This window comes from Paenibacillus sp. J22P169 (genome assembly GCF_059691995.1).
Map to the genome: position 1 here is coordinate 288,357 of NZ_JCAUAO010000006.1, position 57,671 is coordinate 346,027.

52 protein-coding genes and 1 pseudogene (2 of these 53 cut by a window edge) are annotated in these 57,671 nt (G+C 44.9%); 18 read left to right on the plus strand and 35 right to left on the minus strand.

The window, feature by feature from the left end; translation table 11 throughout:
- From AC58QG_RS25465 to AC58QG_RS25475, 3 genes are all read left to right on the plus strand, one after another.
- Nucleotides 1-145, plus strand: the 3' end of a protein-coding gene (locus AC58QG_RS25465) for an ABC transporter permease (protein ID WP_497364898.1). 536 nt of this gene lie to the left of the window's left edge; only the last 145 of its 681 coding nucleotides appear in the window; the start codon falls outside the window, past its left edge; the stop codon is at nucleotides 143-145.
- Nucleotides 146-418: 273 nt separating this feature from the next.
- On the plus strand, nucleotides 419-1,597 hold the full coding sequence (locus tag AC58QG_RS25470) for a beta-ketoacyl synthase N-terminal-like domain-containing protein (RefSeq protein WP_497364899.1): 1,179 nt from the start codon (nucleotides 419-421) through the stop codon (nucleotides 1,595-1,597).
- Nucleotides 1,598-1,608: 11 nt separating this feature from the next.
- On the plus strand, nucleotides 1,609-3,606 hold the full coding sequence (locus AC58QG_RS25475; protein ID WP_497364900.1) for a putative bifunctional diguanylate cyclase/phosphodiesterase: 1,998 nt from the start codon (nucleotides 1,609-1,611) through the stop codon (nucleotides 3,604-3,606).
- 91 nt (nucleotides 3,607-3,697) lie between these two features.
- On the opposite strand, the gene AC58QG_RS25480 is transcribed toward AC58QG_RS25475, so the two are convergent.
- The 9 genes from AC58QG_RS25480 to AC58QG_RS25520 form a co-directional block, all read right to left on the minus strand.
- Complete coding sequence (locus tag AC58QG_RS25480; protein ID WP_497364901.1) at nucleotides 3,698-4,642, minus strand: ABC transporter permease; 945 nt, start codon at nucleotides 4,640-4,642, stop codon at nucleotides 3,698-3,700.
- Nucleotides 4,635-5,567 (minus strand): ABC transporter ATP-binding protein, encoded by a 933-nt coding sequence (locus AC58QG_RS25485; protein WP_497364902.1) that lies wholly within the window; start codon nucleotides 5,565-5,567, stop codon nucleotides 4,635-4,637. The genes AC58QG_RS25480 and AC58QG_RS25485 overlap by 8 nt, the downstream gene beginning before the upstream one ends.
- Nucleotides 5,568-5,587: 20 nt before the next feature.
- Nucleotides 5,588-6,667, minus strand: coding sequence for a DUF4097 family beta strand repeat-containing protein (locus AC58QG_RS25490; RefSeq protein WP_497364903.1), 1,080 nt, complete (start codon nucleotides 6,665-6,667; stop codon nucleotides 5,588-5,590).
- 2 nt (nucleotides 6,668-6,669) lie between these two features.
- Nucleotides 6,670-7,413, minus strand: coding sequence for a hypothetical protein (locus AC58QG_RS25495; RefSeq protein ID WP_497364904.1), 744 nt, complete (start codon nucleotides 7,411-7,413; stop codon nucleotides 6,670-6,672).
- A complete protein-coding gene (locus AC58QG_RS25500) occupies nucleotides 7,414-8,127 on the minus strand; it encodes an ABC transporter ATP-binding protein (protein ID WP_497364905.1) in 714 nt (237 codons plus the stop codon). It abuts the gene before it with no gap.
- A 3-nt stretch (nucleotides 8,128-8,130) separates the two neighbouring features.
- Nucleotides 8,131-8,508: a GntR family transcriptional regulator gene (locus AC58QG_RS25505; protein ID WP_497364906.1), complete on the minus strand. Its 378-nt coding sequence runs from the start codon at nucleotides 8,506-8,508 to the stop codon at nucleotides 8,131-8,133.
- Nucleotides 8,509-8,738: 230 nt separating this feature from the next.
- A complete protein-coding gene (locus tag AC58QG_RS25510) occupies nucleotides 8,739-10,538 on the minus strand; it encodes a carbohydrate-binding domain-containing protein (RefSeq protein ID WP_497364907.1) in 1,800 nt (599 codons plus the stop codon).
- A gap of 32 nt (nucleotides 10,539-10,570) precedes the next feature.
- Complete coding sequence (locus tag AC58QG_RS25515) at nucleotides 10,571-11,251, minus strand: DUF4956 domain-containing protein (RefSeq protein WP_497364908.1); 681 nt, start codon at nucleotides 11,249-11,251, stop codon at nucleotides 10,571-10,573.
- Nucleotides 11,248-11,985 carry a polyphosphate polymerase domain-containing protein gene (locus AC58QG_RS25520; RefSeq protein ID WP_497364988.1) on the minus strand — a complete coding sequence of 246 codons (738 nt, stop codon included), beginning with the start codon at nucleotides 11,983-11,985 and terminating at the stop codon, nucleotides 11,248-11,250. The genes AC58QG_RS25515 and AC58QG_RS25520 overlap by 4 nt, the downstream gene beginning before the upstream one ends.
- Nucleotides 11,986-12,204: 219 nt before the next feature.
- Between AC58QG_RS25520 and AC58QG_RS25525 the strand changes: the two genes are divergently transcribed.
- The 9 genes from AC58QG_RS25525 to AC58QG_RS25565 all read left to right on the plus strand — a co-directional run bounded on the left by AC58QG_RS25525 (nucleotide 12,205) and on the right by AC58QG_RS25565 (nucleotide 22,856).
- Nucleotides 12,205-12,885 carry a response regulator transcription factor gene (locus AC58QG_RS25525; RefSeq protein WP_497364909.1) on the plus strand — a complete coding sequence of 227 codons (681 nt, stop codon included), beginning with the start codon at nucleotides 12,205-12,207 and terminating at the stop codon, nucleotides 12,883-12,885.
- Nucleotides 12,885-14,153 (plus strand): sensor histidine kinase, encoded by a 1,269-nt coding sequence (locus AC58QG_RS25530; protein WP_497364910.1) that lies wholly within the window; start codon nucleotides 12,885-12,887, stop codon nucleotides 14,151-14,153. Before AC58QG_RS25525 ends, AC58QG_RS25530 begins: the two co-directional genes overlap by 1 nt.
- Before the next feature lie 740 nt (nucleotides 14,154-14,893).
- Nucleotides 14,894-15,568: a response regulator transcription factor gene (locus AC58QG_RS25535; RefSeq protein ID WP_497364911.1), complete on the plus strand. Its 675-nt coding sequence runs from the start codon at nucleotides 14,894-14,896 to the stop codon at nucleotides 15,566-15,568.
- A gap of 3 nt (nucleotides 15,569-15,571) precedes the next feature.
- A complete protein-coding gene (locus tag AC58QG_RS25540; RefSeq protein ID WP_497364912.1) occupies nucleotides 15,572-17,011 on the plus strand; it encodes a sensor histidine kinase in 1,440 nt (479 codons plus the stop codon).
- Nucleotides 17,012-17,054: 43 nt separating this feature from the next.
- Entirely contained in the window at nucleotides 17,055-17,840 is a 786-nt protein-coding gene (locus AC58QG_RS25545) for a DUF3919 family protein (RefSeq protein WP_497364913.1), read from the plus strand.
- 24 nt (nucleotides 17,841-17,864) lie between these two features.
- Nucleotides 17,865-18,899 (plus strand): ABC transporter substrate-binding protein, encoded by a 1,035-nt coding sequence (locus AC58QG_RS25550; RefSeq protein WP_497364914.1) that lies wholly within the window; start codon nucleotides 17,865-17,867, stop codon nucleotides 18,897-18,899.
- A 93-nt stretch (nucleotides 18,900-18,992) separates the two neighbouring features.
- Nucleotides 18,993-20,651, plus strand: a complete 1,659-nt coding sequence (locus AC58QG_RS25555; RefSeq protein WP_497364915.1) for an ABC transporter permease — start codon at nucleotides 18,993-18,995, stop codon at nucleotides 20,649-20,651.
- A gap of 36 nt (nucleotides 20,652-20,687) precedes the next feature.
- Entirely contained in the window at nucleotides 20,688-21,764 is a 1,077-nt protein-coding gene (locus tag AC58QG_RS25560) for an ABC transporter ATP-binding protein (protein WP_497364916.1), read from the plus strand.
- Nucleotides 21,765-21,842: 78 nt separating this feature from the next.
- Nucleotides 21,843-22,856 (plus strand): extracellular solute-binding protein, encoded by a 1,014-nt coding sequence (locus AC58QG_RS25565; RefSeq protein ID WP_497364917.1) that lies wholly within the window; start codon nucleotides 21,843-21,845, stop codon nucleotides 22,854-22,856.
- 5 nt (nucleotides 22,857-22,861) lie between these two features.
- On the opposite strand, the gene AC58QG_RS25570 is transcribed toward AC58QG_RS25565, so the two are convergent.
- On the minus strand, nucleotides 22,862-23,665 hold the full coding sequence (locus tag AC58QG_RS25570; protein ID WP_497364918.1) for a GNAT family N-acetyltransferase: 804 nt from the start codon (nucleotides 23,663-23,665) through the stop codon (nucleotides 22,862-22,864).
- Nucleotides 23,666-23,728: 63 nt separating this feature from the next.
- Between AC58QG_RS25570 and AC58QG_RS25575 the strand changes: the two genes are divergently transcribed.
- Both AC58QG_RS25575 and AC58QG_RS25580 read left to right on the plus strand, forming a co-directional pair.
- A complete protein-coding gene (locus tag AC58QG_RS25575) occupies nucleotides 23,729-24,133 on the plus strand; it encodes a VOC family protein (protein WP_497364919.1) in 405 nt (134 codons plus the stop codon).
- Between the two features lie 113 nt (nucleotides 24,134-24,246).
- Complete coding sequence (locus AC58QG_RS25580; protein ID WP_497364920.1) at nucleotides 24,247-25,716, plus strand: methyl-accepting chemotaxis protein; 1,470 nt, start codon at nucleotides 24,247-24,249, stop codon at nucleotides 25,714-25,716.
- Between the two features lie 113 nt (nucleotides 25,717-25,829).
- Here the strand turns inward: AC58QG_RS25580 and AC58QG_RS25585 are convergent, their stop codons facing one another.
- The 8 genes and pseudogenes from AC58QG_RS25585 to AC58QG_RS25620 all read right to left on the minus strand — a co-directional run bounded on the left by AC58QG_RS25585 (nucleotide 25,830) and on the right by AC58QG_RS25620 (nucleotide 34,583).
- Entirely contained in the window at nucleotides 25,830-26,006 is a 177-nt protein-coding gene (locus AC58QG_RS25585; protein ID WP_497364921.1) for a DUF2524 domain-containing protein, read from the minus strand.
- A gap of 562 nt (nucleotides 26,007-26,568) precedes the next feature.
- Nucleotides 26,569-26,703: pseudogene (locus AC58QG_RS25590) on the minus strand (epimerase); the annotation flags it as partial.
- A gap of 92 nt (nucleotides 26,704-26,795) precedes the next feature.
- On the minus strand, nucleotides 26,796-28,646 hold the full coding sequence (locus AC58QG_RS25595) for a diguanylate cyclase domain-containing protein (RefSeq protein ID WP_497364922.1): 1,851 nt from the start codon (nucleotides 28,644-28,646) through the stop codon (nucleotides 26,796-26,798).
- A gap of 123 nt (nucleotides 28,647-28,769) precedes the next feature.
- Nucleotides 28,770-28,946, minus strand: coding sequence for a hypothetical protein (locus AC58QG_RS25600; RefSeq protein ID WP_497364923.1), 177 nt, complete (start codon nucleotides 28,944-28,946; stop codon nucleotides 28,770-28,772).
- A 96-nt stretch (nucleotides 28,947-29,042) separates the two neighbouring features.
- Nucleotides 29,043-29,501, minus strand: coding sequence for a hypothetical protein (locus tag AC58QG_RS25605; protein ID WP_497364924.1), 459 nt, complete (start codon nucleotides 29,499-29,501; stop codon nucleotides 29,043-29,045).
- A 51-nt stretch (nucleotides 29,502-29,552) separates the two neighbouring features.
- Nucleotides 29,553-29,915 (minus strand): hypothetical protein, encoded by a 363-nt coding sequence (locus AC58QG_RS25610; protein WP_497364925.1) that lies wholly within the window; start codon nucleotides 29,913-29,915, stop codon nucleotides 29,553-29,555.
- The gene (locus AC58QG_RS25615) at nucleotides 29,912-31,111 is read right to left on the minus strand and encodes an Alp7A family actin-like protein (protein WP_497364926.1); all 1,200 of its coding nucleotides are present in this window, start codon (nucleotides 31,109-31,111) and stop codon (nucleotides 29,912-29,914) included. Before AC58QG_RS25615 ends, AC58QG_RS25610 begins: the two co-directional genes overlap by 4 nt.
- Nucleotides 31,112-31,418: 307 nt before the next feature.
- Entirely contained in the window at nucleotides 31,419-34,583 is a 3,165-nt protein-coding gene (locus AC58QG_RS25620; protein WP_497364927.1) for an ATP-binding cassette domain-containing protein, read from the minus strand.
- Nucleotides 34,584-34,812: 229 nt separating this feature from the next.
- On the opposite strand from AC58QG_RS25620, the gene metE reads away from it, so the two are divergent.
- Entirely contained in the window at nucleotides 34,813-37,083 is a 2,271-nt protein-coding gene (metE, locus tag AC58QG_RS25625; protein ID WP_497364928.1) for a 5-methyltetrahydropteroyltriglutamate--homocysteine S-methyltransferase, read from the plus strand.
- Between the two features lie 23 nt (nucleotides 37,084-37,106).
- Here metE and AC58QG_RS25630 read toward each other — a convergent pair whose 3' ends face one another.
- Together AC58QG_RS25630 and AC58QG_RS25635 are read right to left on the minus strand one after the other, a co-directional pair.
- A complete protein-coding gene (locus AC58QG_RS25630; protein ID WP_497364929.1) occupies nucleotides 37,107-38,048 on the minus strand; it encodes a LysR family transcriptional regulator in 942 nt (313 codons plus the stop codon).
- Between the two features lie 5 nt (nucleotides 38,049-38,053).
- The gene (locus AC58QG_RS25635; RefSeq protein ID WP_497364930.1) at nucleotides 38,054-38,404 is read right to left on the minus strand and encodes a winged helix-turn-helix transcriptional regulator; all 351 of its coding nucleotides are present in this window, start codon (nucleotides 38,402-38,404) and stop codon (nucleotides 38,054-38,056) included.
- A gap of 150 nt (nucleotides 38,405-38,554) precedes the next feature.
- Between AC58QG_RS25635 and AC58QG_RS25640 the strand changes: the two genes are divergently transcribed.
- Nucleotides 38,555-38,908, plus strand: a complete 354-nt coding sequence (locus tag AC58QG_RS25640; RefSeq protein ID WP_497364931.1) for a DoxX family protein — start codon at nucleotides 38,555-38,557, stop codon at nucleotides 38,906-38,908.
- A 114-nt stretch (nucleotides 38,909-39,022) separates the two neighbouring features.
- Here the strand turns inward: AC58QG_RS25640 and AC58QG_RS25645 are convergent, their stop codons facing one another.
- The 7 genes from AC58QG_RS25645 to AC58QG_RS25675 form a co-directional block, all read right to left on the minus strand.
- Nucleotides 39,023-40,558: a lytic polysaccharide monooxygenase gene (locus tag AC58QG_RS25645; protein ID WP_497364932.1), complete on the minus strand. Its 1,536-nt coding sequence runs from the start codon at nucleotides 40,556-40,558 to the stop codon at nucleotides 39,023-39,025.
- A 514-nt stretch (nucleotides 40,559-41,072) separates the two neighbouring features.
- Nucleotides 41,073-41,534 (minus strand): DUF8821 family protein, encoded by a 462-nt coding sequence (locus tag AC58QG_RS25650; RefSeq protein WP_497364933.1) that lies wholly within the window; start codon nucleotides 41,532-41,534, stop codon nucleotides 41,073-41,075.
- Nucleotides 41,535-41,617: 83 nt separating this feature from the next.
- Nucleotides 41,618-42,802 carry an FAD-dependent oxidoreductase gene (locus tag AC58QG_RS25655; protein ID WP_497364934.1) on the minus strand — a complete coding sequence of 395 codons (1,185 nt, stop codon included), beginning with the start codon at nucleotides 42,800-42,802 and terminating at the stop codon, nucleotides 41,618-41,620.
- A 138-nt stretch (nucleotides 42,803-42,940) separates the two neighbouring features.
- Entirely contained in the window at nucleotides 42,941-43,543 is a 603-nt protein-coding gene (locus AC58QG_RS25660; RefSeq protein WP_497364935.1) for a class I SAM-dependent methyltransferase, read from the minus strand.
- 296 nt (nucleotides 43,544-43,839) lie between these two features.
- Complete coding sequence (locus AC58QG_RS25665) at nucleotides 43,840-45,384, minus strand: extracellular solute-binding protein (protein WP_497364936.1); 1,545 nt, start codon at nucleotides 45,382-45,384, stop codon at nucleotides 43,840-43,842.
- Nucleotides 45,385-45,446: 62 nt separating this feature from the next.
- Nucleotides 45,447-46,313, minus strand: a complete 867-nt coding sequence (locus tag AC58QG_RS25670; protein ID WP_497364937.1) for a carbohydrate ABC transporter permease — start codon at nucleotides 46,311-46,313, stop codon at nucleotides 45,447-45,449.
- Nucleotides 46,314-46,329: 16 nt separating this feature from the next.
- Nucleotides 46,330-47,295: an ABC transporter permease gene (locus AC58QG_RS25675; RefSeq protein WP_497364989.1), complete on the minus strand. Its 966-nt coding sequence runs from the start codon at nucleotides 47,293-47,295 to the stop codon at nucleotides 46,330-46,332.
- 261 nt (nucleotides 47,296-47,556) lie between these two features.
- Here AC58QG_RS25675 and AC58QG_RS25680 point away from each other — a divergent pair, with 261 nt between their 5' ends.
- Nucleotides 47,557-49,824: a helix-turn-helix domain-containing protein gene (locus AC58QG_RS25680; RefSeq protein WP_497364938.1), complete on the plus strand. Its 2,268-nt coding sequence runs from the start codon at nucleotides 47,557-47,559 to the stop codon at nucleotides 49,822-49,824.
- A gap of 78 nt (nucleotides 49,825-49,902) precedes the next feature.
- On the opposite strand, the gene AC58QG_RS25685 is transcribed toward AC58QG_RS25680, so the two are convergent.
- The 5 genes from AC58QG_RS25685 to AC58QG_RS25705 form a co-directional block, all read right to left on the minus strand.
- Nucleotides 49,903-50,736: a LamG-like jellyroll fold domain-containing protein gene (locus AC58QG_RS25685; protein ID WP_497364939.1), complete on the minus strand. Its 834-nt coding sequence runs from the start codon at nucleotides 50,734-50,736 to the stop codon at nucleotides 49,903-49,905.
- A 388-nt stretch (nucleotides 50,737-51,124) separates the two neighbouring features.
- Entirely contained in the window at nucleotides 51,125-52,864 is a 1,740-nt protein-coding gene (locus AC58QG_RS25690) for an ABC-F family ATP-binding cassette domain-containing protein (RefSeq protein ID WP_497364940.1), read from the minus strand.
- A gap of 208 nt (nucleotides 52,865-53,072) precedes the next feature.
- Nucleotides 53,073-53,552, minus strand: coding sequence for a 23S rRNA (pseudouridine(1915)-N(3))-methyltransferase RlmH (gene rlmH, locus AC58QG_RS25695; protein WP_497364990.1), 480 nt, complete (start codon nucleotides 53,550-53,552; stop codon nucleotides 53,073-53,075).
- A gap of 150 nt (nucleotides 53,553-53,702) precedes the next feature.
- Nucleotides 53,703-53,870, minus strand: a complete 168-nt coding sequence (locus AC58QG_RS25700) for a CxxH/CxxC protein (RefSeq protein ID WP_497364941.1) — start codon at nucleotides 53,868-53,870, stop codon at nucleotides 53,703-53,705.
- A gap of 95 nt (nucleotides 53,871-53,965) precedes the next feature.
- A complete protein-coding gene (locus AC58QG_RS25705; RefSeq protein ID WP_497364942.1) occupies nucleotides 53,966-55,195 on the minus strand; it encodes a S1C family serine protease in 1,230 nt (409 codons plus the stop codon).
- Between the two features lie 340 nt (nucleotides 55,196-55,535).
- On the opposite strand from AC58QG_RS25705, the gene AC58QG_RS25710 reads away from it, so the two are divergent.
- Nucleotides 55,536-55,745, plus strand: coding sequence for a hypothetical protein (locus tag AC58QG_RS25710; RefSeq protein ID WP_497364943.1), 210 nt, complete (start codon nucleotides 55,536-55,538; stop codon nucleotides 55,743-55,745).
- On the opposite strand, the gene AC58QG_RS25715 is transcribed toward AC58QG_RS25710, so the two are convergent.
- The 3 genes in view from AC58QG_RS25715 to AC58QG_RS25725 are tightly spaced (at most 48 nt apart) and all read right to left on the minus strand, a layout consistent with a single transcriptional unit that may run on beyond the window.
- Nucleotides 55,714-56,514 (minus strand): MBL fold metallo-hydrolase, encoded by an 801-nt coding sequence (locus AC58QG_RS25715; protein WP_497364944.1) that lies wholly within the window; start codon nucleotides 56,512-56,514, stop codon nucleotides 55,714-55,716. The two genes, AC58QG_RS25710 and AC58QG_RS25715, sit on opposite strands and share 32 nt — an antisense overlap.
- Nucleotides 56,515-56,562: 48 nt before the next feature.
- Nucleotides 56,563-57,381, minus strand: a complete 819-nt coding sequence (gene yycI, locus AC58QG_RS25720; RefSeq protein WP_497364945.1) for a two-component system regulatory protein YycI — start codon at nucleotides 57,379-57,381, stop codon at nucleotides 56,563-56,565.
- A 30-nt stretch (nucleotides 57,382-57,411) separates the two neighbouring features.
- A protein-coding gene (locus AC58QG_RS25725) for a YycH family regulatory protein (protein WP_497364946.1) crosses the window boundary here: on the minus strand, nucleotides 57,412-57,671 show its 3' portion. 1,027 nt of this gene lie beyond the right edge of the window; 260 of the gene's 1,287 nt are visible here — the last part of the coding sequence; its start codon lies off the right edge, out of view — the gene reads right to left on this strand; it ends in the stop codon at nucleotides 57,412-57,414.

Here is a 57,671-nt window from a genome sequence, read left to right on the forward strand (position 1 = left end):
ATTTCTTCTATCTAACGCTTCAATGGTCATTGTCAATAACATCTCTGTCGAAGATAGTTACGGAACCTACGTGACAGCAGCCTTGATGTGCTTCACTATCGGGGTTATCATGGCGTACGCGGGCGTGCGGAGGAGCCAGTTGTAGAGGGATGTGAGAGAGTATTTTATTTGGAAAAACATGCAGGAACGAGGAAAGACCATCTTCTCAGATGGTCTTTTTCCCTTTTCAATAAAATGATCTCTTCAATTACACATTTCATGTAAGCAGGGTTGTGCATTTTTATTGTCGAATAAAACTGAAATAGCCAAGTAGGTACTAAGAACCATATTTCAGATGAAGTAGGATTCTGTAGAAATCTATCGAATTTTATTAAGGAAAGCAAATTTTTACTAATTGGAGCTTTGTGGAGGATTTATTGTGGATAATGTAGTAATCACGGGGTATGGTATCAAAGCCCCTCATATTGATAATAAGATGCAATTTAAGACTGTCTTGGAGCATGGTATCTGCACGCATCGCGTTGTTAAGAGCCAGATCAACGATTTAGACTTTGTTTGCGGTATTATTGATAACGATTTTAAAGTGGTCCGGGGTAAAAACCTTAAACGTTATCCAAGAATGTCTCGATTTGCCATGGCAGCGGCAGATGATGCCATGGAAATGGCGGGAATTGTCGACAGGGGTTCCCTGCGTATTGCCGTGATTTTGGGTACTTCCGCAGCAGGTATCTCAGAAATTGAAGAATATTCTACTGGCGGTGCCAAATACGAGAAAATACCTATACACAGTGTTGCATTAGCTAATGCGCACAGTTTATCATCGGCAGTTGCTCATCATTTGGACATCCAAGGGCAAGTTTATACAATTACTACAGGCTGCACGTCGAGCTCAGATAGCATTAGTATGGGGAAGCTTCTCCTTGAAAGCGGGATGGCTGATGTGTGCGTGGTCGGGGGTTCAGATGCGGCCATTACGAACTGGAGTATGATGGGGTTTTTAAAAATTCAAGGGATCACACCCGATGTTGATGTTTATGAAACCGGCGTTCCATTTTCCAATGCTCATCAAGGATTTGTATTGGCCGAAGGGGCCGGTGTTCTTATATTAGAGCGCGAGAAGCAAGCTAAAGCTAGAGGAGCCTCGCTTTACGGCGTAATCAAAGGGACTGCTTCTTACAATGAAGGCACATCCATTCTACAAAGCGATGAGACCGGCCAAAATATGCTGCAAGCCCTTCGTAGCGCAGTCAACGGACATACGCCGACCTATGTCAACAGTCAAGCCCTCGGATTGAAGATCAACGACCGGGTAGAAAGCATCACCCATGAGACCTTATTTGGTCCATCGGTTCCGATCACTTCAATTAAAGGGATGACAGGACACACACTCGGGTCTATGGGGGTCATTCAAGTGATCTCTTCCCTAATAAGTATGGAATACGGCTTCATACCTCCGACGATAAAAACCAATGGTGAAGGATTCGAAGAACTGCCCATTGTGCTCGAAACCCGGTATCAGAACATCCAAAGTGTGGCGATTACCACACATGGATACGGGGGCAACAACACATGTCTATTTGTCACCAAGATTGACTGAGAGGTGATTTTATGTTTTTGCTATTACTATTAATAATTACCTTTATTCCGCTTTTCGTTGGTTTAACCATCTTATTTATGTTCGAGAAGACCAAGATGGCGAGAGCTATTTTCTTGTTTTTATTTTTTGCCTCCATGTGGGAGTTAGACACCGCCGTTTTGTATGCACACCATCTACTATCTGAAACAACTATTGAATTTTTATTTCGTCTTTTCCGGTTTGGTTCTATCATGCTTACACCCGCTTTGATCTATGTAGCATATAGTATGGCCAGCGAAGTATCGGAGAGTCAGAAATCTCGATGGCTTCGGGTGGCAGTGAGCAAAACCATGGTGGTACTGGTATTTTCATGGAGCCTATTTGTCTATTTGATCGGATGGACCAAGCTAGGGATCAAAAATCTTTATCTTGTCAAACTGGACAGCCTTACGGATTTCATGTTTCCAGCTAACGGACCTTGGGCCGGAGTTTTCCAGTTCAATGTCGTATTATTTATTATCAGCTTATTATTCTCCTTTGTTGTCAGCCTTAAAATAACGGAAAAAGATAAGCGCACGTTCCTGATTGTCTTCACATCTGTCATAACCGTTGGATACGGGATTGGTATTCTGAATCTCTTTGAAAAATACAGATTATATCCAAGTGCTATTGCTGTTATGCTTTTCGCAATTACGACGTTCATTGCCTTTACTCGCATGCATACGAAAATTGTAAAATATATGGCCTATCACGATGCACTGACGGGTCTGCCGAACCAACGATTATTCAAAAACCGGCTAAACCTTGCACTTGAAGCCGCCAAACGGAACAATACCAGCATCGCGGTTCTATACATGGATCTAGATCGATTCAAGCTTATTAATGACACGCTAGGACATAATGTTGGTGATGTGCTGCTGCAGAATGTCGCTGGGCGAATAACGGGTTGTCTCAACAAACAAGCTACGGTTTCGCGGCAAGGCGGCGATGAATTCACAATTATACTGACCGGCCTTACCCACGAAGAACTAGAACAAGCCATCCAGGATATTTTGTATGCCTTTAGCCAACCTTTCGCCTTACAGGAGTACCAGTTATATGTGACTCCGAGTATCGGTATCAGCGTATATCCGTCGTGCGGTGATAACGCGGACATCTTAATTAAAAATGCAGATACGGCCATGTACCGTGCCAAAGATAAAGGAAAAAACACCTATCAATTCTTTAATGAAACGATGGGGATTCAAATTCATCAGAAGCTGAATATGGAAAATGCCCTACGCAAAGCATTGGAAACGAATCAATTCGTTGTTCATTATCAACCGAAGGTTGATGTGCTTACAGGGAATATCACGGGTGCCGAAGCTTTAATTCGTTGGCAGCATCCTGAGTTGGGCTTCATTCCTCCCTCGGAGTTTATCCCTTTGGCTGAAGAAACGGGACTCATCATTCCTATCGGTCAATGGGTATTACACACGGCTTGTAAGCAATTTAAAGCATGGCAGACCAACGAAATGCCGCACATGTCGGTGGCCGTTAACCTATCCATGCTGCAGTTAAGACAAGAAAATTTCGTTGAAATGGTCGAGCAAGTCCTGAATGAAACCGGACTCGAACCACAGGATCTCGAATTCGAAATTACGGAAAGTAAAGCAATGAACAATGTTGATCTTTTTATACAAAAATTAATCGCACTGAAGAAGTTAGGGATTGGCATTTCCATTGATGATTTTGGGACAGGTTATTCCTCCTTCGGCTATCTAAAGCAATTACCTATTGATACTTTAAAGATCGACAGGTCCTTTATCAACGACATCACGAACTCAGAGACGGGCGCAGCGATCGTGCAGGCTATCATTGCGATGGCTCATATTTTGAAGCTGAAGGTCGTGGCTGAAGGCGTTGAAACAGCGAGTCAGCTAACGTTGTTAGAACAATTCAAGTGTAACGCAGTACAGGGATACTATCTGAGCCGGCCATTAGCTGCTGAGGATTTCGTGAGTTTGCTTAGAAGTAAGGTTATATGTTGAAGTAAATATCCATCATGCAAAAAGGCTGTTAGATAACGTAGATAATTCTACATTTTCTAACAGCCTCTTCTATTTACAGTGAAACGGCCAATTACGATGCCACATCTCTCTTCGTAAATACCAGCCATGCCACTACATTGAAAATAAAGAAATATATGCCTAACATAATAATCGAGAATTCAAGCGTCATCCCTGTCTGATACGGGCGACCGCTCAAATATTGAGACAGATCAATATTAGCGAATAACAGGTATTTACTCCATTCGTAAGGCTGCAAGAGCTCCAAGAAGATCGCCCCCGCAAACAGAGCAAAGATGGAGAAGCCAATCGCCATGATACTACTGCGGAAAGCAGAAGAAATCATGAAGGCCATGGTGACGAAAATAATCGTAGACACGCCATTGAGCAGATACGTTTTCCACAGATTAGCAACCATGCTTTTCTCTACAACTTGGCCCGCTGCATCAATAGTCACGAGGGGCAAGTCGATCAACCCGAACTTATATAGAATTCCGTTTACTAGAATAGACACAACGAACAGAATCACTAACAAGAACAAGCCAAAAGCAATCATCGACACATATTTGGAGATTAGAATTTTCGTTCGATTCGCGGGTCGAATCAAGAGCAGCTTGATGGTCCCGGACGTGAATTCGCCAGCCAAGCTATCCCCTGCTACAATAACGGTGAACAAGGTGATTAAGATAATCAAATGCGCTGAATCGTTAATTCCGCTCCACATGGTCCCCCCTTCCGGGTGAATATTATGTTCGAGATGGTAGTCATACCTAGCGATCTGTTTCTCGATGCTTGCCTTGCTCTCAGCACTCCGTTTCGGCTCCTTCAGCGCGTCTGTGAGCTCCTGCTTTTGCTCGATCACGTGACCCCGCCACGCATCAGTCTCATTCGATTTGTCATCATAGTACCAATCCATGAAACTGCCTAAGAAAACGGCACCAATCATGATGGCGACCATGATCCATGTACGTACACGACGATAGAGCTTCATGTTTTCATTCAGAAACAAATTAACCAACCTGTTCACCCCCTGTCATTTCCAAGAACCGATCTTCTAGTGATTGCCGCATCACCTGGACACCATAGATGCGGACATCTCTACGCATAAGATCCGCTAAGATATCAGGAATATAGTCTCGCTCTGTCACAACCTCTACGCCCTGAGGAACAATCTTCACATCTTTGATGCCCTTCATGCCCGCAATAGCTGAGTGGACCAGCTCCGCAGGTGACGCTTCGATCAAATAGGTTTGCGTCCCATCCTGCGAATCTGCCATGAAGTCTTCGATCGTCTTCACATCAACTAGCTTGCCTTGCTGAAGTATGGCAACACGATCACACATCAGCTCCATCTCGCTAAGCAAATGACTGGAAACAATGACAGTGATCCCTTCGGATCGCGTCAGATAACGCAGGTAATCACGCAGCTCACGTATCCCTGCAGGATCTAGGCCATTCGTCGGCTCGTCCAGAATAAGCAGTGACGGCCTGTGCAGCAGCGCCTGAGCAACACCCAGTCGTTGGCGCATGCCTAGTGAGTACTTTTTCACCTTGTCATGAATCCGTGTCTCCAGCTTAACCAGCTTGACCACTTCGTCAATTCGTTCCTTCGTAACCCCAGGAACCATGCGCGCATAATGAATGAGGTTATGATAGCCGCTTAAATACTTATACATTTCGGGATTCTCAACAATCGCGCCCACATGCCGAATGGCTTGCTCAAAGTCATGCTTAATGTTCTTTCCTTTGATCACAATTTCGCCCTGCGTGATCGACATTAATCCGACCATCATACGGATGGTTGTCGTCTTCCCTGCACCATTTGGCCCGAGGAATCCGAAGATCTCACCTTGCGGCACGTCAAAAGTTAAATTATCTATAATGGTTGTCCGCCCAATTCGCTTCGTAACACCGCGCAGACTTACAATGGGTTCACTGCTCATGATTAGGCCTCCTACTGGATTTAGTTAACTTGGAAGATCATGTCGCCAGACTTCATCTTAGCCCCTATTTTCCGTGTCCCTTTTCCCAAAACACCGTTCATGCGGGTTTCAACTTTGTTGTCGGTACCCTTTTGGATAGGTAACGGAAGTAAGGATTGTATACGTCCGGCACTCACCGCAGCATCCAACGTATACCCCTCATCTTTGGACAAAATGAATGTCATATTACCGCCGTTGTCCGACACAACTTGGATGTCACCCTGGATATGGTCAAATTTCATATCGGAACCATGTCCTACAACGTCTACTGAACCCTTCATTTCACGAAAGAAAACAGATCCGTATTTCGCATTTCCTGTGACTTCCCCCGTAATGTCGGTTAGATCGATCTGGCCTGATTGATGATCGAGGACTAAATTACCTTGCGTATGATTAATATTGGCTGTACTAGATCGGTTGACGAGGTCAACATTCCCCCTAATGTCGGCCATATACAGACTGCCATAGGAAGATTTCACCTTAAGATCTCCCTTTACATTGACAATTTCCATGAGACCACTTGTAGAAGTAGCCGCTACGTTCCCGTTAATCCCGCTAATGCGCACCGCGCCATCTTCATTCTGAATCATCGATCTCATCGCATCGGGGACAGCAAGCACATAATCGATGGATACATAATCGGGATCAATGGACTTGCCATTCGCTGTCGTAACTAGCGTTAGTTGTCCATTCTGGATTTCTTGTTCTACCTTAACAGCGTCTCGCCTGCGATTAGCTGCCTCGGTACTCGCGGCGGTCGCTGTCACCGTAGCCTGTAACCGAATCGTAGACGTCTCCGACCGTTGTACGGTTACTTTGCCTCTTTGACTAGTTAGCACGACTTCCTTGATTTCTGGCTTATTAATATCCGATTGAAGCTGCGCGGTTACCGTTACAGCTCGCCTCTCGCCGAGATAGGCATCTGTCTTCTCTTGATTCACGAATTGCTCACTAAACGCTTGAAAAGTATCTTCCTTCCGGATAAATACATCCAAAATGGAGAGTAGGAACAGCATCACAACGGAGATGAGAAGAACACTTCTTTTTTGCCGGAAAGACATTCTCATACCTCCACTTCTTTCTCGAAAATGAAACCATTCAACGCAATTAACCCCATACAGAGTAAGCCAAGCACAATAAAGGGTCCCGAATGCAAGAAGGCCATATCTGAATCCTTATGTCCAATCACGATCTCAGGTGTCCATACCAGCAGGTAGGATAACAGCGGGCTGATCCGAAGGACCAACCAAATGATGCCAAAAAACGCGCAGAGCATCACAAGCCATTTGAATTTCGCAACGAGCTGCCCACATAGGAACGTGAACTGCACAACGATTAATAAAAACAACATAACGACAATGGCGATCCAGTAGAAATTAAGCACAATATTTATAAGACTCGGGCCTATCTCTGACCAATCCTCACTTGTGCTTACTTCATCCCAAATCACACGAAGTAACAAGCTTCCGAAGCTTGCTGCAATCACAATGGACGTTGCAATCAGCAAAGACAGCACTGCCGCTAGCTTGGCCGCCAACACCTTCCACCCTCGAATCGGCAAGGACAGGAGGAGGTAAATCGAGTTCGTTCTCCACTCCACATGGAGTTGGTAGTAGCCAGTTCCAATCGCTAGGGCAACTAGGAATAAATAAGGTACAATGAGTGACAGCACCATCGTCGCATCCATTTGGAAATCAGCGCTTTTGTACAAAACAATCAAGTGCAGCGCAACAACGGCCACTGCGAAAAATCCGAATAAGGGGAAAATACTTTTGGTTTCTTTTCTGAATAGGTTCCAGAGTGCCATCTATCCGTACACCTTCTCCCATATGTTCTCTAACGAGCAGCCGTATGTCTCGCGTAAATTTTCAGTGGAGTCGAATATCCTGACCTGCCCATTCTGCAGAAAAATGACATCATCGAACATAGGCTCGGATTCATTCACGGAATGGGTAGAGAGTATAATTGTCTGCTCATCCGATTGAAACTCGCTAATAATCGAGCGGATGATTTTGGCTCGAGACGATGGATCAATACCAGAGAACGGCTCGTCCAGCAGGATCAGCGGCACATTCCGAGACAAAGCGGCAATCAGTTTCAATCGCGCCCGCATCCCTTTGGACAGATTCCGAACCTTCTGGTTCTCATCCAGCTCCATTTTGACAAGCATCTCCGCCGCTCTGTCTGCCTGCCAATCCATGTAGAACCCCGATATAAATCGCAGCGTTTCCTTCACCGTCATCCATCCATATAGATTGTCAATCTCAGGCAAGTATGCGACATGCTGCTTATTGTGGACATCCGGCTTCCTGCCGCCAACGAGAATTGTCCCCGCGGTTGGATAGATTAGACCGGCCATCATTTTGAGCAGCGTTGATTTCCCACTCCCGTTTGGCCCCAGTAAACCCACAATTGTGCCTTTTTTGATTTGAAGATCGATGCCGCTTATCGCTTGCTTTAACAAATACTTCTTTTGGATGTTTTTGAGCTCAATCATGTACGGATTCTCTTCGCTTGACACGGTCTATCCCTCCTTGCGTTCCATATGTAAAGTATCGCGAAGCATATGCGCCATTTCGTCCGGTTCAATGCCTAAACCGCGCATTTCTTCAATGAATTGATGAACCGCAGCTTGCGCCATTTCGGAACGAATGATTTGGAGCATTGCTGGATCATTCTTGATAAAAGTACCTTGCCCTCGTAACGTTTCCGTCAAACCCACCCGCTCCATCTCTTGGTAAGCTCTCATCACCGTGTTGGGATTCACTTGCGAAATTTGTGCCCGTTCCTTGTGAGACGGAATTTTATCACCTGGCGATAGCTCGCCCCTAGCCAATGCTTTCTTAACCTCATCGACCATCTGCAAATAAATCGGTTTCGGGCTATTAAAATTAAGTTGCACCGTCCTACCCTCCTCTTCACCGCAAACCAGTGCACTATTGAACTAGTGCACTATAAGAATATTTCCATCCTCGCGTATTGTCAATCCCTATTTCTGGACATGGCAAAAAGGAGGAACGCCTCTAGGTTCCCTTTCGCCTGACGAATCAGCTAATCCTCATGAGAAAAAGCCGTCCTCACATAGATTATCTACGTGAAGACGGCCTCAAAAAGCATTATGATTCGTTCTATTTACTGTGCTGCTCTTTGTGGACGTTGTCCGCCACCTTGTGGCGGCATGCCGCCTCCACCGAAGCCTCCGGGACCACCCATCATCCCGCTTCTAGCGGCGGTTACACCTGTTTCGGACAACCACGTGATCAAGGTTGATGTCTTGAAGTCCACAACCTTCGTCCCACCTTGATACGTGCCGCCGTCATACAGACCCTTCGTCGCGGTGCCCGTCGATGTTCCGCCCGAGCTAAGCGTATACGAAGCGTCCTGCTTCAGGTTCGGTGAGCTGACGAACACGGACTGATAGTTCTTCGATGGCGCAAAGGTAATAATTGTGTTACCTGCGCTATCTTCGAGATGAACCAGCGCACCCGCTTGCTGGGTCTTGGTGTATGTCATGAGCACGCCAGCTTGTGTCGATGTGTCGGACGTGGCTTGCACCATGCCTGAGCTTCCCGCGGCGACGAGGAAGCCGCCGGTCATGACGAACGTGCCGTCATAGTCGAGGGAGCCGTTGTTGTTCTCCGTCGGACCGTTGACGATCACCGTACCACCGCTCATCGTGATGGAGCCGTTCGAGTCCAATCCATCGCCCTTCGAGTCGACGGATAGGGTGCCCCCGGTAATCGTCAGCATATTGGTCGAATTTGCACCGGATGCGCCTGGTGCACCGCCAGGTCCGCCTGCTGCACCAGCTTTGCCAGCACCGCTTGCCGCCGCTCCCGGAGCGCCGCCACCTTCAGCGGACTCAGCATCACCGCTGGAGATGTTTACACCGTCATCCGCAGCGACAAGGCTGGTTTTACCGCCAGAGATCACAACCGCAGGTGCCTCGATCCCTTCATTGCTTTGGGCAATATCGATCGTACCTCCTGCGATAGCAATCGATACCTCGGCGTGGATCCCATCGTCGCCAGCGTTAATGTGAAGATCTCCGCCGCTCACATCTAAGCCGCCGCTGCTGTGCACCGCATCCTCGCCGGATTGGATCGTGAACGATCCACCCCCAAGGCTGATGTAGCCTTCTGAGCCTTCTTTATCGTTCGACGTTTTAATGCCGTGTCCACCTGCATCGATGGTCAACGTTCCCGCTTGGACAGCGACCAGGTCACGGCCCATCACGCCATCATCAACAGCTTGAATATCCAGCGTGCCTCCGGTAATTCTCAGCTTATCCTTGCTGGTAATCCCATTGTTATAGTTCCCTTTCACGACAAGCTTTCCTGTTCCATTGATCGTCATATCATCTTTACTGAAGATGGCCGAGTTAGGCTCGTCTGTTGACGCATCTGGATAGACATACTTGGATCCGTCCGAGACTAGGTTCACTGTCCCCTCTTGTAAGCTGATGATCGTCTTGCCCGCTTCTTCGACATAGATCGCCGAAGAAGTGCTATTCGAGATCTCCGCTCCGTTTAAAACCAGGCGAACAGTGCCCTTATCCGTCACGTTCACTGTTATTTGACCATCTGTCAATTTACCACTCACAACATACGTTCCAGCCTTCGTAATCGCAATCTTACCATCCTTCGCCGCTGCGCCCTCACCCTCGATCGTGGCACCCGTTCCCGTCAACGTGATCTTCGTCGGATTCGCAGAAGCCCAGTCTGTGTAGGCATCTTCCGCCTTATATTCGACCTTTTGGATCACATCCGTAGTCGCGACTTTCCCCGTTGAGGCCGTAGTTCCAGTCGTTGTTGCCGTTGGTGCAGCCTCGGTCGTATTCGAAGCTAGATCTGTCGTTTCGTTGCATGCTGCCAACACCACAGCGCATAATAGTAGCACACCTGCGCCTTTCATATTTAAAGGTTTTTTCATAGAGATCTCTTCCTTTCTGATTTGCATTATTTTTAATATTCAGCCGCTGTAGGGCTCATGGTTAATGTGATATCTAAATTCCCATTTCTGCATCTAATGGCGTCTAAGAATTCTTTCTGACTCGTCAAATGGTCAATTGTTACGATGTAAACTAACTCATATAGGCTGCCTAGCTCCGTTGTTCGTACCTTTTTCAATTCATACGCAATGTCGAACATCTTGAAAACCTCGTCAAACGCTTCCTCGTACCCCAAATTTTCTGGGATTGTCACTTTCAGCAGCTTCTGCGCTGCTTTCTTAGCGCCAAAGTTGGTCACCTTCAGGACAAACATCAATACACAAAGGATAAGCGTGAAAAGTACCGCATAACCAAAAGATCCAACGCCGCAGGCGAGTCCCGCTGCCATTGTGAACAAAACGAAGGCAATATCCTTAGGATCTCCCGGGGCGCTTCGGAACCGAATGATCGAGAATGCCCCTGCAAGGCTGAACGCTCTAGCGATGTTGCTGCCGATTAATAGAATAATAATAGCTACGATGACTGGCAAAACGATCATGGTTAACGTGAAGCTTTGTGTGTAGTTGGTTTGTGTTTTCATATAAGTGAAGCTGATCATGGCGCCTAGTACGATCGCCGTAATTATGGTTAACAAAGCATTCATTAGCGTTAATTCTGTGCCTGCTGTGACTTGTGCAAAAATGGAATCGATCATAATGGAATCCTCTCCCCCGTTAGTAGTTCATTTCGCATCTTCTTATATTCGTTGCCGTACTTCGAGAAGCTCGTTCGAAACATGTCGTGCTCCGACAGCATCTTGGACAGCCAGAGCGGGATCGTTTTCTCCGCCTTTACTTCCATAAGCCACTGCCCACGGTCCATCAGCTGCTCCCCGTGATCGCCGTTCTCCAACTTGAGATCATACCGTCTGGAACGGATATTCGTGTCGAAGGTGATCCGCAAATCTCGATTATTTTTGCAAAACATCGCAATTCGGTCATACGCCAGATACACCTTCGGCTCCAGATCATAACGTTGTAGGAAATACTTAATTTCCTGGATGACCTGCTTGTTCATATAGTCCTTAAGTTCTGGCTCTACCTTCGATCGTACAAAGTCATATGACTCGTTCAGCCTCAGCGCTGTTCTTCTTTTATTCACGAGACCGAACACCTTCTTCTTCAGCTCCAGATACACTTTCGCATCCGCATTCGGAACCCCGTAAGCTCTTATTCGCAGCTTTTCACGGTATTTGGGCTTCGCTAGACTATTTCGAATTAACGAATCATGCTCGGTATCGAAGTAAATATTGCTGATCGAATAAAATTGATCGTTCTTGTTGTAAGCGTCCATTTCCATATATTCGAGCAGTCGATTATAGATCGTGTAAAAGGCTTTCGTATCCATCAGATACTTATTTTCATATCGATTAAATACTTCAATCGCCATTCCGTGTGCCTCCTTTTTGTTCATGTTGCGTGTTGATCGCTGTTCCATGACTGTATCTTAGCCCCCGAACCTTTAGTGAAACTTAAATGCGAAATGGTTTATGTTTTTTTCGTAAATCCATCTATGTAGTGCTACTATTAAGGTTGATTAAAGGTTCGCAGGCCTATAATGAAGTCATGCCATTGGGAAGTCCTTGAGGGCACTAAGGGGGAAACGACAATGAGAATTCTAATCGTAGAAGATGAGGTTCATTTAGCTGAAGCTTTAACTCAAATTTTAAAAAAACACCATTACTCCGTTGACGCCGTTCATGATGGCCAGTCTGGGCTGGATAACGCGTTAAGCGGTATATATGATCTTCTGTTGCTCGATATCATGCTGCCTGAGATGGACGGGATCACGATACTCAAGACGCTGCGCGCCAAAGGGGTCTCAACGCCTGTGATTCTGCTTACGGCCAAGGGTGAAATTTCGGATAAAATTGTGGGATTGGATTACGGTGCCGACGATTATGTGGCCAAACCGTTCTCAACGGAGGAGCTGTTGGCCCGGATACGCGCCGCGTTACGACGCAAAGGCGAGGTGGTACCGGAGGATGCCTTAAAGTTCGGGGACATCGAATTGCATACGGGAAATCTTAAGCTGACCTGTAAGGGGAAGGAATTGAAACTGATTTTAAAAGAAAGTGAGCTCCTAGAGCTGCTAATGACGAGAAAGCATGCCGTAACATCGAAGGAACAGATCATCGAGAAGCTATGGGGCTTCGATTCCGAGGTGGAGCATAACAACGTGGAGGTTTACATTTCTTTTTTACGCAAAAAATTGACCTTCTTACACGCGGCGGTTCGCATCTCGACCCTTAGAGGCGTCGGATATGTGCTGGAGGAGGTGACTTCCTAATGTTCAGCAAGCTCCGCAACCGATTTTTGATTGTGAATCTGGTTATCATCTCCTGTATCATGCTCTTATCCTTCGCTACGATTTATTTCATTACTTATCAGAATGTGCAGACCGACATCGATATGGAGCTGCATCGCGTAGCAGAATTCAATCTCAAGCCTGACGGGAAAAAAGGGAATCCGAAGCTTGGACCTGATGGCGGGCATCACCCGCAAGAACCTCAGGGATACAGTGATTCGCCACCCGAGCGATCGGTTTCCTTCATGCTGCAAACGGATGCCCAGTGGAACATCACAGCAACGAACTCTCGTTTTGACATGGACACAGCGTTCTACGAAACTGCCATTAAGGAAGCCTCCTCCAATAGGTCGGATATCGGCCAGTTCACTCTCGATGGCAACCAATGGGCATATATGGTGCAAAAGAATGACACCGGGTATAGCGTCGTTTATCTCGATGTTACGGCTCAGAAGACCATCCTGACCAATCTCGTCTATACATTCACGCTCGTTGGATTGGTTATGTTGATTGTCATCTTCTTCACGAGCCGATATTTCGCGAACCGTTCAATCGCTCCGGTCAGAGAAGCATTCCAGAAACAGAAGCAATTTATCGCAGACGCTTCCCACGAGTTGAAAACGCCATTAGCCGTCATCAACACCAATGCAGACGTGCTCCTAGCCAACAGCGATGAAACGATTGAGAGTCAATCGAAATGGCTGCATCGCATCAAATCCGAGACCGACCGTATGAAGACGCTCACGAATGATCTCCTCTATCTTACCGAAATGGATGATTCTAGGGCAGGTATGCTGTTCAGTGATTTCAATGTGAGTGAATCTGTTGAAAGTGTCCTTCTTACCATGGAAGCCGTCGTGTTTGAGAAGGATCTTTCGCTGGACTATGAGATTGAGCCTGATATGACCTTACACGGCAACAGTGAGCAAATCAAGCAGGTCGTCATGATTCTGTTGGACAATGCGATCAAATACACGCCGCCGAAGGGCGCTATCACGCTAACCTTCAAGAAGCATCATAATGATACGCTGCTCACTGTGACCAATACCGGCGAAGGTATCTCGCCTGAGCATGTGGGGCGGATCTTCGACCGCTTCTACCGTGCAGATCCATCGCGTTCACGCAAGCATGGCGGCTACGGGCTTGGATTAGCCATAGCCAAGTCCATTGTGGAGCAGCATAAAGGCAAAATTCATGCGAAAAGTGTGCAGCAGGAGACGACGTCGTTTTATGTGCAGCTCCCTTCATAGCAGTTTTTCTAGGAGCTAAGCGGCTTGATGCGTTTAGCTCTTTTTCATTTACCGGAAGCCGCGTTAAAATTCATAGCACACTCTGTGAGAGTAGTTCGGTAATTCCGGGGGCGCTACACCTGCCTCTCCCCCGCAGCAGCCCTGGCATGCGGGGCTGTAAGACCCAAAAAGGGCCTTACCCTGCGGCTATTTCGCCCAGACCACTACAATAGCGCCCAAAAAGGGCGCTACACCTGCCTCTACCCCGCCGCAGCCCTGGCATGCGGGGCTGTAAGACCCAAAAAGGGCCTTATCCTGCGGCTATTTGGCCCTGAGCACTACAGTAGCGTCCTTTTTGGGCGCTGCCCCTGCCTCTACCCTGCCGCAGCGGCGGCATGCGGGGCTGTAAGACCCAAAAAGGGCCTTACCCTGCGGCTATTTGGCCCTGAGCACTACAGTAGCGCCCTTTTTGGGCGCTACCCCTGCCTCTACCCTGCCGCAGCGGCGGCATGCGGGGCTGTAAGACCCAAAAAGGGCCTTACCCTGCGGCTATTTCGCCCGGACCACTACAATAGCGCCCAAAAAGGGCGCTATCCCTCCCTCAACCCCGCCGCAGCCCTGGTGGGCTTACCCTTTTTCGGAGGGCCACATTTCATTCACGTATTTACATGTTGTAATCCTTGTGTAGAATGGATACACAAGGAACATGCTCATTTTGGTGAATGAGGTAGGCAAAATGCGATCGGAAAGGAACTTTTCCTATGAATATTTTAATTATTGAAGATGATTCCAGCATTCAAATGCTGCTCAAATTAAGTCTTGAAGTGGAGGGATTTCATCCTATCGTAGCAGGAACAGTCACTTCCAGTCTTGATGTACTCGCTTCAGAGCCTATCGATTTCATCTTGCTGGATCTAATGCTACCCGATCAGTCAGGCTTTGAGCTACTGAAGACACTTCAGCAAATTCATAAAGAAATACCCGTGATTGTACTCACGGCCAAAAATGAAATGAATGATAAAATACTAGGCTTCCAGCTCGGAGCCGACGATTATTTAACCAAGCCATTTGAGACACGAGAACTTATTATGCGAATTCGCGCTGTCATGCGTCGTGTAACACCGGATACAACAGCACAAGCTGCCGACGTCCTTCAAGTTGGCATTATCGAAATTGATAGAAATGAGCGATCCTTAAAGCTAGCTGGCAAACCTATTAAAACGACAAGCAAGGAGTTTGATTTCCTCTGGCTGCTGTGCAAAAATCCTAAGAAAGTTTTTACCCGGGAGCACATTTTGGACCAAGTATGGGGATTTGAATATTACGGACAGACACGGTCTGTCGATATGATGGTGAATCGTCTGCGTGAGAAAATCAAACCCAACGATCACGTGCTCGCCACAGTTCATGGTACGGGCTATAAACTGGAGGTTTAAGCCATGAAGCTCCGCAACAAACTATTCATCCAGCACTCTATAACGATCATCATGCTGCTCGCTTCGATGTATGTTGTTGTGAATTATACACTGAGTAAAAGCATGATCGAAAGGGATACCCAAACCTTGGAGCAATACTACGGTCTGCACCGCATTGAGGCTTTAAAGATTGTTAACGATAAGAAAATTACGATTGAACAGCTCTTTTCCGGGACTTATGCTCCGCTGATTGCCTCCCACCTTGCTGCTAACAGCAACTTCCAAGTGCAGCTATTTGATCCGGAGGGTACCATTATCGGGGATAGCGGCAACAAAGAAGATTTGATTAAACGAAGTGATATCGACGCCGCATTAGCTGGACAATCGGCATCCGTCATTACCGAAGGTGAGAACAACAAAATTCTTATATATGCCTCTCCCTTCACCTATGAAGGCAAAATTGTAGGCGGATTCCGCTACCTTCTTGATTTGAATAAGCACGAGGAAACGCTATCTGAGATGCGCTCTTGGTTTATTGGCGTTGCACTTGGCTGCTTACTCATCGCGTTGCTGGCGAGTTACTCCTTCTCCTTCTTTATCATGAGACCGCTGCACGCTCTCCAACAGGCATTAAAGCAAGTGACCGTTGGTGATTTCAGCCGAAAGATTGTTGTCACCAGTCAAGACGAAATACGGGAACTGGCCGATGACTTCAATCAAATGTCAGAAGCGCTCCAAGAGCATATCGAGCTCCTTCAATATGAACAAAGCAAACAGAAGAAATTTTACGATAATGTGACGCATGAGCTCAAAACACCGCTAACTTCCATCATTGGCTTTTCGGATCTGATTGACAAAATGGAGCGTGTCGAAGATATTCGAACATGTAATGTCTACATCCGCAAAGAAAGTACACGTCTGTTACAAATGGTTGAGGAGCTCCTCCAAACATCGCTCAAAGGCGATGAAGCCTGGCGGGTACAGCTCGAGCGCACAGATCTGGCGGCAATACTGACGGATAGCCTGCGAATTCTTGAACCTACCTTGCATAAATCATCCATCACTACGTCACTGCAGGTCGAGCCGTGCGAGGTTTACGTCGATCCTAAGCGCACACAGCAGGTACTGTTTAATGTCATTGAAAATGCGATCAAGCACAGTGAATGCTCACAGCTAAATATTCGACTAGAGCAGCTGGAATATCATTGCCACGTACGTATCTCGGATAACGGCAAAGGTTTAAGTGAGCAAGAAACAGCCGCACTGTTCCTAGCTTCTTCTGAACACAATCAAAAGCGTCCCATTTCGACTCATTCCCATGGGCTTGGTTTACTGCTCTGCAAGCAATTAATGGAACTGCAAGGCGGTAATATTACCGTGCATAGCCGTGAGAAAATTGGAACCGAAGTGATTTTGATGTTCCAGACCGTGCCCACCCTCTCTCAAAGCTTGTTACAAAATTGATACAAATCGATGATTTTTCTGAGATAAAAGGAGAGTAATCTACATGCAAGAGGAGAAGAAAGGGCTTTCATGGTTGCGTCTCATCTTACTACAAATCGTTATTGGTTGTACGTTGATCGGCATTTTTGCCTATGTGTTTCGTATCGGAGTCGATGAAGTCCGGATCGTCCCTAAGGATGCAAACAGCCGTGATATGTTCGACGGTGTTCCCATGAGCATGAACGTGACGTATCCTGGGGTTGGCACGATTTCCATTGATGATCCTAAAGAGCTTATCGCGTGGAAAGCATCGTTTACCCGCATATTAAACGGGGGAAAACCGCATACGCGTGCAAACGCTTCACGCTTGCTGTTAACGGGCTCCATTTCCTATCTGGATCAGGAGGACATCCCTTTCCAAATCGGTACCAGCGGCTTTCGCTTCGGAGCAGACTCGGTCAATTCACTGGAAATTAGCGCTGAAATTCGGAAACTGCAGAATATGCTCATCGACAAGACGCTCACTGCAGATACGGTAAGTGGCGTTATTGCAAACAGAAGTCATCAAGTATTCCGTTTACAGGATGGCCTCCTTACAGCACTTTCCGAGGCAGATCGGGCTGCACTAACGACGCAAATGCGAACTGCAGTCAGGCTGATCGATTTCAGTCATTTTGACTTCATGGCTGAACAGCCTAGTAGCCACTATGTCGTGCAATTAACCGACGAAGCCGTAACCGGAAAGCATTGGCTGCATCTTGACCGATATGATAACGCTTACTTCATCGTTTTCGATTTGTTAGATGAAACCAACCATAAAGCCTATTTCAAGTTAAGTGATGCCTCCTAACATATCGAGGGGATGGTTGATGAAATGGCTAGAAAGAAAAGCAATAGCTCTATTATGATCGTGTCGGTCATTGTTGTCGTACTGGTAGCAGGATTCTTCCTGTACAAATCCGGTGTTTTTGGCGGGACAACGAAAGGTAAAATTACGGTCTACTCCATCTTCCAAGAGGAAGAAGCCCGCAAGATCTTGGATAAATTTAAAGCAGAAACCGGGATCGACTACGACGTACTTCGTCTGCCAAGCGGTGAGGCGGTGACCCGTGTACAAAATGAGATGGGCAAGCCGCAGGCCGACTTCCTGATGGGCGGTCCTGCTGATTCGCATGAGGTACTGAAAAAAGCTGGTGCGCTTGAAGCCTACATTTCACAGAACGCCAAAGATATTCCTGACAATATGAAGGACAAAGAAGGATTCTGGACGGGATTTTATCTAAATCCCATTGCCATTGGTATCAACGAACAGCGGTGGAAAGAGAAATACGCTGCAGCCCCTTACCCGCAAACCTTTCAAGAATTACTTGATCCGAAATTTAAAGGCGAAATCGGAATGTCTGACCCTGCGACTTCCGGTACTGCCTACACCGCGGTAGCCTCGCTTGCGCAAGTATGGGGTAAAGACGAGATGCTGAAGTATGTTGCCAAACTTCTTCCAAATCTTAAGGAGAGACCGAAATCCGGTATTGAGCCGATTCAGAAGGCAGCCAAAGGCGAGTACACGATCGGTATTACTTTCCTTGGTGACCAGTTAAAGATGAAAAATCAAGGCAACCCGATTGTCAGTATCGTCCCTGAAGCGGCAGGCTATGAGGTTGGTGGATTGGCTGTCGTGAAAGGCGGCGCTAATACGGCAGGCGCTAAGAAACTAATGGATTTCATGTTAACCAATGAACCTGGACTTCTTTACACCGAGTCTGCTTTTGCAAGTTCCGTGAAGCCTACTGTGCCGATCCCTAAAGGCGGCATTGACATCAAAACAACGAAATATAACACCACCTACAGCTTGTGGAAAGCTGCAGAACAGCGTAAAGAGCTGCAAGATGCACTAAAGGATCTTAAGTAAAAGAGCCTATGTACAAGGGCATTGAAGTCATGCTTCTTATGCTGATCAATGCCCTCCTACACAATGAATTTGGAAGGTGGTCGTGAACCCCTTATGATCATAAAAAAAAAGAGTATGGGTTCGGCGATCGGCAGACTGATGAAAGACCCATCATCGCTGATCCTTGTCCTCATCAGTTTCGCTGTTCTCTGTCTCTTCGTCATTTATCCGCTTATTTATGTGATTGCGCTACCAGGAGCAACAGATTGGACAACCTTTTTCAGCAAAAGCCGTTATGCTAAGGCTCTGCTCAATACAGTTGTCAGCTCCTCTCTATCCGCTTTAACCGCAACCGTCTGCGGCTTTATTTATGCGTACTCGATTCATTACAGTAACATTGTGGGGAAAAAGTTTTTCCGCTTTATCGCCTTCCTCCCGATTCTCGCGCCTTCTGTCATGACCGGTCTGGCCTTCCTGCTTTTATTCGGCAGAGGAGGTATGGTATCACAAACAATGAAAGCATGGTTTAACGTCGAACTGGATTTATACGGGCTGCCGGGCCTCTGGATCGTACAAACGATATCGTATTTCCCGCTTGCCTACATGACCATAACAGGCGTCCTTCGATCCATATCGCCAAACCTAGAAATCGCTGCCCAGAACTTAGGTGCACGCGGCTTCAAGCTTTTCCGCACCATTACGTTAAAACTAGCGCTTCCCGGCGTCATTAATGCCTTTCTACTCGTCGCAATCAACTGTTTTGCCGACTTTGGGAATCCCAAGTTGATTGGGGGCAATTACTCTCTCTTGGCTGTTGAAATTTACGGAGAAATCATTAATAACGAGCCTGGACTCGCATCTGTCATGGGGATAATTCTCGTCATTCCTGCCCTGTTAGTATTCGTGATTCAAGGCAAGCTACTGTCCAAAGGCTCCTACTCCACCATTACAGGAAAGCCTGTTTCAGGACTAAACCGAGTGAAGACTTCCCGTAAAACAGATATCTTCCTTTTCATATTCAACAGTGTCATGGCGCTCATCATCTTGTCCATGTTCGCAATCACTATCCTATTCGCTTTCACCAAAAATTTCGGACGTGACAACACCTTTACGCTGGATCATATGTTCAAAATCGTCTTTAACCCCTCCAGCCCTGCTGTCATGAACAGCTTAGTATTGTCGCTCATCAGTTCCATTCTAGCTGTTGGCTTCGCCCTCGTGTTGGCCTATGTTGTTGTACGCAAGCCGTTCCCCGGCAAAAAATTGCTGGATTTCTCAGCTGTATTGCCGATTGCTCTGCCAGGGACGTTCGTTGGTCTAGCCTTGATTGTAGCTTTCAGTAATGGACCTATCATGCTGCAAGGATCGGCCGTTCTCATTATCGTTGCCATGCTCCTTAAGCAGATGCCCGTCGGTTACCGGGGACTCACCGCTTCCTTCAAGCAAGTAGATAAATCGATTGAGGAAGCCGCAACGAATCTTGGCGCAGACAGCCGCCGCACATTGACAACTATCGTATTCCCAATGCTTCAAAAGACCATCGTTGCGAACTTTGTCTATGCATTTATGAAAAATATGAACACCCTAAGCACAATTGTCTTTCTTATTACACCCAAATGGGTGGTCGCCGCCGTATCCATCTTCAATTATGCAGAGACCGGCACTTACTACTGGGCAGCAGCTGTTGCCGTTGGCTTAATGGGGACAACGCTGGCAACGCTTGGTGTGATGAAGCTCATTTTCCGTTCGAAGGTCAAAATATTCGATTTCTAACTATACGTAACACTGACGTCCTAAGGAGTGAGAATCATGAGTTCACACATATTGTTAGATTTAAAAAATGTGAGTAAGGTGTTTGGCAGCAACCACGTTCTCAAACAGATCGATCTGCAGATTGAACGCGGGAAATTTATTACATTTCTCGGTCCAAGTGGATGTGGGAAAACGACTTTACTGCGCTCGATTGCAGGTTTTTATACCATTGATGAGGGTGAAATTCGAATCGATGGTCAGCTTGTCAACGATCTCCCTCCTTATAAACGCGGAACACCCATGGTATTCCAAGAATACGCTCTGTTCCCGCACATGACGGTATTCGATAATGTGGCTTACGGGCTAGATATTCAGAAGCGCCCTGAAGCGGAAATACAGGATCGCGTTAAGTCCGCAATGGCTAAAGTGAAACTGACCGGACTTGAGGAACGGTATCCGCACGAAATGTCCGGGGGGCAACAACAGCGGGTAGCTATGGCGCGGGCTCTCGTCATGAACTCGCCAATCATCCTGCTCGACGAGCCGCTAAGCAATTTGGATGCCAAGCTGCGTGAAGAAGTACGTGTGGAGCTGAGAAGCATCCAACAAGAGCTTGGTTTAACGGTTATTTATGTCACCCATGACCAACTTGAAGCCTTATCGATGTCTGATCACATCGTTGTATTCAACAAGGGAGCGATTGATCAATACGGCACACCGCATGACATTTATTATAAGCCTCGCACGCCTTACGTCGCCGACTTTATCGGCACAACAAATTTCGTTGATGCCGTTGTACGAGGATCTGCAAATGGCAAAGCCACTGTGGAGTATGGCACGAATAGACGTACTGCAAGTGTGACGATCGATGAAGCTGTGACGGCAGGTGAAAAAGTGCTGCTCAGTATTCGACCTGAGTCCATGCGTATTAATGCAACAAATGCCGGTGAATTTATTGTGAGCGGCTTCGTGAAATCTTCCATGTTCCTCGGTGAGAAGGAACGATACTTCATTCTGGATGATGATATGAAAGAATGGATTGTCGATGCTTATGATATCGGTTTGACAAGATATCAGGGGAATGTCACGATTAGTGCAGCCGATGACAAAATTCATTTAATAAAGATAAGTTAGTTGGATACAAGAAATAGCAGCGAGTTAAAAAGGGAAACTTTGGTTTCCTTTTTTGGCTGTTCAGGAGGTATTTGCGCCATGTGGAAAAAAGGCTTACTTGTACTCATAGTCGGTACCGGTGTGTTCTTTGGATATCTGGTCTTAGGGGAGAAGAAAAGTAACCAACCGTTAAAGGTATACGTAATCTTCCAGGAAGATGCTGGGCGAATTCTGCTCGAGACGTTCAAGGAAAAAACAGATCAACCGTATGATATCATCCGGATGTCCAGTGGTGAAGCCAGCTATCACCTGCTGACGCTGGGTAAAACCGGTATCGACGTCGTACTTGGCGGACCTGCTGATCTCCACGAGCAGCTCAAAAACAAGAGTAAATCGCTCCGCTACTTATCTGCATCCGCTGGTAGCATCCCGTCAAAGTACAAAGATACTGATGGTTATTGGACCGGCATGTACATGGGTGCACTGGCCATTGGCGTGAACCAAACTGTCTGGCAGCAGGATCCTCAGCTGGCGGCTCTTCCGCTGCCACAGCGGTACGAGGATCTGCTGCGCCCTGAACTCAAGGGCAAGATCGAGATTCCTGACCCAGAGACGTCAGGGACAGGCTACACGCTGCTCGCATCGGTTGCCCAGCAGCGCGGGGATAGCGCAGCGATTGATCTCATGAAAGCTCTGAAGAAGCAAAGCGCCTCTATGACGTTTGCCGGTAACACGAGCGCACAACATTTAGCTGAGGGCGAAGTGGCAGCGGCCGTCTCCTTCTTAAGCGACCAGCTGCGTTTCAAAAATTCAGGCTATAACATAAGCTCGTTCATTCCTCCACAAGCTGGCTGGGAAATCGGTGCTGTCTCCATCCTAAAGGGAGGCAACAACCCTGCCGCAGCCAAACAGCTTGTTGATTTCATGCTCTCCAAGGAGGTTCAAACCGATTATATGAACACGGCCTTTTCCTTCCCTGTAGCGTCAAATATCCCTGTAAATCCTCTCCTTGCGCCAGTGAAGCTGGAAAATCTCCTTGCTACGTATCGCTTTGATTTAGCTGCGCAGCAGCATGAAAAGCTGCTAAATCAATGGAGGAGCGCACTGGAGTAAGGTAATTACTTTTTGATCCACAATGTATTGATATAGACCGTCTTGAATCCTACCTTTTCCATGTTCGCATGACTTGTCGTGCCGAATTCAACATCCGTGAACACCGTTTTTAAGCCTAATTGGTGTGCATCTGATAGTCTTTGCTTCAACAGTGCCGTTTGGCAGCCTCTGCCACGGAACGACGGGAAAGTGAAATCATTCGCAATGTATCCCGCTTCCCCACTACGGAAGAGTGATCCCATTGCCGCAGGCTCTCCCTCAATGGTCATCATATAATTGATGAAGTTGGGGCTGAAGAAATACGGCTTCGCGCGTGCAATCATCTCCTCATTGAGGGCCATATTCCCGTGAGACAGCTGGATCCACTGGATCAGTTGCTCGGCATTCGCCTCAGTTACCCTTTCAATGGGATGAGGTATCGAGCTTTCCACTATGTTAGTGTTGATCTCGGCAGGATGAATCACCATAAAAACCAGTTGTTCCACGGGGGACATTCCTTTGCCTATGAGGGCACTTGTCACCTCTTCGGTCATGTGATTGGGTGTCATATCGAATGAGGGTGCAGCAGGCTCGTATTCGCTGAGAAGGTCATCAAGATTCCGCAGATCTTCTGGGCTGAAGCCTTTGATCCGGTTATAGTAAGCTGAAGGTTGCCCCGTTGTATCCTTTAGCAGCGAGCAGTTGCCCACTTGTTTGACTTCAAGGTTTCTTGCCACCGCAGTCAATGATCTGCTCGCATTCAGTTGGGTGAGCTCTATTTCAATCTTTTCAATTTGTTGCATGTAATCGGAAGGTTTTAAGTAAGGCATGGTTGAATTCTCCTTAATTAGTGTTTCGATACTTTTATGCCTTATAAATGGAGGGTTAAACGAATGAGCAATTTCACACAGGGTTCATCCATGCCACCAATGGCGTCAATTGCACCATGGCTTTCCGTGAATAATGTCGCCGTAGCTGCGGACTTCTACAAATCTGCCTTCGGATCGAGTGAATTATATCGCCTTGAAGAAGATAACGGACAGATTGCTATCATCAACCTTTCCATCCAAGGAGCCGATTTCTGGCTGCAGGAGGATCCTGATTTCAACGCTGAATATGTTAAACAAGGCTCATTTCGTATGATTGTAACTGTCCAAGATCCGGATGCCATGTTCATGCAAGCACTAGCTGCTGGCGCAACCGAGATTGCGCCAATGAAGGAAGGCCACGGCTGGCGTATTGGGCGTGTTGTTGATCCTTTTGGCTACCATTGGGAAATTGGCGTTCGACTTGAATAGTCCCTTGTAACTAGAACCAGCCTGATCAGGCTTTTTGACTCTCTAAATACATGTAAAAATTTGTCGTTTTATGTTATCATCTTAACGTAACTTTATACGGAAAAGGTGGACGGATGATGAATTATATGGAAACATTGCACCGCCGTAACAAACTGCTTGTGAATATTATTTGGGGGATGCTGGCACTTGGTATAGCTGTCGATTTCCTTACCGCTGCAGGCATGGATTCAATCATCGTCCTTCTCGTCGTCGGCACATTGACCAGTGGATTAGCCACTCTACTTACCTACAAACGTTGGCTTACAACCTACATCATGTATATCATTTCCGCCATTATCACACTACTTACTTGGTTGTTGATACTGACTGGTCCAATCTTCACAACTTATCTTCTTGTCTATGTAAACCTAGCTATTATGACTTTGTACGGCAGCTCGCGCGCTATTGCATTCTCCAGCTTCATGGGTGTCGTTCTAACGGCCTACTTCTTCCTCAGCCCTTATAAGACAGAGATTTTCGGCGACAATGATATGGTAAATATGTACATGTACCTTGCTTTAATCGCTGTGCCTTTATTCGTATCTACGAAATTCAGCGAGAAATTGCAAAAAGATATCTTCTCTGAGCGGGAACACGCCGTTCTGGAGAAAAATAAATCCGTCGATTTAGTTAATCTCGTCTCTTCATCCCTAGTCTCACTTACACAGTTTAGCTCAAATCTAAAGCAAAATGCGACAGCAACGGGCTCTATTTCTAGAGAAGTAACCTTAGCCTTCGGGGAAATTACCGCAAGCACCGAAACACAGACGTCCAGCATCAGTGATATCAGCGAATCCATTCGTCATATCGAGCAATCCGTTACATCCTTGGCAGATCGCTCAACCGAAATGAGAGATCTCTCTGTAAGCTCCGCCCAACTGACCCAGGTAGGTAGCAACGAAGCCGTATCCCTTGAGGTCCAAATGAAGAGTGCGCATGAGACGATGGATTCCTCTGTTCAGTTAATGAACGAGCTCGACAGCCAGAACTCGCGGATTAGTGATATTGTTGCAACCATTAAGCACATTTCGACACAGACGAATTTGCTTGCGCTGAATGCCGCCATCGAAGCCGCACGTGCTGGCGAGCACGGTAGAGGATTCGGTGTTGTTTCTCACGAAATTCGTAAATTGGCCGAAACATCGCAACAATCTACCGAACAAATTGAAAGCATTCTCGAGGATATTCGCTCGAAAACAACCCAAGCCGCGGCGCAAGTCTTACACGGGCAGCAATCTGTAGCCAATGGCAGTGATGCTGCGCAAAAAGTCGTTCAGGTCATGCATGCTCTGGCGACCGATGCAGGCCACTTGGAGAGTCAGTCCGCTCACGTGGAACAATCAGCGGAGAATCTTCACCAGCAGTACACGCGAATTACGGATCAGATCGTCACGATTGCTGGTATTACCGAAGAAAACATGGCATCCATCCAAGAAATGTCCGCAAGTATGACGACACAGGACAGCCGAATTAGCGACATCCTGGAGAGCTTCCTTCAGCTAGATAAGCTCACTTCTGATCTCAATCGGATGACGAAGGGTTAATACATAACTGAAGAGTGCCACCGCAAATGCTCATCTAGTATCTACCCGCCTACCGGCGTTAAGTTACTGCTAGTAAAAAGTCCACGCCTCTAAAGTAGAGGCATGGACTTTTTTTACTTAGGGTTATGTTCATGCGTGATGGAACACTTATTTTGAATAAATTGGATCTGGTTTTCAAGCCGATTACGCTGCTCTTCTGGACCTTGGAACTGTTCAAGTTCTTGTATTAAACTGTGCAAATCATCTCCCGCGTTCGCGCAATCATAATTACTTTCTACATTTTCGAGCATATTCCAGCCTCCTCCTGTACAATCAGCTTTATTTTCCGCCCTTGTTACTACTCTGGTCTTGTGTTCGTGTGGTTGTATTTTTTCTGGATTGCCCTTGTTGTTTATGACCTGACATGTTGTTACTCACACTCCTTGAGATATAGGTTTTAGATAGTGCGAGTTTATTATAAGCAGTTGAATGAATTTGATACGAAAAAATAAACTAACATCCTCGCGGTCGAAAATGCCACCCTGATTAATATCCATATACAATCCAGTGTAACTGGCAATGATAGCGATATCGTTCACGCCAATCTCACTCCACCTACGATAATAACTGGGTTTTCTACATCTAATGTTTGCGATTTCCCCCTACTAAAGCAAATAACTGGATTTGCTCCTGTTAATTTCGGCCGATTCCATTCAAACTGAGCTATGGGAGCTAATTCAGCTGTAGAATATCCATCTAATCCTCAGCAAATAGAAATCCCCGCGAAAATAGCTGTAGAATATCCATTTATTCAATTAAGAAAGCCCCCAGATGGAACACAAGAGACTATGATTGACTACTGCTGCCCCTCACTTACCCTATTAACTGATGAATCGTAGCGGCAATGCCCTCCTCAAAGCTGAGCGCAGGGATCGGTCCTATCCGACGTTCATACTTCTCACCACTAAGACGAAGTGGCTCCGTCGTCAAATACAGCATCTCCACGACGCCATATGAAAAGCTCCCCCTATATATAATGAGTGATTAATCAATCATTTAACTGATGTAACAAGAAACAATCAAAAGCGCCACCCGAAAGGTTAGCGCTCTGTTCCGAAAAAGCACCAATTATTCTTGCCTCGCATTTTAGCCTCATACATCGCTTGATCTGCACGCTGCAGCATGGTTTTCCCATCGGATCCGTCATCCGGGTAGATAGCGATACCGATACTCGTCGTTACATGAACCTCCATACCATCTATTTCGTGGAGAGATTGGATAGCTTGAGTAATACTTCGCGCCATTTCTTCCAACTTCTCCTTACTTTCAATGATCTCGACTAATACGACAAACTCATCGCCTGCCCACCGTGCGCAAATACCTTGGTTTCCTACAGACAAACGAAGAATATCAGCAATTTCCTGAAGCAACCTGTCACCCATCTCATGGCCTAGCGTGTCATTTACCTGTTTAAATCCATCCAGATCCATAAAGAATACCGAAAACAGTGCACGGCGATCATTCGCACGACCCAATACTTGCCTTAGTCGCTCACCTAGAAGTCTTCGATTAGGAAGTCCTGTCAACTCATCATAGTAAGCCATCCGAACTTCATCCGTCCGGTTATAGAAACCGAATAAATGGCCATGAAGTATCCCATCCTCTTCACCTGATAATGGACTCACATAACATTCGTAGTATCTCGTCTTCTCCTGACTTATAATCATTGAAATTCGCTCTCGAAAAGGTTCCAGCCCCCCCTCGAAATAACTTTCGATGATCTCGGCTAACGTCCCGTGGGCAGCGTTCATATTGACACAATAATCGGCAAGCTTCTGTCCGTTCACCAAGGGTTTATGAAACAATTGTTCCAATCGCCGATTGGAGAAAACAACTGTGCCATCCACATCACACATCACGATCGCCTCGCGGCTTGATTCCAGCATTTGTCTTATGATTTCATTTTGTTTGGCGATTTCACGTTCTGCCTGCTGACTTTCACTAAATAAGACTTTATACTGGTTCTCACTTTCAGTTACCTTGCGATACAACTCTGTCATGTTTACATACATTCTGCTAAATTCATACAGCATGCCTAACAAAACCGCATTCGCGCATACAAACGTGTTCCATTTGGCTACATACCAACCGACACTGAACCTGCTCCCACCACATAGCACAATTGCAACATCGAGAAGTGAAGCAAGAAAAGCAACGCAAAGCCAAGCGGCAGTTACCGTACCACCTCTTGTCATCCGATAAAATAACACCAGAGCAATAAGGCTAATCAATACAATCGGCAAACCAATTTCATAGGTGAACAAGGGTGTGAGATTGCCATTTAGAAAGACGATCGGCAGTTCATCATGGAAATAGGTTGCAAGCACAGTAAGCCCGCCAATAAGAAGAACAACACCTGATAAGGTCAACATCCCGACATAGCGAGCCATTGGTGGACTTAGTTGTACATTTTTATAGGTGTACATAAGCAGCATATATAAGAAAATAGCCAAAGGGAAACCCGCGTGCCAGAACAAATAAATCCATGGCGCTGTCTGCATGCCTGCATGCAACAAGCCCGACGGGGTAAATACCCCCGGGAAGGTCAGCAGATACATCAAGCTCATGCCCCCCGAGAACAGATACCCTGCAGCAAGCACGATAACGGAAGGCGATCGGTTAATCCGAAATTGACTGTATAACATATAGGCCGTTATCAACTCAAAACAAATGACCGTTGAAAAAATCGCAGGTTGATACGCTTGTAGTTCCGATAGCTTCGTTCGAGCAAGAGGTATGGAGAGAAGTGAAATCAAACAAACGATAGCCCCAATGATAAAGGCTAGTCTTCGTTGCGAACGATTCGCCGGCATCGTTAGTAAGTTATGTACAGTAATTTTAGAAGCCTGAGTTGGAATCATTACGCCTCCCACTAGAATCTTTTTGTACATGATTCTACAAAATCTACGGATCTCCTTTCGCAATCATCATGTTTTGGCACTGACGACAAGTCATATGAAAAAGACCATCCAATATAGGATGGTCTTCCTTCTTTTAACACCAGCGTAGCCCTATTAGTGCGTTTGCCCCTGATCGCTCGAATCCTCTGTCGAGGAAACCTCACAAGCCTGCTCGACTGCCGCCTCAAACTCAGCCTCATTGCTCGACCCTAGCTTGTCACCATACTGGTCAAGCCTGCCCGGCTTCCCTGCTGGCCCATCATTGTCCGGCTTATTGTTTCTTCCGCTCACATGATCACCTCTTAGCTTGAATGGTTGTTGCCAAACGCGTTGCCTTGGCATACGCATTAGTGTATCTCAATTGGCTTCAAACCATCCTCACTCCGATCAGTTCGCAATCTGTCTCCACTCTGGATATTCATCCAGGTACCCGTTCTGGCTTAACTCTCTTAACGAATTACGTATACTATGTTCGTCCTCACCGGATTGGCTCGTTAACTCTAGCAAGTCTTGCAAATCAATATGCGGATTCTCTTTGCAAAAGATAAGCAAGCCCTTCGCCGCCCACGAAAGGCGGTCGTCTTTGAAATCTCCAACCATCCGGCGAAACAATTTATGCGGAAGGATCTTTAGCTCTACCAAATCCTGCAACGCCTTCATCGTCTGCTTGTCTGTCATTCGACCCAGGCTGGAAATCTCCGATAGCGCAGGAAAATTGGACTCGGAGCCAAAGCTTCTCAATATAATGTAGACCATTTGAGAGCATAAATCTAAGCCTGGTTGACGGAAAATATCATCCGATAGTGTGAAACTACGTGTACCCTCGCTTACTTGTCCGTTAGACATTTCGATGTCCCCCTTTTCATTATGATCGGAGTTCACCCCACCCAGTATATCTTACATAAGCTTCCCGGCATTACGGCCGGCTTGCCGAAATATGTCTTCCAAACTGAACTTCTTCCGGCTGTTAGAATCCGGGGTTTCGATAAATTCCTGGTCCTCCAGCGGTGTAGGAAATAGAATATCCTCATCTAGGAATTCTGGTCTGACCTGATTGGGATCGTCTTCGCTACCCCACGTTGTCATCGACTGCTCTTGAAGGATATGCCTTGTCAGAATGTCCATAATACCCTGACTAAACATCCCTTCAGCTTTCAACTGGTTCATATAAGTAATAACCTCTGGCGGTGTGTCCGTTGGGATATATAGAGTCACATCCTTGCCGGGGGAGACCAACACAGTCGATCTCCGCTTCTTCAAGCCGATCCGCTCCCACCTGCAGATCCTTCTTTAGATTCCTTGCTTGCCGCTGCTTCATCCTTAGCGTTACCTTTCAAAGCATGTTCTAGCAAAAAGAAGGTCCCTCTCGCATTGCGGAATTGGCTGAACTCGGAATGATCGAAACGGAGCGGCAAACCTAACTCGGCATTTAATTTCTCGATCCACGGTTGAAGTACGATCGCCCCGCCACCGATAAACCAAAACTCATTGGCATAACGAACATGCTTCCACGAGTTACGGGCGTATTTCAACACTTTCTCTGCTAAGATCCGCATGTGTCGGTTGACTAGGGTCGTCATATCGAAGGCAACTTTACCCTCTGCATAAATTTCATATTCCTTGTTGACGAGCATGATCGTCAGTTCTGCCGTGCTTGAAATTAACTCTTCACCTTGGGCGTTGATTTCATTACGTATGCTTTCCAATGCATCGTTTAAGTAGATTTTAGCGCCCGTGGAATGCCGTTGATCTAGATCAAGCCCCGGTCTGAAAAACGCGATATCCATATCAACACCGCCAACATCCGCTATACCAAAGCCTTTGTGTGACAACTGCGCCTTGGAGTTAGCCTCCATGTCATAGACACCTGACACATCATCAATACTAATATCCGATGGCAGCGTAAACTCCATCTCCACCGTTACTCCTTTAAACGTCGGGGTCGTAATAAACGTGATGGAATGAACGCCTCCTGTAATTTTACTGGCGAATTCCTCACTGAATTTCGTAATTTCTCTTATGGGCAGCCCCGTTCCTAAATGCACAGTAGCTTTAATGCGGTTCTTACCGCGTTTAATAGCATCCCCGTGCTTAGTAGCAATGGCATATGCCGCAGCCGTTAAGAGAGTAACCATGGTTTCTGGCCGCTGTGCCTTCTTTTGTACAGCCTTGTCTCCTACAATTTCGTGAACGATTCCTTCATCACCAATTGCCAAGTTACCAACATAGACGTGACGATATTGCTCCGAATCAATCGCAGGCGATGTGATCTGCACATCTAAGAAATCCAAAGGATCTCCTTGTTCCATTAACAAAAAACGTTCCCCAAACGGTTGTGCGACAACATTAGGGAAAATAAAACTGTTGGTCAAATCGTCATATATGCCTTTAATATGACTGCTGCCATTATCGATGGACAAGTGAATGGTTGTGGTAAGAATATCGGGTTTAGCCATGTCTATTTCCTCTCCCAACCTTATTGAGATAGTATAATAGATTCGAAATACGGAGTCGTTTTAAGAGGGTTATTAGGAATTTTTAACATTTTTGATTTGGGGGAGGAAAAGAAGTTTAAAGTTTAAACTTTAGAGTTTAACTAGTTAAAGTTTGAACTTTAAACTTTAGAATTTGGAGTTTGAAGTTGATGTGTCGGGGATATCATTCCTATAAAAACTTGCTTATCTTACCCGCGCTATCCTTACGAGTTTAAAACACAAAGAGCACTGACCATTGTCAGTGCTCTTTCTACTAAGCTAGCGTATCTCACTTCAGGCAATGATAAACCGCCATCATATCCCGTTTATTCAACTCACGAATGCGATTGGAAATAGGAATATCCGCCACTTCTTCCGTGCGTGAGCTTTCAGCAACAACATCACGTACTTTGCCAGTTAGCCAAGTCTGTACATCTATGCCCTCGACAATTTCCTTGCGACCCTCATCATTGATGCCACTTACATAACAGCTCACACAAGGCACCGATAATTTCTGTACACCATCATGGAGTCCATCTTCTGAAATGACTTTCTTACCACCACAGAATGGGCATGGATGACTTGCTTTGATCTTATTAATTTGGGTAACAATTTTACTGTATCCAAACACTTCATAGACATACGTTAGCTTCTTGTATTTCCCATTGGTGAAGTATTTATCAATTATAGCTTCTCTCGTTTCAGCAATATTGGCAAAATCACAGATGGTAATCACATTTTTACTGCTAATCGCCTCAAGGTTACCTTTGATTTTATCCCGAAACGGTATGGCATTTTGTAAAACCACTTCATAGCCCACAAAGCTTGCTAGTTCCAATTCAAGCATTTTCAACGCAACTTGCGTTTCCCTAGGAAGTAAAGATACGTCCTCAGAAAGTGCTAGATCACCGCCAACAATGGACTTTAGTTTTTCTAGTTCTGGTAACTTCCCTACGGTTGTGATGACTTGATCTATCGGTTGCTGAATAATCTCACGAATATCTGTGCCACCAAATTTCAACTTTTTATGATGGTTTAACACAGTTCCTTCACATACTGGGCAGCTAATCATCTCTCTGGAGGCTTTCATTTGCTCTTTAAGAGGAAGGTTCTTGGAAATAACCATATAACGTCCAAGGATGAGATTAAAGCCTTCCCATGACCTCGAGGCCTTACCTGCTTTATCATAAAATGACTTTTCCCAATAACCATATAAGAAAGTATGCTTTTCGTCTTCCGTCATCTCATTAAAGCTTTTATTCATATCGTGACCAAGTTCGTTCTTAATCTCTTCAAATAAGAAGTGCAATTTGGCGTGTTGATAATATTTCAAGACATCCATGACTTCTGGCAGTAACATGCCATCCCAGAAGGGTACTGTTTTATCTTGGATGAGAACACCCATATCAAATCGTTCAATGACACGACGACCCGAACAACTTGGACAATGATTATCTTGATAATAAAAATCAAAGCTACTTGTATCTTTATTAGTCGGATGAGCAGCCACAATTTGGTTGATCAGTCCACCGATTTCATAGAGGAAGCTATATTGACTATATAGATGTCGTTCAAGATCAATCGCGATAACAGGTGCAATTTTCTCGGATTCATATTCACCATAGATGAGTCGGGCCATGGACGATAAACTTTTTAGAATACCGCCCTTGTAGACGTTTTCTGCCTTTTTAAAATAGTCCAATTGATTTTCTTGTAAATAATGAATGCCTTTTTGCGGCTTAAGAGTGGAAGGAATATGAAATGGAACTTTGCTCTCTTCCCCGTTGTTTTGACGATAATAGTCATTATGACTGACAACATCCAGATGACTCACTGGTTCAGACTGTCTTTTACCAAAATCAACGATAAAATCAGAGCTTTCTAGCATATAGGCATTATGTTCGATCATCAGGATGGAGACGGATTCATCTTCCAGAATGTCCCTAACACTATCAATAAATTGGTTCAAAATATTTTGTGATAACCCTTTCGAAGGCTCGTCAAAAATAAACAGCATATGTGGGTTTTTGGAGTTGGCAAACAGCTCAGAAACTAAATGGACACATTGAAATTCACCCGTCGATAAGGACTGTGTTTTTCTTTCCAACGTCAAATAACCAAGTCCAAGTTTGATCAATAAGCTCAAGCGCTTATGGGCAATGTCCTCATTGGGCAGTTCTTCAATAATATCTTCAATCGAGCGCTGAAAAATATCATCAATATCCTCACTATATTTCGTGAGTTTCTTTTTAATATCAAGAAACGTTGCAACTGTTGAGCGACTGGAAATCGATTGGTTGCGATCTTGCCCCACCACGACCAGCTTATCTTTCGGATACCGCTTCTGAAAATCTTTGACGATACACTCATTAACAAGAGTCGATTTACCGCATCCCGACTCCCCTGTGAAGGTTACAAGTCTATTTTTGGGAATCTGAATGTCAGCCATTTGAATATTACGACAGTATAGATCTTTAAATTGGTAGTATTCGGTTGGCACAGCCTGATTGCGTTCCTGAATAATTGGTTTGGGCCGTGGTGATTCCTCAACAATTTTCCCGCCGTATTTACCACTGCCAGGTCCAAAGAACAATTGCTCATCTGTCGTATCTAGCACCGTGTCTGAATGATCAATAAGCCAAATCTGATTCTTATCCCCTAATTGTTTAATCTGCTCTAAAATTTTCAATAGCGTTTGATGATCGAGACCCACAGAGATTTCATCAATAATAATCACCGTATTTTCGCTTGTTGCCATGAATTCTGCCAAGTAAAGTCGTGTTATCTCTCCACCTGACAATGTACCCATAATCCGATTTAAGGTTAAGTACCCAATGTTCATGTTGATGATATTTTGAAGAATATGCTGCTTCCCCTCACTGATCTGTAATTCCTCAGATAGCGAAAGAATCGTTTCAATGCTTAAGTTATTAATATCAGAAATACTATGCGGTTTATTCAATAATTCCATTTTATATTGCTCAACTTCTTGATTGTAGCGCCTACCCTCGCACTTAGGACATTCGACATTTTGGGTCGTGCTGCGCCCTTTACAATCGGGACACCAGCCTAACGGATTATTAAAGGAAAAAACTTCAGGAGAGAGATCAAACTGTCCAGCAAGACGATCGCGAATCTCTTTAAATACGCCAGTATGTGTCCCAATGGTTGAACGGGGATTAGATGAAATGGATGATTTTCCGAGAAAAAGGACTAAAGGCATTTCTTCCATCTTGATGGCGCTGAAATTGGTTTCCATAATATCAGGAAATAAATACTGATACTCCGCCTTTGGCAATAAAGAAACGAGACGTTTCTTGGATTCTTCACCAATCGTCTGACAAAACGTTGTTTTACCGGATCCTGATAAACCAGCAATTCCTAAAGATTTATCTACAGGCAGAATGGCGTCTAATCGATTAATATTGTTCGAAATCAATTGATTTATTTGCATATGTACATCCTTTCTATTCTTATAAACCTATTATTCCCATGTTAGCATAGTGTTAAATCTATGCATTGTTTTTTTCTAATAAAGACTCTTAATTAATAACTACGAATCTATCATCTATCTAGTTTCCCATATAAAAAAACTATACCCCGGGATAGTATTTATGTATTTCTCTATGGCTAACCTTTCGCCCTATACTTAGATCAAAATGAAGCGTAGGGAGCTGTTAACATTGAAAACATCCATTATAGGCTATCCGAGAGTTGGGACTTTACGGGAGCTTAAATTCGCATCCGAGAAATATTTTAAAGGCGAGACTTCAATTGATGAACTGCACCAAACAGGAGCCAACCTCCGAGCAGCACATTGGAAGATCCAACAAGAGAACGGCATCGATTTTATTCCATCGAATGACTTTTCATTCTATGACGGTTTACTCGATACGGCTTGCTTATTAAATATCATACCAGAGCGCTATCAAGCGCTAGGTCTCAGCCCCTTAGAAACGTATTTTGCAATGGCTAGAGGTTATCAAGGCGAGCAAGGCGATGTTAAAGCATTAGCGATGAAAAAATGGTTTAATACAAACTATCACTATATGGTTCCTGAAATCAATGATTCTACAACCATTCGATTAGCAGGAACGAAGCTGTTCGATGAATTCTTAGAGGCTAAACAGCATAATGTTGTGACGAAGCCCGTTCTAATTGGCCCTTTTACCTTACTTAAGCTTGCAAAATACACGGGTGTCAAACAAGCCAATGACTTTGTCCGTGAAGCTGCAGAAGCGTATGCCGCTATACTGGGACAATTGAATGATCTAGGCGCAGCGTGGGTCCAACTGGACGAACCTGGATTGGTAACCGATTTATCACAAGAGGATATCGCGCTGTTCTCGGAACTATATGCTCACATTCTATCCTCCAAAGGGGATGTAAAGGTTCTCGTTCAAACTTACTTCGGAGACATTCGCGACTGTTACCCAACGCTTCAAACACTCCCGTTCGACGGGATTGGTATTGATTTCTTAGAAGGTAAACAATCTCTAGCGCTTGTGCAGCAACATGGGTTTTCAGACGATAAAGTACTGTTTGCAGGCCTAGTGAACGGTAAAAACATATGGAAAAACCAATATAAACGCACGCTTGGGCTTATTCATGAATTAGGTACACATGTGAAGCACATCGTGCTTAGCTCCTCCTGCTCGCTTCTACATGTGCCTTACACCTTACAGCATGAAAAGAAATTATCGGATGATTCTAAACGCTATTTGGCATTCGCAGAGGAAAAGCTGCAAGAGTTCGCACAACTCAAAGCGATTGGAGCTCAGGCAGATCCTTATTCTACTGTGCTGTATTTGCAAAATGAGGAGTTGTTCAACAGCACCCGCTTTACGAATAACGAGGCTGTACAGGCGAAGGCCGCGGCCTTGACGGAGGCTGACTTTACAAGGCTGCCAGCCTTCGGTGAACGAGAATCCATTCAGAAATCCAAATTCAAATTGCCGCAGCTGCCGACTACAACCATAGGATCCTTCCCACAGACTGCCGAGGTTCGAGCGAATCGCTTTGCCTTTAAGAATGGTGACATTACCGAGGAGCAATACAAGCAGTTTAACTTTGAAAAAATTGCAGCATGCATTGAACTTCAAGAAGAAATTGGCCTTGATGTTCTTGTTCATGGTGAATTCGAACGCAATGATATGGTTGAATATTTTGGCGAATGCTTGGATGGATTTATGTTCACCGAAAAAGCGTGGGTACAGTCCTATGGAACAAGATGCGTTAAGCCCCCGATTGTATGGGGAGACATTTCCCGCTCCAAACCAATGACCGTCGAATATTCGGCTTATGCCAAAAGCTTGACGAGCAAACCGCTTAAAGGGATGTTAACAGGCCCCGTAACGATTCTAAACTGGTCCTTCCCCCGTGAAGATATCAGCCTGAAGGATAGTGCCTTCCAGATTGCTCTGGCGATTCGGGACGAAGTATTGGATCTAGAAGCGAATCAAATTGAAATTATTCAAATTGATGAGGCTGCCTTAAGAGAAAAGCTGCCATTAAGGAAATCAGATTGGCAGAGTGAATATCTGAGCTGGGCAATACCTGCTTTCCGATTGGTGCATAGCGGTGTCCAGGCCGAAACCCAAATTCATACACACATGTGTTATAGCCAGTTCAGCGATATTATTCGCGATATTGATGCCATGGATGCCGATGTCATTACGTTTGAAGCATCCCGATCAGACCTTGCGATTATAGATGTGATTAATCAATGCGGTTTCCAAACAGAGGTTGGTCCAGGGGTGTACGATATTCATTCCCCGCGTATTCCAAGTGTAGATGAAATCAAGCTGGGATTGTATCGTATGTTAGAGAAAATCGATATCGCTAAGTTATGGGTTAATCCCGATTGCGGACTTAAAACGCGCGGCGAAAAGGAGACTTGGGCTAGTTTAAGACAATTAGTTCAAGCAGCTAAAGAAGTGAGAGCAACGCTATAACAGCGTGATACAAGAGGATGAACTCAGACGAGTTCATCCTCTTGGTTTATAATCGTATAGCCGAAGTCCGAAATCACACTTTTCAGCTTTCGAACATAGTCGGCGGCAAGCAGGCTCAAATTGACTTTTTTATTCGTGATGTATCCAATCCGCATATTCTCATCTGTACGCAAGCGCACCGACTTAATCTGCTCGCCATTCAAGTCCGAATTAAGTACACCCGAGCTGATTGTATAACCATTCAACCCAATGAGGAGATTGAATAAAGTCGCGCGATCACTGACTAATATTTTCTTCTTGTGCGTTCTGGTGCTTAAGATTTCCTCTGAAAAGTAGAAGGAATTGTACTCTCCTTGCTCAAAAGCAAGACACGGGAATTCATCTAAATCTTTGATCTCCAGTATCGACTTCGCAGCAAGCGGATGCTCCGAGCTAATAAAGACATGAGGCTCCGCTACAAAAAGAGGGTGGAATTGAAGATCGTTTTCTTTCAGCATTTTCTGGATAACCTTCTGGTTGAAATCATTGAGATAGAGAATGCCAAGCTCGCTGCGCATATTGCGCACATCTTCAATAATTTCGTGCGTCCTCGTTTCACGCAACGTACATTCATACTCATTCGTGTTCAAGTCTTTCAATAGATTGACGAACGCTTGAACCGAAAAAGCATAATGCTGTGTGGAGATCGAGCATAGTTTTTTAGAAGGTTTTTTATTCATATACCTTTGCTCAAGAAGCTCTGCTTGCTCTACGACTTGCCGAGCATAAGAAAGGAATTCAGCCCCTTCATTCGAGAGCGAAATCCCTTTAGATGAACGCAGAAAAATATCAACGCCAATTTCCTGCTCTATTTCTTTCACCGCACTAGACAGACTTGGTTGTGATATGAAAAGCTGCTTAGCAGCCTCACTTATGGAACCACAATTCACGATCGTTAATATATATTTTAATTGCTGTAATGTCATCGTAATCAGTCCTTCGTGGATGAGCGATCTACGCCGTATAACGCATCCATATGCGCAATATGAGCGGCTCCCCAATCGTTTAATGGCTGTAACACAGCACTTAAACCTTTGCCGTATTCCGAAATCGAATATTCGACTTTCGGAGGGATTTGGTTGTACACCTCACGATGTACGATATCGTTATACGCAAGTTCTCTTAATTGTTGGGTAAGCATCTTCTTGTTTATATCCGGTATCGCTTTTTGAAGCTCGCTGAATCTCATTGTGCCGTTTGAAATAAGCTGAAGCAAAATGACAGGCTTCCATTTTCCCACTAAAATACTCAGCGCTGATTCAAATTTACAATACTCTTTCATTGAACTCCCCCACTTCACTTCACTTTGCTTTGTTAGGTAACTTTTTCGTTACTCAGTTTAGATAAAGTGCCTACTTGCTTGAATCGATTCCTAGGGTCTACTATACCATTAGTAGATGGCCAATAAATAGTCAGGAGGTTGAAACATATCATGAATATCACGCTATGGATCATTCAAGGGCTTGCAGCAATAGGTTTTGTCTATTCTGGCTGGTTGAAGGCGTTTCAATATGAAAAAGCCAAAGCGTCTTGGGGATGGGTAAAAGACGTGTCAAAAGCATTCGTCGTTTTTATCGGTTTAATAGAATTGATTGGAGCCCTTGGACTCATTCTTCCTCATGTGACGAATATCGCACCTATCTTGACACCAATTGCTGCAACTGGACTTGCCGCAATCGTTCTCCTCGGTGCCCTATTCCATGTTTCACGTAAGGAATATCGAGAAATCGGCGTGAACATTGTCTTCTTTGCGTTAGCTGCAATTGTTGCGATCTGTCGGTTTTAATCCGAGGTTACATTTACTTCATGTAGGGCGATTGGAAGGCGCAATAATTATCAACAGGCTTATATCGATAGAAAAACCCCTATCCACATGTGGATAGAGGTTTTCTTACTGCCATTAGTTGATAAGTATCCACACCCCAGCCTTGCCTGGGATCTCTCCTTTGGTCCACCATTTTGCCTGATAGGTATGCCCTGCATACACGACTTTATCGCCGCCATTGTAGGCCTTCACATTGCTCCAAGTCGGAATGGTGTTATTGGCAACAGCCTTCCAGACGTCTGAAGTATCTGGCTGTTCGCCCTTTGTCCACCAGCTGGCTGTATACTCAACACCGTTAAAAGTGACTTTGTCACCAGCCAAGTAGATCTTGGCGTTATCCCAAGCCGCAGTCGTTCCCGGTGCAGGCGTAACCACCGCCGACTTCGTCGTAACTGTCAGCGCAGCGCTTGCTGTGGAGCGGTTATTGGCCGCATCCAGGGCAGTAACCGTATACGAGTATGCCGTTGAGGCGTTCAGACCGCTGTCGGAATAAGCCCTTGAGGCCGTTGTGCTGATTAGCTTGCCGTCTCGATACACCTCGTATTTCGTCACTCCGATATTGTCATTTGCAGCCGCCCAATTTAGCGTAGCAGCCGATTCTGTCACGTTACTGGCGGTTAATCCCGTCGGTCGCGTTGGCGCCTGCGTGTCTGGCGCAGGTGTTACCGCGGGCAGTGTGCTTGCCGATACTGGCGTACTAGCCCCCGAACGATTGCCCTTATTATCCACTGCTACCAACGTATACGTAAATGTGGTGTTGGCCGACAAACCGTTGTCGGTATATTCCGTTTGCGTCGTTGTGCCGATTACATTTCCGTTTCGACTAACTTCATATTGTTTAATCCCTGCCGAGGCAGTCGATGCCGTCCATTGCATCGTTATGCTGCTCTCCGTATGTGTAGAGCACCAAGCACTTGCTGGAAAGTTCGGCAACACAAATGGTGGTTCTGGATCTGGTGTCGTCATGCCGCCGTTTTGTGTCAAATTCACGTCAATTGCCTGATAAAAGGCATTGCCAGTGTCACCAATCTCCCAAACCCCTAGAATGATATAATAACCAGTTCGGTCTGTCGGCACATTACATTTATGAGTTACTGTCATATCGGGTTTCATATTGCCGCCATCAACCGTACAGAAAGGCTTTGATTCTAGTTGATCGCGGGTAAGCGGTTTATTAGGGTCCCAGCCGACTTTCGTTATGTAATACTTCCATTCCTTCGTCAAGTGATTCGCTGTGAACTTCCAGGTGAACGAATTCTCGCCACCCTTCATATCAATCTTCTTCCAACGGTCGGCCGTTTGGGCATCCAATTCAAAGTATTTGCCTGCTCCCGCAATCTGACCGTCTGCCGGTCCTGATGCTGGGAATCCCCCTTTGCCTTCCACACTCTGCGGTTCGTACTGAATAGCGCCACAAGCCTTGTTTAACCCTTGTTGGCACAGCAGCGACCGGCTAGCTGGCGATTCCATGTAGCCATGAGCAGAAGCTTTACCTGAGAAGCCAAATGTACAAGCCAGTCCTAATACCATGAATCCAAGCAAAACTGCCAGCTTAAATGGGCGGGTAGCAAACCTCAGTTTCCCCCATACGGATTGTTGCGTAATGACCATGTCGATTCTCCTCGTATTTTGTAATATGATTATAGTTTCCAATCTTAGCCAGTTGTTTAGTGTTTAGCCAGTTTCAAAAGACCTAGGGGAATATTCTCTGCTCGTTACAGTCATATGTGAACAAGACCTTAACTCAAAAGCGTGACACTTGACCCATATTTATTTGTTTATTGTTAAAAGTAACTCTAGTAAGCGTTCTCTTAAAAAATGATCTTCGTTTTTGCCCTACTGTAAAATAGGTCAGAATCATCTGTTGGTGTGAAGTGTATATGAGTCAAATATCCTATTATTTCCATAATTCTGCTTCTGCGGTCCAAGCATTATCTATGCCAATTGTCCCTCATGCCACTCGGCATAGGGATATTTTTCTTTGCTTTTTCTGCTAATATGAGCTGTAAAAGAAAAGAGACCGTCAGCTATTGACGATCTCTTTGTTATGGATTTCTTTAAGTAGGCCTCACCAGCCTGTACCTAAAATTCCTCGCATCCATATCGGTCCGACTTCATACTTAATTTAATATTGTCCTTTAATTACAAAAAACGAGCCCCGAATGGTTCCAGCTAGTTTAGACTTCTGCCTAGCAAACTTAAACTTCTCTTCTAACTCCTTCGGAATCTCCATCCCCTCAGAAAGCTTAAATCCAACGGCCCGCTTCTTAGGGTCATCAACCGTATACATGACATTGACGCTAAGACCATCTTCATAAAAAACGTAGGTAAATTGAATATTTTCCACTTGGAAACGCGACGTTTCTAAAGGTTTGGCCGCAAACTCAATATTACGCTCTTGCAAAATTCGGTTCACATAATCAAGGCTCTCTTGACTTTCGCTAGCTGGTACAACCGTAAATTCATGCTTGTATTTGTTCATAAAATAACGGGCTTCATTCGCACGTAAACCTGCTAGCGCTTCTACTACAGGTGAAGACTCCAATCCAACCGTAGACACATTTTTAAAATCAACGATATACGACATTTCCATCCCTCGTTTTCTCTCTCAATTTTCTAAAAACAGAAATTTAATATTCCTTCTCTACCAAATATTATACCAAAAATGATTTAATATAAACGTTCCGCTTCATCAAAGGCTTGATTCATCCACTGACTAAGCTTTTCGGCAGCGTCGTCTGAGAACATCAAATTCAGATTCTTATCCGTCTCCATCGCCTTTTCAGCTGTGAAAGCATACATGAATTCTTCATATTCCTTGATAGCTCGGCCGAGGTCTTCATGTCGAATGATTGCTGACGCTAATCGCTCCGCATCGAGCAACGCCAGATTGACTCCCTCGCCGGCGAAAGGCGACATGAGATGAGCAGCGTCCCCAATCAGCGTTACGTTGGAATGACGATTCCAACGAAATCCCACAGGTAGCATGTAAATTCGCCGCGGCGTCACACGATCTTCTGAACAGTGGACATACTGTTTAGCCATCTCGTCCCAATCCTCGAACAACTCCAGCAGACATTCTTTGGCCTTAATTGGCTGATCAAACGGAATACCGCTTTGTTCGATCCAGTCACTCTCAACTTTAAGGCTGAGATATACTTTGATCCGGCCATCGCCATTAAGCTGTCCAATGATCACATTGCGATCCCCCATAACGAATGTCTTGCCCTTCCTGTTGAATGCGGCAAGCTCTGGATGCTTATTAGCCGCATCGAGAATATTAAGTTCCACCATGGTCACTCCACTGTATTCAACGGAAGTATCTGACAACATTAGATTTCTTACTCGGGAAAAGGCTCCGTCCGCTCCAATCAGCAAATCGACGATATCCGTAGGTCCGTTCTCAAAATAGAGTGCGATTTTACCATCTTCACGCTTTTCTGCCCGCTCCAGCTTATGGCCGTATTTTATGTAATTGGTATCCACCGCTTCTAATAGTAGATCGCAAAGCTCTCCTCTATCAATCTCTGGACGGTCCCAGTCGCCCTCTCGGGCAATTTCGTCGATATAGACGTTACCGTTTTTATCGAGTACATGAAAGTCTTGATCCTGAGGTCGGGCGATCTCTTTAAACTTTTCTAATAATCCGGCCGCCTCAAGCGCCTTTTGACCCGATTCCGCGTGGATATCGAGAGTTCCGCCACGTTCGGTGTTTGCATTATAAAGTTCTCGCTCATAAATGACAAACTGTATACCGTGTCTTTGCAAAATTGAGCCAAGCGCAAGTCCCCCTGGTCCTCCTCCAATAATGGCAATCCGCTTTTGATTATATAGATTCGAAGATGCATCGTTCATATGAAACATCACCTGTCCTTATTTGGATTAAGGCGCTTTAAAGCCCTTTGGCCTAATAGGTAATGGGTATCTTCAGCGCCTCTGTATACTGTAAGCACATCATAATGGCGACATATGAACTGAATATAAACGTTTAGTTTACTTTTGAGATTCAAGAATAAACATGGATGCATCCTGTCCCATAAATATTTTACTTCCATGATAAAAAGTTTTGGATTGAATATGCCTGTACCCTATCTTAGTCATGATGTCAGTTAGCTTCACTTGATTAAATCCGTTATGAACGATATCTGAAACAACTTTTTCGTTTTTATCAAAATCTACGATTAGTAAATGTCCTCCTTCATTTAGGACATCAAATAATCTTGATAAAACGAATTCAACATCGTGAATATGGAGTAGAACCTGTGCCATAAAAATATAGTCAGTATGTAAATCCGATAAATCTTCCTTTTCAAAATCAAAGCATAAGGTATCTACATTTTGAATATTAAAATCAGAAATTTTTTGCTTTATTTGATTAATCATGTTTTCTGAAGTATCCAGAAAAAGCATAGAATTAAATTCGTTTAACAAGTTCATTCCGACAAGACCAGTTCCACACCCAAAATCAATAGCATTCTTACTTTTAGCGTCAACTAAATATTCACGAATGGCATCCGATGATACCTTTGCAATTTGAATTCTTTCAGAAGTGTCATATATATTAGCTATCATTTCGAACTTATCCGTATTTCCCATTACTATCTCTCCAATCTGCCTTGTCCTTATTTGTTTAACGCTACTTCTCCTGCTCCTTTATCACCTGACCAATCCCCAACAAAATCAGCTTAAAGCTGCGTTTATTATGTCCGTTATTCAAGGTTTTCTGTAATTCCTGTGATTTGGATAATAATTTAGTGCATTAGAAAAACATATATACGCAAGAAGGCAGGATAAGGGACATTCCCTGATCCTGCCTTGTTTAGGTACACGCCGCGCATCCTCGGCCAACGTCAATAAAGAGCCGGAACAGAGTAAATTGCGATCCTACTACTTTATTTTTTCAAAGCCCGATCATACGCTTTTTTGTAAATGTCCACAATTTTATCTACGCCTAATGCTTTCATGTCGCTCACATATTTCGGCCAATCTTCCAGACTGCGTTCACCAACGATGAACTTGGAAATATTCTCATCGCGCTTCTTCATAATCGTATCCCCGCTCAGAGAGAGGGTTTCCATCTCAGCGCTTGTGAACGCGGGACGAGGCTGCTGCTGACTATCATATTTCGGCGCTTCCTGATAAGCCTTCTGCAGCTCAGGCGATGAGAGGGAAAGATGAGCATCATAATCGAACCACGCATAGGTGCCGTCCGTAGAAATACCGGTTTTCTTTCTCATGTCCGCTACATCCGCAAATTTCTCAATGAACTGCTTCTTGCCATTTTCCGTTTTATAAGTGACGCCTTCTTTCCCCCAGCTGGCCAGTGTTTTACCTTCCTCACTGTAGAAGAAATCCATGAACTTCAGAATCTCTTTGATTTTTTTCGAAGATGTCGCGATCATGAAACCTTCGTCCAAATATTGTGTGTACGCATTCTTGGCAGGCGCACCTGCAAATCCGGTCGGCGCTCCCATGAAAGCCAGATTAAAGTCCGCTTTATCCTTGCGCAATGCCGAGTTGAAGAAATCAATCCGTCCGATGTAATCGACTGTGACAAACGCTCGCTCTGTAGACATCAAGTCCTGCCATAGCTTCGTATCTGCAGACAAGAAATCAGGAGGAATGAGGCCTTCTTTATAAAATTTATTTAAATACACAATCATTTGCTTGTAGTTGTCTTCCAGCGGACCATAGCGCCATTCTTTTTTATCAAAATCATAGTACACATCAGAACCGGTGCCAAAGGCTGGAGCAAAATTCAAGAGACGCTGCAAACCGTTCCGAAATGAAAGCGGATAGCTCTTTGGATAAGCTTCTTTTATTTTCTTAAGCGCTGCATACAATTCATCCCACGTTTTTGGCTCGGAAAGCCCCAGCTTCTTAAATACATCGTCACGATACATCCAAATCATGCGATTCGTTTCCCCGATTCCCGCATTTGGGAACATATACATTTTGCCATCCGATGAAATCGTGTTTTGCGTATCAACCGGATACTTTTCCATCCATTTTTTCAAGTTCGGCATCTCGTTAACATAATCCAAAATATTAACCAGCGCACCTTGCTGTCCGTACTTATCTGCTAGCTTTTTGTCCTGCGTCATCATCATATCCGGCAAATTGCCCGAGGCAATTGTAACGCTTAGCGCGTCTTCCAGCTTCCCAGACGGCAGCTGCACATTCAGGGAGACGCCTGTTTTTTCTTCGATTAATTTCCAGGAAATATTATCTTTATTGTAAGGCCAGCTTGGATTCGAATAATTGAGCACGTTAAAGGTTTGTTTGACTACTTGCGCAGGAGCTGAAGCTGTTGTCCCTGCACTGGCAGAAGGCGCTGCCGTCGATGTCTCGTTCGTACTCGTCGAACAACCTGCGATTGCCGTCATAGATAGTCCCAAAACTAAACACATTGACAACCCTTTTACTGTTTTATTCATAGAACCCATCTCCCTTTTCATTTGTTTTTTAGACCCACAGCCTTTTTATTACTGAACATGAACTAACCTTTCACCGAACCGATCATCACCCCCTTGACGAAGTATTTTTGCAGAAACGGATACACAAGGAGGATCGGTACGGTGGAAACAAGGATCGTTGTAAATTTTAATGCATCATCAACGACCAAATTATCGCCGCCTACGCTGGACACGTTAGCTGAGTTAATCTGCCCCTGCAAGACGATATTGCGTAGAACAACTTGCAGTGGGAACATATCCTGGTTGCGCAGGTAGAGTAATGCGGAATAAAAGTTATTCCAGATTCCAACGGCATAGAAAAGTCCGATGGTGGCAAGCACCGCTTTTGAGAGCGGCAGCACGAGCCGAAAGAAAATTCCGAGATCGGTCAATCCGTCAATTTTACCCGATTCCTCCAGCTCTTTGGGCATTGCGGAGAAAAAAGTTCGCATCACAATGAGATTCCACGTACTGACGGCCGTAGGCAGCACCATGGACCATAGGCTATCTACCAATCCGTAACTTTTGACAACCAGGAAGGTCGGAATCATACCACCGCTGAAAAACATTGTAAACACAATGAGCAGTGTAAACAGCTTGTGATGCGGCAACTCCTTTTTAGAGATCGCGAACGCACCCATGGCTGTCATAATTAGCGAGACCAAGGTGCCGACTAGTACATATTGAATGGTATTAATATAGGCGGAGGAAATACGCGGATCGTGTAAGACAATTTTATACATCTCCACGTTGAATCCTTTTGGCCAAAGCGTAACCTCGCCTTTTAAAATGTGCGTACTATCGCTGAACGAGACGGCCATCATATAAACAAAGGGGTACAGCGTTGCTGCAACGACCCCAAGCAGCACAAGGATAATTAGTAGGTCAGCCACACCAAATTTCGTTTTCATAAAGCGTACCTCCTTTCTACCACAAGCTGGTCTCGCCAGCTTTACGGCTGATCCAGTTGGCGGAGTATATGAACACTAAACTGACGATCCCTGTAAACAAATCAATGGCCGTCGCATAGCTGTAATTGCCCTGACCGATCCCTGTGCGATAGACATATGTGCTAATAATATCTGCCGTTTCATAGATGGCGGGATTATAGAGCAGAAACACTTTTTCGAAACCGATATCTAGGACGTGCCCAACATTCAGAATAAAGACGATGACGATAGCCGGTGCAATGCCCGGGAGCGTGACATTCGCTATTTTCCTCCATCTGCTCGCGCCATCCATTTCCGCCGCCTCATACAGCTGTGGATCAATCGATGTCAAGGCAGCCAGATAAATGATTGTCTCCCAGCCCACATGCTGCCAGATTTCCGAAATCACATAGACCGAGCGGAACATTCCGGGCATCACCATAAAGTTAATCGGCTCAAAGCCGAAGACTTGAATCAGGTGGTTGACGATACCACTGGATGGCGAAAGAAACATGAGCACCATGCTCGCCGCCACAACATTGGATATAAAATGGGGCAAATAACTGACCGTTTGTACAAATCGTTTGAAAAACGCGTGCCTCGCTTCATTCAGGAGCAGCGCCAGCAGAATCGGTGCGAGAAAACCGAAGATCAACCTGTAGATCCCGAGCATAAACGTGTTGTAGATAAGCTTAAAGAAATCGGGATTCTCCCAAAACAGCTTATAATACTTGAATCCGACCCATTCACTTGCCCAGACACCCTTAAACAAATTGTAATTTTTAAAAGATATGACCAACCCGAACATAGGAACGTACTTGAAAAGTAAATAAAACAGCAAGGTCGGCAGAAAGAGAAGAAATAAGTATTTCCCTCGTTTCCACTGCTTCAGATAGGTACTTCTTTTCGACCGGAGATTCGCTTGCGAAACAGATGTCTTTGTCGTGGCGGCCGATGGGTTCATACGCAATAGTCATCTCTCCTTTTTCTCAATGTGGGTTGCCCCCTTTGGTTATTGAGGCTCTGTATCGACAAGCCCATCGTATCGGAAAAGTGCCATTCCGACTATCCACTTCCTCATCAACTCATTCGCAAATTTCTCAAAATCGAGAATAATAATAAGAATCGTAAAAATTCATATAAGGAATTGTAAATATTTTCTTACACCATGAATTTCACCATGCTATAATTTCCACATACTACTGGCTAGCGGAAGGAGACGACAATGCAAACCCCCTATGTCCCTAGAAAAAGATACAGCAGTTCCTTGTTCTACCGACTATTGATCAGTTTCATTATCATCATTTTGCTGCTCGTATCCTTTAATGTAGCCTCCTTTACATTCTTTCGAAGCAGCATTCGCGAAGAAATTATTAAGAACAGTAGTCTAAATCTCGAGACGACTGTAGCCAGCTATGAAAAAAACATTTCCTTAATCAAAAGCCTGCTGGTCAGCCTATACTTCAACACCCATACCGAAGCGCTCAAAAATAATCCGCAGAAGCTCGATTTTTATATTTCAAGTCAGGTTCAACGCGAGCTTCAAAATGTGTTAGCGAACAATCAGCTTTATTTATATAACATCATCTATTACTTTCCGAACCGTGACTTTGTTATCGATAAAGATGGATCCCGAGATGCGCAAATGATGTTCAGCAAATTTTATACGTCCCCCACTTATCCAGAGCAGTTCTGGTCAACGGAAACCGGAAAATCTTCGCTCTCCTTCCGGGTGTACCCTTCTGCGGAATTTCAAGAAAGTACAAGCTTCTCTACTAGAAGCTTTGGGAAGTTTAATCCCGTTCTTTTCAAAAGCGCCGCTACGGACGGCTTATCCATCATAGCCATGCTAGACAGCGATCAAATGTTTGAGGCCTTCAGCCATTTTCAAGCAGATTCCGACTTCTACATTCTGGATGACGCTGGGGGCACAACGTACTCCGTAACCAGTCGAAAGGATTCACTGCATTTGAAGCCGCATACCGGCAGTTCCGGTTATTATTTGGAAGGCACCAATTATTATTTTTACAAGCAAGGGGCAGTGACCGGGAACACCTATGTGCTGATCGTGCCTTTCGCTACGATTTCCGAACAATTCTTCAAGCTGAATGTGTTTATGGTTGGACTGATATTCCTTTCCATTATCATCGGAGTCGGCATTTCAATTCTCTTTGCCAAACGGTTTAACAACCCGCTAACCACCATCATCAGTTCCATTCAACAGATGGATCGTCACCAAAGTGCTCCCTTTGTAAGTCCGATTCGCGAGTTCAATGTCATTAGCCAGAAGCTCCATGATTTATTTCTGACCAACGAAACGATTAACCGGGACTTACTAAGTAAAAATTCCTTGCTCAAGCATTACGCCTACTTAAATAAGGTGAAAATGATTCATACCGATATTGAGGACGCGAAAATATCCATTGACTCCGATAAACCCTATGTCATCGTTCTATACCAGCTCATGTATATCGACAGCCAGTTAGCCGCCATGGACATGGATCCTAATCGTGCTTCGTATTACATCAAGGAATTCGTTCAATCGCAATTTATTCAGGCCTATAAAGATGCCTTGACATTCCAAATTGAGAAGGATCAAATTCTGACGATTATTTTTACTAACGATTCCGAGCTTTCCGTATTAGACAATCTATTGATCGATATTAAAAAAATATTTGAGCTGGATGCTTCCTATTGTTCCGTCACCATTGCCGTGAGTCCTGTCCATGACAATGCGTTTATTTTCAACGAAGCTTTTGAAAACACGCTGCTGTTAGCCAAACAACGAAAGCTTGGGGAAGGTGTCCAAATCATTCGGGAAAAGGAAACTCTACCTCCGGATCTCTGGTTCACAACGGCTAATATGAAAGAATTTACGGCGAATTTGACTTCCGGTAACCCGGCAATCACAATTCCTATCGTTTCGAAAACGTTAGAGCTCGCAGTCAAACGAGGCGCTTCCTACGCGCAAATCCATGACCTTGCGAAAGAAATTGTCAACTTGATTATTAAAACGCTCTATTCCAGCCATAATCCGATCTCCTTGCTGGATGATAAGAGGAGCCCGGCGGATATTCTCAAGAATTGCCGCACACTTGAACAATTTCAGCAGTTCTTCAAGGAAATCCTGACACAGTCCGCCTCCGATATTCGTCAGAAGAAAGAAGCGACCGACCACATCACAAGTTTTGTAACGAACTATGTCAATGAGCATTTCGGCAGCGATTTGTCACTGGACTTGCTGGCCGATAAATTGAACATTACAGGCGCTTACTTATCAACCTATTTCAAAGAAAAAACAGATACCAATTTTAGCGATTATGTGAATACGGTGCGCATGAATAAAGCGATGGAACTGCTGGAGAAGACGGATTTAAAAATTCAGGACGTCTCTACGCTTGTAGGCTATTACACGATCGCCTCCTTCAACCGCATGTTTAAAAAGCATACGGGCATTACGCCGAGCGAGTTCAGACGAGCCCGCTTCAACTAAAAAAAGGACGATCCTGACCGAACTGCTTCGGAGGATCGTCCTTTTTACTTTCTGAGCTGCCTTGTACGCAGCTATTGATTAATTGGTCATCGCGTTGTAATGCGCAGCCAGCTGCGTAGGCGTCAGCTCATAATCGTACACGGCAACTTTGCCTATTGCGCCTTGGAAGTACGATGCGAGATCTCGCGTGGCAATCCGCATCGGAGCCGTGCCATTTCCGGGTACGATGCTGTAATCGGATAGTTTGTCTTGGTCACGCAGGACACCGTTCTTGAACACTTTGGTATAGCCTGTTGTGTATGTGGAGTTCGTATTTACGGTATTAATAACCAAGATGTAGTGAATCCATTGGCCCGCGGTCACCGTATCCTGGAAATAGGAACCTGCACCTAAGCCACCGCTTAAATTAAACGAATATCCACTGATACGGTTTGGACGGCTTTCGCTATTTGTCTGATTATACATTCTTGCCACCCAAGAATGCTGTCCGGAAGTCCCTTTGCCCATCCAATGCACATAGCCGCTGCTCTCATAATTCGTAAATTGCAAAGTATCCGGCCGCATCCAAGCTTCGACGGTCAAGATCCCTGTGTGTGTAACCTCCAGATAATCGTTATCTGGAATTGTAAAATATTGATTCGTTCCGTTGAATACCGGAGCTGCATCCCCATTGGGCATCGTCGTGTCGGACGGGCTACCAGTGAAGGTGCCGTTCATACCGTTACCGGATTGATCGGTCGTTACCGCGGAGGATAAAGGCCAATAACCAACGGGATTGTCAACCAGTACTGCCGTGTCGTAGGTGGAGGTTGCATGTACGGCTGAAGAAAAATTGAAACAGGCCGAAAGTAGGAAAGCTGTCATCAAAGAAACCGCAAGCTTGGACATACGAATTGAAAAAGCGTTATTCATTGTCAATCGTCTCCTCTCCTATTGGCAAATCACTTGCTTGGTTTGCACTTGCGCTAGTTATGCCGGTATTCTTAACACGTTTGTCAGCCGTTCCACTTCCCTTCCTTCACCCTGTTATCTTTATCTTAGCGAGAAAAACCTATGTTCAATATGGCTTCGTTTTACGATGCTGATGAAATCTTAATCCAGCCAAACAATTCGTCATAATCGATAAAAATGCGAAGCATGGACACTCTAGTCAAACCTTTAATTGATTTTATAGAAAAAAGTCTGATTGAATCTCCGCAACGCAGCTGTGGGAGTTCATTCAGACTTCTTGTAAATTGTATCCGCAGTAATTATGATTTACAAACGCCAAACGCCAAACGCCAAGCGTCCATCGCGTAATTTAAAGCAACTTAATCAGCCCTTCTAGCTCATCAACCAATACTTTTGCAAGTTCAAAATTAGTATCTTTCAATGCCAATTCTATTTTCATTTCAAGCGCTTTTTTATTTTGTTCAGTTTCTAAATAGTCTCTATCAAAATGACTAGCATAAATCATCTGTCTAAATTTTCGCATACTCATTTTTCTAATCGTCTTATCATCAATGATTAAAACATAATCCATACCATTTACAACAGAATAGAAATCATGAGAAATCATGAGAATCGCACCTTTATAGTCTTCAATGGCTTTCTCCAGTGCTATTTGTGTGTAGGTGTCTAAATGGCTTGTCGGTTCATCAAGAAGCAACACGTTTGCTTTACTGGCAGAAACTTTAGCCAATTGAAGCATGTTTTTTTCTCCACCAGATAAAGATTCTATCTTTTGATTAACGATTTCTCCTTCAAAGCCATAGTTTGAAATATACGATCTAACCTCATCATACGTTTTAAACCCAGCATCGATGAATTCTTCTAGAATTGTATTAGAATCCTTTAGCACTTCGCCTTGAATCTGAGATAAATAAGCCACTTTAACATCAGCATTTATTTCAATAGAAGCATGATTATTTTTAAAGATATCTCGGAGTAAAGTCGTTTTCCCGGTACCGTTTGGACCAATAATGGCTACTTTATCCGTAGATTTTATCTCAAAGTTAACATTGTCTAAAAGCAACTCATCAAACGTAACACTATAGTTATTGACATTTACAACAATGGTGTCTTCAATCTCATTTTCAATACCAAAACTAATATTCGGTTGCTTAATATCAACAAATGGCGCTTTAATTCTACGCGCTTCCAATCTTTCTTGAAACCTAACTCTAGCTTTTAATGCTCTCCCTCTAGATGCTTCTGAATTATACGTTGCGATAGCTCTAAGATTATCAATAATGCTATCATATCTCTCAATTTCTTCTTGTTCAGCGACTGCGATTTCTTGCAACTCAATTTTTGTCTGAAGTAATGAGAAGTTGTATTCAATATATCGCCCATCAAACTCTTGGATCTCCATGTTTTCAAGGTGTAGAATTTTGTTGAAACAATGATTCAATAGATATCGGTTGTGCGTAACAACTAGCAGCATTCCTTTGTGAGAATTAATCAGATTTTTAAGTGCATTTAGATTTTCAAAGTCTAAAAATACATCGGGTTCGTCCATAATCATTAAGTCAGGACTACTAAGCATTTCCTTCATCACTTGAATAAGTTTGAATTCCCCACCACTCAGGTCGGATACCCTAAGATCTTTTAGCTTCATAAAGTTTGCTAGATTTAGTTTCTTATTAATTTTGCTTTCAAAATCAGCCCCACCGATTGAATCAAATGTGTCTAAAGCTAATTGATACTTTTCTAATAACGCATCCATATCCGATGATGTTTCCATTTCAGTACATATAGCTGTTATTTCATTTTGTATCTTAATAAATTCTTCCCCTATATATTCAAAAACTGTTGTTTCTTTCGTTTTGTCGAATTGTGGGAATTGACTTACATGCCTAATATTGCAAGTCGGGTCTATTTCTAACTTGCCCTCGAACAAATATCTTTCTGGATCCATCAGTATATCTATCAATGTACTTTTCCCACTGCCACTTGTTCCTATAAAAGCGCAATGTTGCGCCTCTTCAAGCGTAAATGAAATGTTTGTATATAGTTCTTTTTGCGGAAATGAGAAGGATAAGTTATCAACTTTTATCATAGTATTACCTTTCTTTATAACTAAAATAGTGACTATTGTTAGATGTATTGCAAATTATAGATTTTGAGTTTACCGTTGTAAGAGTAACACTGTTTACAACCAACTACAATGGGGTCAAATTTCCATGTTACTTCCTCAACTATCCTCATAAAAGCGCCGGAATGAATTCGACTCTGATCTCTGCCGGTTGTAAATGTAAAACTTGCCGTTACTTATGATACGGTTCCCCCCGATTTATCCGCATCGCGCGATAAATCTGCTCCACCAGCACCAGCCGCATCAGCTGGTGCGGCAGCGTCATGCGGCCAAAGCTCAGCCGCATATCCGCACGGCGCAGCAGCTCGCTCGACAGCCCGAGCGAGCCCCCTATAACGAAGGCCACCTGGCTCCGCCCATAGGTGGCCAACTTATCGAGCGAGCTAGCCAGCTGCTCGCTCGTCCACATCTCGCCGTCGATGGCAAGCGCCACGACGTACACATCCGCGCCGAGCTTGGCTAGCAGCCGCTCGCCCTCTTTCACCCGCACCTGCTGCTCCTCAGCAGGGCTCATGTTCTCGGGTGCCTTCTCATCCGGCACCTCTATCATTTGCATCTTGGCATACGGGCCAAGACGCTTCACGTACTCCGCGATCCCGTCCACGAGATAGCGCTCTTTTAATTTACCTACGGTCAGTATCTGTATGTGCATAACGTGCCCCTTTTCTTCTCTCAATCGTTAAGTTCATCATACCATTCGCTGGAGGAGTGTACCAACGTCACTCGTTCTCTTCTACATGGATCCTCTTGCCCTATACAGTTCCCTATCAAAACAAAGAAAAAAGAGGCCCTAAGGCCTCCCTCATACGATTAGAAAACGTGATAATGACTGGCAATGCTCGCAGTGCTCAGGCGGTGCCCAGTGGGCGAAGTGGGTTTTATGCAAATCCACCACGTCTGGAGCTTCCTCGTACTCATCAACAAATTCATCTATGGCTATTTCCACATGATCTTTACAAACGACATGCATGTTTAGTACCTCTCATCCGCAACGGTTCTGTAGATTTCTTTTCTTTCACTTGATCTGATCTGCTCTGTCAATCTTGACTTAATCTCTTCTTTTAACTACTTATCCGTCGCCTCAATCAACGTTAGCACCGTCGTCAGCTTCTTACCGCCGCGATAATACACCACGTTGATTTTATCGCCGATCTTCTTCTCGTTGTAGAGATACTTCCGCAGCGAAATCGTGCTATCAATCTTGCGATCATCCAACTGCACAATAACATCCTGCGGCTTCAATCCCGCGTCCTTTGCAGGTCCTGAAACATCGAAGACGATAACTCCAGTTTTGACATCTGCAGGCAGCTTTAATACATCCGTCCCCTTAAAAGCTTGCAGCTCCTGCGTCGAAACTCCAATCAATGGCCGTTTCACCTTGTGGTCCTTGATGAGACTATCAATAATCGGTTTGACACTATTAATTGGAATCGCAAAACCTAATCCTTCCACACCCGTATCGGATATCTTCATCGAGTTAATACCGATCACTTTGCCCTCGATATTAACCAGCGGCCCCCCACTGTTGCCTTGGTTAATCGCGGCATCCGTCTGGATGACGTCCATTTCCCAGTCATAATCAGTGCCTTCACGTGAAAGCGAGACAGGTATTGTCCGCTTTGGCGAGGAAACGATGCCTTGCGTCACTGTTGGCGAGAAACCTAGACCTAGCGGATTGCCCACGGCAATCGCCATCTCACCAGCCCGCAGCGTGTCAGAGTCTCCAAACTCAGCAAGTACTTTAATGTCTTTGCCATCGGCCTCCAGCACGGCCAGATCGGTAATCCGATCCCGACCTACCAACGTCGCTTTACGATGCTCGCCTTCGAAGTTCACGATTTCGAACTGGTTCCCGTTCTCCACGACATGACTATTCGTTACAATGCGAACTTTATCACCATTCCGCGCAAACATAACACCAGATCCGATGCCTATGCCCGTTTCTTGCCCCGCGTCGTCCTTCTTCGAGGAGATGACACTGACCACGGCTGGTTTTATTTTGTCCGTTGCCGCTACAACCGAGTCATTGCTATTCATCGGATGTACATCCGCCTTGGCTACCACAGGAATCGCAAGTGCGTTCCCTGTCGAGTCACTTCCTCCAATAGCGTGAACGATCCCTACCACGATGAGCATGCCTAAAGCCCCGATGAACCCTGCGATGAGGGCAACATACCGTCTTCGACCAGCAAAGCTACTGAAACTCGTGAAATTCCCTGTCCCTTTGGGACGCCAGACTGGCTCGCGCCTTCTGGACCTTTTGGTCGAATAAAAATCATCATCAAACAAACTCATTTCGGGTCCCTCCTCGCTGACGGGGTTTGAAGCTCACTCGCCTTGCTTTATTTCAATCCATGGATGGCCTTTACATTCAAGTCATCATCCTGCGATTGCTTTTTTGCAAATAATAGGAATGTTTCGCTCGCTTCTTGCCTACAATAATAGTAAACCAAATCTCTTACCGAATTACTAGAGTGTGAGAAAAACTTTTATCCAAGTACTTCGAGGATGAGCGACCGCGTTTTAAATGTTGTTTTTATCGCCAATCAGAAAGATATTTTCGTGAACCGAAAACTTATACTTTCTAATGTGGATAATAAACTTTACTAGACCTTATTTAAAGGAGAATGCCACAATGAACCGTATTCCTTCCCATTTTGAAGAAATTAATATGATCGGTAAACTCGCTGACCTCAAGGAAAGCCACTATCACCAGTCCCTCGTCCTCTCATCTCTCATTCAGGTCTTGATTGATAAAGGTATCATTACCGCGCAGGAAATCCAGCTCAAGTCACAGGAACTCGACGCTGCACTTACTCCGAATCCAATACATCCCATCTCGTAGAACGGTCAAAATACGTATCCATCAGCCGCAGCTGTTTCGCCTCGGGCGCTCGCTCTTGTACTATGTTATTCACGGTTAGCCTGGCCAAATCCATTAAGTTATGATCACGGCTAAGGTGCGCCATATAGACAGATTTCGTCTTATTCGTCATGATATCACAGAGCGCTTCACCTGCGGCTTCGTTGGATAAATGTCCCTTATCGCCGAGAATTCGGCGCTTAATGCTCCACGGGTAATGCCCCACCCGCAGCATGTCCACATCATGATTTGTTTCCAGAACCAGAGCATCTGAATCCGAGATCTTTTCCTTCACCTTTTCGCTCATATACCCAAGATCCGTCACAACACTTAACTTCTGTTCCCCTTCATAAAAAACGTAACCCACCGGCTCCGCTGCATCATGCGAAATCCCGAAGGATTCCACTTTTAGCGTTCCAAACTCCTCTACGCCACCCGTGTCCATCACTCGCTTGTTGCCTTCTGCGATGACGCCAATCTGGCGATCTAGCTCCACCCACGTCTTCTCATTCGCATAAATCGGCACATCATACTTTCGAGCGAACGCACCTAGTCCCTTGATATGATCCGAATGTTCGTGTGTAACGAGAATGCCATCAATGCTGCTCGCCGCTAACTCCCGCTCTTTCATTAACAGCTCCATCTTCTTCGCACTGAAGCCAACATCGATCAGCAGCTTAACCTCACCGTTATCGACGACCGTTGCATTCCCCGTAGAGCCACTTGATAATACCGTAAATCGAATTCCCATCTTCCCTACTCCTCTATGCCTACCTATGTGCCAGTTGGTTATTCATTGCTACTTCTTAGGCGTACTCTTATCGCCCGGAGCTGGAGAAGCTGGTACTGCTCCGCCATCTGATTCAAATGGTACAGGCTCAGACCCTTTTTGCAGTGACTCCACCGCACCATTGAACGCTTGCACATAATACACATATCCGTTATCGATCGTAATCCGCCATTGCGGAAACATCGGCTGTGTTTGCGAATTATAAGGTTGTCCATGATACCCTAAGCGAACCTCAGTAATAATGGAGCCATCGCTTAAGTAATTGTCCACTAAGCTGCGGACCGCTAATTGAGCCGAAATCAACTTCTGCTCATTCTGTTCTACTTCTGATTCTACTTCAACGAAAGCTTGACGGTAACTGGTAATTTCTCCATTTTTCTCTTTCAGTTCGACTGTCACATCAAAGAGTGGAATCTTCCCATACAATTGGGAGAACACATAAATACCATTTTGACTCATGACCGAATCGAGTTGATACATGCCGAAGTTTGGAATCTCCGACAGCGACTGAACTTCTTTACTCGCCCCTTTGCCAAGCAGTGTGCTCATGTAAATTGGCGTTTTGAGCGTTTTCACCTCGCCCAGCTTGATGCTATCATCATATTTCACTGTAATGACCTTTAGCTTTGGTGAATCTGTAGGCAGTTCGTCTGTCAGACGAATATTTTTATTGCGGAGTGCACGATTCAAATCTTCTACAGTACTGGATGGATCCAAGGAAGTTCCCGTCATATTGGAGCGATTGGTGGACCACAGCTGGAAGCCGAGAATCATATTCAATAGTAAAAAAGAAGCAATCAAAATCGTCTTGGCCCTACTCCAATTCATAATCTCACCAACCCACCCCTGTGATTCTGTCTATTCAATAAAATCATACGTACCATCACGCAGCTCCAGTGCCCACGCACTCGTTAATGTTAATGTCTTATCTGAGATAACCGGACGATACGCTGGGAAAATAGAAACGATGCTGGATCGGCGTTGATAGTACTGTAATCGTTGCTCTACAGCCTCACCCGACATCAACTCGTTCTCGCGGCGCTGCCCCGACTTCAGATCGGGAATCACCATGGATCGCTCGAATCCGGAGATAACCCCTTTTTGCACTTCCATTTTCA

What these genes read in the sequence shown, in the direction of transcription:
- AC58QG_RS25475 (WP_497364900.1), top strand. Translation starts at nt 1,609, where the DNA reads ATGTTTTTGCTATTACTATTAATAATTACCTTTATTCCGCTTTTCGTT.
- AC58QG_RS25485 (WP_497364902.1), bottom strand. Translation starts at nt 5,567, where the DNA reads ATGAGCAGTGAACCCATTGTAAGTCTGCGCGGTGTTACGAAGCGAATT.
- AC58QG_RS25490 (WP_497364903.1), bottom strand. Translation starts at nt 6,667, where the DNA reads ATGTCTTTCCGGCAAAAAAGAAGTGTTCTTCTCATCTCCGTTGTGATG.
- AC58QG_RS25495 (WP_497364904.1), bottom strand. Translation starts at nt 7,413, where the DNA reads ATGGCACTCTGGAACCTATTCAGAAAAGAAACCAAAAGTATTTTCCCC.
- AC58QG_RS25510 (WP_497364907.1), bottom strand. Translation starts at nt 10,538, where the DNA reads ATGAAAAAACCTTTAAATATGAAAGGCGCAGGTGTGCTACTATTATGC.
- AC58QG_RS25515 (WP_497364908.1), bottom strand. Translation starts at nt 11,251, where the DNA reads ATGATCGATTCCATTTTTGCACAAGTCACAGCAGGCACAGAATTAACG.
- AC58QG_RS25520 (WP_497364988.1), bottom strand. Translation starts at nt 11,985, where the DNA reads ATGGCGATTGAAGTATTTAATCGATATGAAAATAAGTATCTGATGGAT.
- AC58QG_RS25525 (WP_497364909.1), top strand. Translation starts at nt 12,205, where the DNA reads ATGAGAATTCTAATCGTAGAAGATGAGGTTCATTTAGCTGAAGCTTTA.
- AC58QG_RS25530 (WP_497364910.1), top strand. Translation starts at nt 12,885, where the DNA reads ATGTTCAGCAAGCTCCGCAACCGATTTTTGATTGTGAATCTGGTTATC.
- AC58QG_RS25535 (WP_497364911.1), top strand. Translation starts at nt 14,894, where the DNA reads ATGAATATTTTAATTATTGAAGATGATTCCAGCATTCAAATGCTGCTC.
- AC58QG_RS25540 (WP_497364912.1), top strand. Translation starts at nt 15,572, where the DNA reads ATGAAGCTCCGCAACAAACTATTCATCCAGCACTCTATAACGATCATC.
- AC58QG_RS25545 (WP_497364913.1), top strand. Translation starts at nt 17,055, where the DNA reads ATGCAAGAGGAGAAGAAAGGGCTTTCATGGTTGCGTCTCATCTTACTA.
- AC58QG_RS25550 (WP_497364914.1), top strand. Translation starts at nt 17,865, where the DNA reads ATGGCTAGAAAGAAAAGCAATAGCTCTATTATGATCGTGTCGGTCATT.
- AC58QG_RS25555 (WP_497364915.1), top strand. Translation starts at nt 18,993, where the DNA reads ATGATCATAAAAAAAAAGAGTATGGGTTCGGCGATCGGCAGACTGATG.
- AC58QG_RS25560 (WP_497364916.1), top strand. Translation starts at nt 20,688, where the DNA reads ATGAGTTCACACATATTGTTAGATTTAAAAAATGTGAGTAAGGTGTTT.
- AC58QG_RS25565 (WP_497364917.1), top strand. Translation starts at nt 21,843, where the DNA reads ATGTGGAAAAAAGGCTTACTTGTACTCATAGTCGGTACCGGTGTGTTC.
- AC58QG_RS25570 (WP_497364918.1), bottom strand. Translation starts at nt 23,665, where the DNA reads ATGCCTTACTTAAAACCTTCCGATTACATGCAACAAATTGAAAAGATT.
- AC58QG_RS25575 (WP_497364919.1), top strand. Translation starts at nt 23,729, where the DNA reads ATGAGCAATTTCACACAGGGTTCATCCATGCCACCAATGGCGTCAATT.
- AC58QG_RS25580 (WP_497364920.1), top strand. Translation starts at nt 24,247, where the DNA reads ATGATGAATTATATGGAAACATTGCACCGCCGTAACAAACTGCTTGTG.
- AC58QG_RS25585 (WP_497364921.1), bottom strand. Translation starts at nt 26,006, where the DNA reads ATGCTCGAAAATGTAGAAAGTAATTATGATTGCGCGAACGCGGGAGAT.
- AC58QG_RS25595 (WP_497364922.1), bottom strand. Translation starts at nt 28,646, where the DNA reads ATGTACAAAAAGATTCTAGTGGGAGGCGTAATGATTCCAACTCAGGCT.
- AC58QG_RS25605 (WP_497364924.1), bottom strand. Translation starts at nt 29,501, where the DNA reads ATGTCTAACGGACAAGTAAGCGAGGGTACACGTAGTTTCACACTATCG.
- AC58QG_RS25615 (WP_497364926.1), bottom strand. Translation starts at nt 31,111, where the DNA reads ATGGCTAAACCCGATATTCTTACCACAACCATTCACTTGTCCATCGAT.
- AC58QG_RS25620 (WP_497364927.1), bottom strand. Translation starts at nt 34,583, where the DNA reads ATGCAAATAAATCAATTGATTTCGAACAATATTAATCGATTAGACGCC.
- AC58QG_RS25630 (WP_497364929.1), bottom strand. Translation starts at nt 38,048, where the DNA reads ATGACATTACAGCAATTAAAATATATATTAACGATCGTGAATTGTGGT.
- AC58QG_RS25635 (WP_497364930.1), bottom strand. Translation starts at nt 38,404, where the DNA reads ATGAAAGAGTATTGTAAATTTGAATCAGCGCTGAGTATTTTAGTGGGA.
- AC58QG_RS25640 (WP_497364931.1), top strand. Translation starts at nt 38,555, where the DNA reads ATGAATATCACGCTATGGATCATTCAAGGGCTTGCAGCAATAGGTTTT.
- AC58QG_RS25645 (WP_497364932.1), bottom strand. Translation starts at nt 40,558, where the DNA reads ATGGTCATTACGCAACAATCCGTATGGGGGAAACTGAGGTTTGCTACC.
- AC58QG_RS25650 (WP_497364933.1), bottom strand. Translation starts at nt 41,534, where the DNA reads ATGTCGTATATCGTTGATTTTAAAAATGTGTCTACGGTTGGATTGGAG.
- AC58QG_RS25655 (WP_497364934.1), bottom strand. Translation starts at nt 42,802, where the DNA reads ATGAACGATGCATCTTCGAATCTATATAATCAAAAGCGGATTGCCATT.
- AC58QG_RS25660 (WP_497364935.1), bottom strand. Translation starts at nt 43,543, where the DNA reads ATGGGAAATACGGATAAGTTCGAAATGATAGCTAATATATATGACACT.
- AC58QG_RS25665 (WP_497364936.1), bottom strand. Translation starts at nt 45,384, where the DNA reads ATGAATAAAACAGTAAAAGGGTTGTCAATGTGTTTAGTTTTGGGACTA.
- AC58QG_RS25670 (WP_497364937.1), bottom strand. Translation starts at nt 46,313, where the DNA reads ATGAAAACGAAATTTGGTGTGGCTGACCTACTAATTATCCTTGTGCTG.
- AC58QG_RS25675 (WP_497364989.1), bottom strand. Translation starts at nt 47,295, where the DNA reads ATGAACCCATCGGCCGCCACGACAAAGACATCTGTTTCGCAAGCGAAT.
- AC58QG_RS25680 (WP_497364938.1), top strand. Translation starts at nt 47,557, where the DNA reads ATGCAAACCCCCTATGTCCCTAGAAAAAGATACAGCAGTTCCTTGTTC.
- AC58QG_RS25685 (WP_497364939.1), bottom strand. Translation starts at nt 50,736, where the DNA reads ATGAATAACGCTTTTTCAATTCGTATGTCCAAGCTTGCGGTTTCTTTG.
- AC58QG_RS25690 (WP_497364940.1), bottom strand. Translation starts at nt 52,864, where the DNA reads ATGATAAAAGTTGATAACTTATCCTTCTCATTTCCGCAAAAAGAACTA.
- rlmH (WP_497364990.1), bottom strand. Translation starts at nt 53,552, where the DNA reads ATGCACATACAGATACTGACCGTAGGTAAATTAAAAGAGCGCTATCTC.
- AC58QG_RS25700 (WP_497364941.1), bottom strand. Translation starts at nt 53,870, where the DNA reads ATGCATGTCGTTTGTAAAGATCATGTGGAAATAGCCATAGATGAATTT.
- AC58QG_RS25705 (WP_497364942.1), bottom strand. Translation starts at nt 55,195, where the DNA reads ATGAGTTTGTTTGATGATGATTTTTATTCGACCAAAAGGTCCAGAAGG.
- AC58QG_RS25710 (WP_497364943.1), top strand. Translation starts at nt 55,536, where the DNA reads ATGAACCGTATTCCTTCCCATTTTGAAGAAATTAATATGATCGGTAAA.
- AC58QG_RS25715 (WP_497364944.1), bottom strand. Translation starts at nt 56,514, where the DNA reads ATGGGAATTCGATTTACGGTATTATCAAGTGGCTCTACGGGGAATGCA.
- yycI (WP_497364945.1), bottom strand. Translation starts at nt 57,381, where the DNA reads ATGAATTGGAGTAGGGCCAAGACGATTTTGATTGCTTCTTTTTTACTA.